General features: G+C 65.1%; 52 protein-coding genes, 2 tRNA genes, 2 rRNA genes and 1 riboswitch (2 of these 57 only partly in view). Of the genes, 34 read left to right on the top strand and 22 right to left on the bottom strand.

Annotation, left to right across the window (positions count from 1 at the left end):
* The 4 genes from QW868_RS18780 to QW868_RS18765 all read left to right on the top strand — a co-directional run.
* Positions 1 to 36 carry the end of an electron transfer flavoprotein subunit beta/FixA family protein gene (locus tag QW868_RS18780; protein ID WP_315777790.1) on the top strand. 714 nt of this gene lie to the left of the window's left edge, so only the last 36 of its 750 coding nucleotides appear in the window; its start codon lies off the left edge, out of view; its stop codon occupies positions 34 to 36.
* A complete protein-coding gene (locus QW868_RS18775; protein ID WP_315736204.1) occupies positions 36 to 980 on the top strand; it encodes an electron transfer flavoprotein subunit alpha/FixB family protein in 945 nt (314 codons plus the stop codon). The genes QW868_RS18780 and QW868_RS18775 overlap by 1 nt, the downstream gene beginning before the upstream one ends.
* 99 nt (positions 981 to 1079) lie before the next feature.
* Complete coding sequence (locus QW868_RS18770; protein ID WP_315812426.1) at positions 1080 to 1958, top strand: 3-hydroxybutyryl-CoA dehydrogenase; 879 nt, start codon at positions 1080 to 1082, stop codon at positions 1956 to 1958.
* 78 nt (positions 1959 to 2036) lie between these two features.
* Positions 2037 to 2234, top strand: a complete 198-nt coding sequence (locus QW868_RS18765; RefSeq protein ID WP_315736206.1) for a putative motility protein — start codon at positions 2037 to 2039, stop codon at positions 2232 to 2234.
* A 9-nt stretch (positions 2235 to 2243) separates the two neighbouring features.
* Here the strand turns inward: QW868_RS18765 and tlpA are convergent, their stop codons facing one another.
* On the bottom strand, positions 2244 to 2933 hold the full coding sequence (tlpA, locus tag QW868_RS18760) for a thiol:disulfide interchange protein TlpA (RefSeq protein WP_316231172.1): 690 nt from the start codon (positions 2931 to 2933) through the stop codon (positions 2244 to 2246).
* A gap of 98 nt (positions 2934 to 3031) precedes the next feature.
* Between tlpA and argH the strand changes: the two genes are divergently transcribed.
* The 3 genes from argH (at position 3032) to lysA (ending at position 6406) form a co-directional block, all read left to right on the top strand.
* Positions 3032 to 4423, top strand: a complete 1392-nt coding sequence (argH, locus tag QW868_RS18755; RefSeq protein ID WP_316231171.1) for an argininosuccinate lyase — start codon at positions 3032 to 3034, stop codon at positions 4421 to 4423.
* An 83-nt stretch (positions 4424 to 4506) separates the two neighbouring features.
* Positions 4507 to 4800 (top strand): LPS translocon maturation chaperone LptM, encoded by a 294-nt coding sequence (gene lptM, locus QW868_RS18750; protein ID WP_315777787.1) that lies wholly within the window; start codon positions 4507 to 4509, stop codon positions 4798 to 4800.
* Between the two features lie 340 nt (positions 4801 to 5140).
* Positions 5141 to 6406 (top strand): diaminopimelate decarboxylase, encoded by a 1266-nt coding sequence (gene lysA, locus QW868_RS18745; RefSeq protein ID WP_316231170.1) that lies wholly within the window; start codon positions 5141 to 5143, stop codon positions 6404 to 6406.
* A 6-nt stretch (positions 6407 to 6412) separates the two neighbouring features.
* Here the strand turns inward: lysA and QW868_RS18740 are convergent, their stop codons facing one another.
* Together QW868_RS18740 and QW868_RS18735 are read right to left on the bottom strand one after the other, a co-directional pair.
* Complete coding sequence (locus tag QW868_RS18740) at positions 6413 to 6709, bottom strand: type II toxin-antitoxin system RelE/ParE family toxin (protein WP_315736211.1); 297 nt, start codon at positions 6707 to 6709, stop codon at positions 6413 to 6415.
* The gene (locus QW868_RS18735; RefSeq protein WP_315812430.1) at positions 6702 to 6908 is read right to left on the bottom strand and encodes a hypothetical protein; all 207 of its coding nucleotides are present in this window, start codon (positions 6906 to 6908) and stop codon (positions 6702 to 6704) included. Before QW868_RS18735 ends, QW868_RS18740 begins: the two co-directional genes overlap by 8 nt.
* Before the next feature lie 131 nt (positions 6909 to 7039).
* Between QW868_RS18735 and QW868_RS18730 the strand changes: the two genes are divergently transcribed.
* Positions 7040 to 7366 carry an addiction module antidote protein gene (locus QW868_RS18730; RefSeq protein WP_315812431.1) on the top strand — a complete coding sequence of 109 codons (327 nt, stop codon included), beginning with the start codon at positions 7040 to 7042 and terminating at the stop codon, positions 7364 to 7366.
* Between the two features lie 152 nt (positions 7367 to 7518).
* Here QW868_RS18730 and QW868_RS18725 read toward each other — a convergent pair whose 3' ends face one another.
* Genes QW868_RS18725 through QW868_RS18715 form a run of 3 tightly spaced genes read right to left on the bottom strand, consistent with a single transcriptional unit; the run spans position 7519 to position 9198 of the window.
* Complete coding sequence (locus QW868_RS18725; RefSeq protein ID WP_315812432.1) at positions 7519 to 7812, bottom strand: hypothetical protein; 294 nt, start codon at positions 7810 to 7812, stop codon at positions 7519 to 7521.
* A 7-nt stretch (positions 7813 to 7819) separates the two neighbouring features.
* Positions 7820 to 8809, bottom strand: a complete 990-nt coding sequence (locus tag QW868_RS18720) for a caspase family protein (RefSeq protein ID WP_315812433.1) — start codon at positions 8807 to 8809, stop codon at positions 7820 to 7822.
* Positions 8810 to 8826: 17 nt separating this feature from the next.
* Positions 8827 to 9198 (bottom strand): TIR domain-containing protein, encoded by a 372-nt coding sequence (locus tag QW868_RS18715; protein WP_315812434.1) that lies wholly within the window; start codon positions 9196 to 9198, stop codon positions 8827 to 8829.
* Between the two features lie 791 nt (positions 9199 to 9989).
* On the opposite strand from QW868_RS18715, the gene QW868_RS33595 reads away from it, so the two are divergent.
* The 3 genes from QW868_RS33595 to QW868_RS18705 all read left to right on the top strand — a co-directional run bounded on the left by QW868_RS33595 (position 9990) and on the right by QW868_RS18705 (position 14035).
* Entirely contained in the window at positions 9990 to 10199 is a 210-nt protein-coding gene (locus QW868_RS33595; protein ID WP_410051308.1) for an MJ0042-type zinc finger domain-containing protein, read from the top strand.
* Positions 10200 to 10210: 11 nt separating this feature from the next.
* Complete coding sequence (locus QW868_RS18710; protein WP_315812435.1) at positions 10211 to 10396, top strand: hypothetical protein; 186 nt, start codon at positions 10211 to 10213, stop codon at positions 10394 to 10396.
* 1005 nt (positions 10397 to 11401) lie between these two features.
* Positions 11402 to 14035 carry a TIGR02302 family protein gene (locus QW868_RS18705; protein ID WP_316231169.1) on the top strand — a complete coding sequence of 878 codons (2634 nt, stop codon included), beginning with the start codon at positions 11402 to 11404 and terminating at the stop codon, positions 14033 to 14035.
* 65 nt (positions 14036 to 14100) lie between these two features.
* On the opposite strand, the gene QW868_RS18700 is transcribed toward QW868_RS18705, so the two are convergent.
* On the bottom strand, positions 14101 to 14943 hold the full coding sequence (locus QW868_RS18700; RefSeq protein ID WP_316231168.1) for a MurR/RpiR family transcriptional regulator: 843 nt from the start codon (positions 14941 to 14943) through the stop codon (positions 14101 to 14103).
* Between the two features lie 199 nt (positions 14944 to 15142).
* On the opposite strand from QW868_RS18700, the gene QW868_RS18695 reads away from it, so the two are divergent.
* Entirely contained in the window at positions 15143 to 17491 is a 2349-nt protein-coding gene (locus QW868_RS18695) for a phosphocholine-specific phospholipase C (protein WP_316231167.1), read from the top strand.
* A 58-nt stretch (positions 17492 to 17549) separates the two neighbouring features.
* On the opposite strand, the gene QW868_RS18690 is transcribed toward QW868_RS18695, so the two are convergent.
* Both QW868_RS18690 and greA read right to left on the bottom strand, forming a co-directional pair.
* Positions 17550 to 18014, bottom strand: coding sequence for a metallophosphoesterase family protein (locus QW868_RS18690; protein WP_315783063.1), 465 nt, complete (start codon positions 18012 to 18014; stop codon positions 17550 to 17552).
* A gap of 29 nt (positions 18015 to 18043) precedes the next feature.
* Positions 18044 to 18526 (bottom strand): transcription elongation factor GreA, encoded by a 483-nt coding sequence (gene greA / locus QW868_RS18685; RefSeq protein WP_315795608.1) that lies wholly within the window; start codon positions 18524 to 18526, stop codon positions 18044 to 18046.
* Between the two features lie 219 nt (positions 18527 to 18745).
* Between greA and QW868_RS18680 the strand changes: the two genes are divergently transcribed.
* The 7 genes from QW868_RS18680 to QW868_RS18650 all read left to right on the top strand — a co-directional run bounded on the left by QW868_RS18680 (position 18746) and on the right by QW868_RS18650 (position 25262).
* A complete protein-coding gene (locus QW868_RS18680) occupies positions 18746 to 19561 on the top strand; it encodes an IclR family transcriptional regulator (RefSeq protein WP_315736224.1) in 816 nt (271 codons plus the stop codon).
* Between the two features lie 28 nt (positions 19562 to 19589).
* Entirely contained in the window at positions 19590 to 20534 is a 945-nt protein-coding gene (locus tag QW868_RS18675; RefSeq protein WP_316231166.1) for a dihydrodipicolinate synthase family protein, read from the top strand.
* Between the two features lie 77 nt (positions 20535 to 20611).
* A complete protein-coding gene (locus tag QW868_RS18670; RefSeq protein WP_315778291.1) occupies positions 20612 to 21436 on the top strand; it encodes an ABC transporter ATP-binding protein in 825 nt (274 codons plus the stop codon).
* Positions 21429 to 22268, top strand: a complete 840-nt coding sequence (locus QW868_RS18665; RefSeq protein WP_316231165.1) for an ABC transporter permease — start codon at positions 21429 to 21431, stop codon at positions 22266 to 22268. Before QW868_RS18670 ends, QW868_RS18665 begins: the two co-directional genes overlap by 8 nt.
* 18 nt (positions 22269 to 22286) lie before the next feature.
* Positions 22287 to 23357 (top strand): ABC transporter substrate-binding protein, encoded by a 1071-nt coding sequence (locus QW868_RS18660; protein WP_316231164.1) that lies wholly within the window; start codon positions 22287 to 22289, stop codon positions 23355 to 23357.
* On the top strand, positions 23354 to 24058 hold the full coding sequence (locus tag QW868_RS18655) for an SDR family oxidoreductase (protein WP_316163748.1): 705 nt from the start codon (positions 23354 to 23356) through the stop codon (positions 24056 to 24058). Before QW868_RS18660 ends, QW868_RS18655 begins: the two co-directional genes overlap by 4 nt.
* 34 nt (positions 24059 to 24092) lie before the next feature.
* Complete coding sequence (locus QW868_RS18650) at positions 24093 to 25262, top strand: mandelate racemase/muconate lactonizing enzyme family protein (RefSeq protein ID WP_315778296.1); 1170 nt, start codon at positions 24093 to 24095, stop codon at positions 25260 to 25262.
* Between the two features lie 388 nt (positions 25263 to 25650).
* Here QW868_RS18650 and QW868_RS18645 read toward each other — a convergent pair whose 3' ends face one another.
* A complete protein-coding gene (locus QW868_RS18645) occupies positions 25651 to 26031 on the bottom strand; it encodes a response regulator (protein ID WP_315736231.1) in 381 nt (126 codons plus the stop codon).
* 54 nt (positions 26032 to 26085) lie between these two features.
* Positions 26086 to 26943 carry an MJ0042-type zinc finger domain-containing protein gene (locus QW868_RS18640; protein WP_316231199.1) on the bottom strand — a complete coding sequence of 286 codons (858 nt, stop codon included), beginning with the start codon at positions 26941 to 26943 and terminating at the stop codon, positions 26086 to 26088.
* Positions 26944 to 27157: 214 nt separating this feature from the next.
* Here QW868_RS18640 and ftsE point away from each other — a divergent pair, with 214 nt between their 5' ends.
* The 4 genes from ftsE (at position 27158) to QW868_RS18620 (ending at position 30527) form a co-directional block, all read left to right on the top strand.
* Entirely contained in the window at positions 27158 to 27817 is a 660-nt protein-coding gene (gene ftsE, locus QW868_RS18635) for a cell division ATP-binding protein FtsE (protein WP_006615648.1), read from the top strand.
* Positions 27810 to 28778, top strand: a complete 969-nt coding sequence (locus tag QW868_RS18630) for an ABC transporter permease (RefSeq protein ID WP_315736232.1) — start codon at positions 27810 to 27812, stop codon at positions 28776 to 28778. The genes ftsE and QW868_RS18630 overlap by 8 nt, the downstream gene beginning before the upstream one ends.
* A 255-nt stretch (positions 28779 to 29033) precedes the next feature.
* On the top strand, positions 29034 to 29747 hold the full coding sequence (locus QW868_RS18625) for a YdcF family protein (RefSeq protein WP_315736233.1): 714 nt from the start codon (positions 29034 to 29036) through the stop codon (positions 29745 to 29747).
* 12 nt (positions 29748 to 29759) lie between these two features.
* Positions 29760 to 30527, top strand: coding sequence for a lysophospholipid acyltransferase family protein (locus tag QW868_RS18620; RefSeq protein ID WP_315755963.1), 768 nt, complete (start codon positions 29760 to 29762; stop codon positions 30525 to 30527).
* 2 nt (positions 30528 to 30529) lie between these two features.
* Here QW868_RS18620 and QW868_RS18615 read toward each other — a convergent pair whose 3' ends face one another.
* Positions 30530 to 31132 (bottom strand): gamma-glutamylcyclotransferase, encoded by a 603-nt coding sequence (locus QW868_RS18615; RefSeq protein WP_410051307.1) that lies wholly within the window; start codon positions 31130 to 31132, stop codon positions 30530 to 30532.
* A 99-nt stretch (positions 31133 to 31231) separates the two neighbouring features.
* On the opposite strand from QW868_RS18615, the gene QW868_RS18610 reads away from it, so the two are divergent.
* On the top strand, positions 31232 to 32416 hold the full coding sequence (locus tag QW868_RS18610; RefSeq protein ID WP_316231163.1) for a DUF2125 domain-containing protein: 1185 nt from the start codon (positions 31232 to 31234) through the stop codon (positions 32414 to 32416).
* 5 nt (positions 32417 to 32421) lie between these two features.
* Here QW868_RS18610 and QW868_RS18605 read toward each other — a convergent pair whose 3' ends face one another.
* Genes QW868_RS18605 through QW868_RS18595 form a run of 3 tightly spaced genes read right to left on the bottom strand, consistent with a single transcriptional unit; the run spans position 32422 to position 35322 of the window.
* The gene (locus tag QW868_RS18605; RefSeq protein WP_316231162.1) at positions 32422 to 33357 is read right to left on the bottom strand and encodes a prephenate/arogenate dehydrogenase family protein; all 936 of its coding nucleotides are present in this window, start codon (positions 33355 to 33357) and stop codon (positions 32422 to 32424) included.
* Positions 33354 to 34451 (bottom strand): histidinol-phosphate transaminase, encoded by a 1098-nt coding sequence (hisC, locus tag QW868_RS18600; RefSeq protein ID WP_316231161.1) that lies wholly within the window; start codon positions 34449 to 34451, stop codon positions 33354 to 33356. Before hisC ends, QW868_RS18605 begins: the two co-directional genes overlap by 4 nt.
* Before the next feature lie 37 nt (positions 34452 to 34488).
* Positions 34489 to 35322 carry a chorismate mutase gene (locus QW868_RS18595; RefSeq protein WP_315736239.1) on the bottom strand — a complete coding sequence of 278 codons (834 nt, stop codon included), beginning with the start codon at positions 35320 to 35322 and terminating at the stop codon, positions 34489 to 34491.
* Positions 35323 to 35520: 198 nt separating this feature from the next.
* A riboswitch (SAM riboswitch) is annotated at positions 35521 to 35600 on the top strand.
* Between the two features lie 91 nt (positions 35601 to 35691).
* Between QW868_RS18595 and QW868_RS18590 the strand changes: the two genes are divergently transcribed.
* The 3 genes from QW868_RS18590 to QW868_RS18580 all read left to right on the top strand — a co-directional run bounded on the left by QW868_RS18590 (position 35692) and on the right by QW868_RS18580 (position 37976).
* A complete protein-coding gene (locus QW868_RS18590; RefSeq protein ID WP_316163755.1) occupies positions 35692 to 36906 on the top strand; it encodes a homoserine O-acetyltransferase in 1215 nt (404 codons plus the stop codon).
* A gap of 3 nt (positions 36907 to 36909) precedes the next feature.
* Complete coding sequence (gene metW, locus QW868_RS18585) at positions 36910 to 37575, top strand: methionine biosynthesis protein MetW (RefSeq protein WP_315736241.1); 666 nt, start codon at positions 36910 to 36912, stop codon at positions 37573 to 37575.
* A 65-nt stretch (positions 37576 to 37640) separates the two neighbouring features.
* A complete protein-coding gene (locus tag QW868_RS18580) occupies positions 37641 to 37976 on the top strand; it encodes a GIY-YIG nuclease family protein (RefSeq protein ID WP_316163756.1) in 336 nt (111 codons plus the stop codon).
* Between the two features lie 669 nt (positions 37977 to 38645).
* Here QW868_RS18580 and QW868_RS18575 read toward each other — a convergent pair.
* From QW868_RS18575 to QW868_RS18560, 4 genes are all read right to left on the bottom strand, one after another.
* Positions 38646 to 40688, bottom strand: coding sequence for a S8 family serine peptidase (locus QW868_RS18575; protein ID WP_316231160.1), 2043 nt, complete (start codon positions 40686 to 40688; stop codon positions 38646 to 38648).
* Between the two features lie 52 nt (positions 40689 to 40740).
* Positions 40741 to 40971: a hypothetical protein gene (locus QW868_RS18570; RefSeq protein ID WP_315736244.1), complete on the bottom strand. Its 231-nt coding sequence runs from the start codon at positions 40969 to 40971 to the stop codon at positions 40741 to 40743.
* A 113-nt stretch (positions 40972 to 41084) separates the two neighbouring features.
* Positions 41085 to 42356 carry a hypothetical protein gene (locus QW868_RS18565; protein ID WP_316231159.1) on the bottom strand — a complete coding sequence of 424 codons (1272 nt, stop codon included), beginning with the start codon at positions 42354 to 42356 and terminating at the stop codon, positions 41085 to 41087.
* Between the two features lie 191 nt (positions 42357 to 42547).
* Positions 42548 to 43279 carry a BTAD domain-containing putative transcriptional regulator gene (locus tag QW868_RS18560; RefSeq protein ID WP_315736246.1) on the bottom strand — a complete coding sequence of 244 codons (732 nt, stop codon included), beginning with the start codon at positions 43277 to 43279 and terminating at the stop codon, positions 42548 to 42550.
* 375 nt (positions 43280 to 43654) lie between these two features.
* Here QW868_RS18560 and QW868_RS18555 point away from each other — a divergent pair, with 375 nt between their 5' ends.
* Positions 43655 to 44074, top strand: a complete 420-nt coding sequence (locus QW868_RS18555) for a secondary thiamine-phosphate synthase enzyme YjbQ (protein WP_315795638.1) — start codon at positions 43655 to 43657, stop codon at positions 44072 to 44074.
* A gap of 295 nt (positions 44075 to 44369) precedes the next feature.
* On the opposite strand, the gene QW868_RS18550 is transcribed toward QW868_RS18555, so the two are convergent.
* A complete protein-coding gene (locus tag QW868_RS18550) occupies positions 44370 to 45233 on the bottom strand; it encodes an alpha/beta hydrolase (RefSeq protein WP_315812454.1) in 864 nt (287 codons plus the stop codon).
* 256 nt (positions 45234 to 45489) lie between these two features.
* Between QW868_RS18550 and QW868_RS18545 the strand changes: the two genes are divergently transcribed.
* A complete protein-coding gene (locus QW868_RS18545; RefSeq protein WP_410051306.1) occupies positions 45490 to 46134 on the top strand; it encodes a TIGR02594 family protein in 645 nt (214 codons plus the stop codon).
* Between the two features lie 206 nt (positions 46135 to 46340).
* Here QW868_RS18545 and QW868_RS18540 read toward each other — a convergent pair whose 3' ends face one another.
* Positions 46341 to 47126, bottom strand: coding sequence for an MOSC domain-containing protein (locus QW868_RS18540; protein ID WP_316231157.1), 786 nt, complete (start codon positions 47124 to 47126; stop codon positions 46341 to 46343).
* Between the two features lie 223 nt (positions 47127 to 47349).
* Here QW868_RS18540 and clpB point away from each other — a divergent pair, with 223 nt between their 5' ends.
* On the top strand, positions 47350 to 49989 hold the full coding sequence (gene clpB / locus QW868_RS18535; protein WP_316231156.1) for an ATP-dependent chaperone ClpB: 2640 nt from the start codon (positions 47350 to 47352) through the stop codon (positions 49987 to 49989).
* A 118-nt stretch (positions 49990 to 50107) separates the two neighbouring features.
* On the opposite strand, the gene QW868_RS18530 is transcribed toward clpB, so the two are convergent.
* Positions 50108 to 52171, bottom strand: coding sequence for a M23 family metallopeptidase (locus tag QW868_RS18530; protein WP_316231155.1), 2064 nt, complete (start codon positions 52169 to 52171; stop codon positions 50108 to 50110).
* Positions 52172 to 52978: 807 nt separating this feature from the next.
* Between QW868_RS18530 and QW868_RS18525 the strand changes: the two genes are divergently transcribed.
* The 4 genes from QW868_RS18525 to QW868_RS18510 form a co-directional block, all read left to right on the top strand.
* A 16S ribosomal RNA gene (locus QW868_RS18525) occupies positions 52979 to 54467 on the top strand.
* Positions 54468 to 54706: 239 nt separating this feature from the next.
* Positions 54707 to 54783, top strand: a tRNA-Ile gene (locus QW868_RS18520).
* A 106-nt stretch (positions 54784 to 54889) separates the two neighbouring features.
* A tRNA-Ala gene (locus QW868_RS18515) sits at positions 54890 to 54965 on the top strand.
* A gap of 424 nt (positions 54966 to 55389) precedes the next feature.
* Positions 55390 to 55934: ribosomal RNA gene (locus QW868_RS18510) — 23S ribosomal RNA — on the top strand; it runs 2300 nt beyond the window's last position.
* The 16S and 23S rRNA genes sit together here with 2 tRNA genes alongside, the layout of an rRNA operon.

The following is a 55934-nucleotide window of genomic DNA, read 5'->3' as shown; positions in this document are numbered from 1 at the left end:
GTCAACAAACTCAAGACCGAGGCGGGGGTGCTCTGATGGCCACGCTGCTGATTGCCGAACACGACAATGCCGGGATCAAGGACGCGACCAACAAGGCGCTGACGGCGGCCACTGCCCTCGGCGCCGATGTCGACGTGCTGGTCGCGGGCCAGGGCGCCAAGGGCGCGGCGGATGCCGCCGCCAAGCTCGCCGGCGTCAAGAAGGTGCTGCTGGCCGACGACGCGGCCTACGCGCACGATCTCGCCGAGCCGCTCGCCGACCTCGTCGTCAAGCTCGCCGCGAACTACGACGCGATCGTTGCCCCCGCGACCTCGCGCTTCAAGAACGTGATGCCGCGCATCGCGGCGCTGCTCGACGTGATGCAGGTATCGGAGATCATCAAGGTCGTCGCGCCCGATACGTTCGAGCGGCCGATCTATGCCGGCAACGCGATCCAGACCGTGAAGTCGAAGGACGCCAAGAAGGTCATCACCGTGCGCACCTCGACCTTCGCCGCGGCAGGCGAGGGTGGCAGCGCGTCGGTCGAGACCGTCGCGGCGGCCGGCGACCCGGCGTTGTCGACCTTCGTCGGCGAGGAGGTCGCCAAGAGCGACCGTCCCGAGCTGACCTCGGCCAAGATCATCGTCTCCGGCGGTCGCGCGATGCAGAGCCGCGAGAACTTCGCCAAATACATCGAGCCGCTGGCTGACAAGCTCGGCGCCGGCGTCGGCGCCTCGCGTGCCGCGGTTGACGCAGGCTACGCGCCGAACGACTGGCAGGTCGGCCAGACCGGCAAGGTCGTGGCGCCGGAGCTCTATGTCGCAGTCGGCATTTCAGGCGCCATTCAGCATCTGGCCGGCATGAAGGACTCCAAGGTGATCGTCGCGATCAACAAGGACGAGGACGCGCCGATCTTCCAGGTCGCCGATTACGGCCTGGTGGCCGACCTGTACCAGGCGGTTCCCGAGCTGACCGAGGCGCTCGGCAAGCTCGGCAAATAACGCTGCTGGCACCGGCCGCATGGGACCGCGGCGGCCGGTGTTCTCACTTCCAAGGGCATGGACGGGCGCAGCAGGCGTGCCGTCCGGGTGGATGACAACATGGCTCAGATCAACAAGCTCGGTGTGATCGGCGCAGGACAGATGGGCAACGGCATCGCGCATGTCGCCGCGCTGGCCGGGCTCGACGTGGTGCTCAACGACGTCACTGCCGACCGGTTGAAGTCGGGCATGGCCACCATCAACGGCAACCTGACCCGTCAGGTGGCCAAGAAGGTCATCTCCGAGGAGGCCCGCAATCAGGCGCTCGGCCATATCTCGATCAGCGAAACCCTCGACGGGCTGGCCGACTGCGATCTCGTCATCGAGACGGCGATCGAGAAGGAGGACGTCAAGCGCAAGATCTTCCACGATCTGTGCGCGGTGCTGAAGCCGGAGGCGATCATCGCCTCCAATACCTCGTCGATCTCGATCACCCGGCTCGCCGCCTGCACCGACCGCCCCGAGCGCTTCATCGGCATCCATTTCATGAACCCGGTTCCGCTGATGGAGCTGGTGGAGCTGATCCGCGGCATCGCCACCGACGACGCCACCTTCGAGGCGGCCAAGGAGTTCGTCGGGCGGCTCGGCAAGCAGGTCGCCGTCTCCGAGGATTTTCCGGCCTTCATCGTCAACCGCGTGCTGCTGCCGATGATCAACGAGGCGATCTACACGCTGTATGAGGGCGTCGGCAACGTCGAGGCGATCGATGCGGCGATGAAGCTCGGCGCGCATCACCCGATGGGCCCGCTGGAGCTTGCCGATTTCATCGGCCTCGATACCTGTCTGTCCATCATGCAGGTGCTGCACGAGGGGCTGGCGGACTCCAAATACCGGCCGTGTCCGCTGCTGGTGAAATATGTCGAGGCCGGCTGGCTCGGCCGCAAGACGCAGCGTGGCTTCTACGACTATCGCGGCCCCAAGCCGGTGCCGACCCGCTAATTTCCCGCCACCGCGGCTCCCTCGCTACGCTTCGTTAAGCCTCCTCGGCTAGCGTGTGCCCCAGAGAGGTAAGCGCGTATGGATATGAGCTTGGTGGCTGCGGTCATGGCGCAGCAGACGGGTGCGATTCAGCAGCAGGTCGCGACGTCCGTGATGAAGCAGAACCTGAACGCCCAGAAGGATGCGGTCATGACGCTGCTCGGCGGCGCGCAGCAGACATTGTCGCTCGCCAATGCCGGCCCCGGCGTCGGCGGCAACCTCAACATCGCCGCCTGATATCTCTGGTTACAGTCCCGCGGCCGCCTTCGTCGTCGCCGCCTGGATCAGCTTGATCGCGTCGGCGCTGTCCCATTCGGCGGGACCCGCGATGGTCGCGATCTCGCAGCCATTCGAATCCACCAGCACCGAGGTCGGCATGCCCAGCGCGCGGCCGACCGCCTTCAGGTCCTGGAACACCTTGGCCTTCTGGTCGCTGAAATAGGCGAGCTGCGTCAGCTTGGCGTCGCTGAGGAACGCCTTCGGCTTCTCCGGATCGCGGGTGTCGATGTTGACCGCGACCACCTGGAAATCGTCGCCGCCGAGCCTGGCCTGCAGCGAGTCCAGCGCCGGCATCTCCTTGCGGCACGGCACGCACCATGTCGCCCACAGGTTCAATAACACCGTCTTGCCGCGGAAATCCGACAGCTTCTTCGACGCGCCTGCGGCGTCCTCGAAGGCGAGATCCGGCAGCCGCAGCGGCACTGTTGCCGCCGTCAGCGCCGCCACCTCGCCCTTGATCAGCGGCGCGATCCGCTTGGCGGTGGCGACCGCCGCCTGGCACGCCTGGTCGCCCGACGGCCGTCCCTTCAGCAATCCGCCAAAGGCCACCGCGGCGATGCCGGCCGCGGCGACGACCGCGACGGCACTGGCCGCGAGCAGCGTCTGGCGCGAGCGGGCGGGGCGGGCAGGGGACGGCTCAGGCTTATCGTTTGTCATCTCGGGTCGGTTGCGGCTATCAGAGGCGCGAATTTCGGGATACCGGACGGTGTGTCCCATCCAGCGGCGGTCAGCAAGGTTTCAGAAGCGGTTCAGGCATGAGCAACAAGATGTGGGGCGGACGGTTCTCGGAGCGTCCCGACGCGATCATGGAGGACATCAACGTCTCGATCGACGTCGATCGCCATCTCTACGCACAGGACATTGCCGCTTCCAAGGCGCATGCCGCCATGCTCGCCGCCCAGGGCATCATCACCGCGACTGATGCGAAAAATATCGGCAAGGGTCTAGACACGATTCTGTCAGAGATCACCAAGGGTTCGTTCGAGTTCAAGCGGGCGCTGGAAGACATTCACATGAATGTCGAGAGCCGGCTCAGCGAGCTGATCGGCCCGGCCGCGGGCCGCCTGCACACCGCGCGCTCGCGCAACGACCAGGTTGCAACCGACTTCCGCCTGTTCGTGCGCGACACCATCGACGACATCGACGCCGCGCTGGCCGCCTACCAGCACGCGCTCGCGACCCGCGCGCTCGATTACGCCGGCACGGTCATGCCCGGCTTCACCCATCTGCAGACCGCGCAGCCGGTCACCTTCGGCCACCATCTGCTGGCCTATGTCGAGATGGCCGGGCGCGACCGCGGCCGCTTCCTCGACGCCCGCAAGCGCCTCAACGAGTCGCCGCTGGGCGCTGCCGCGCTGGCCGGCACCTCGTTCCCGATCGACCGTCACGCCACGGCGGAGGCGCTCGGCTTCGACCGCCCGATGGCCAATTCGCTGGACGCGGTGTCCGACCGAGATTTCGTGCTGGAGACCTTGTCGGCGGCCTCGATCTGCGCCGTGCATCTGTCGCGCTTCGCCGAAGAGATCGTGATCTGGACCTCGCCGCTGGTCGGCCTGATCAAGCTGTCGGACAAGTTCACCACCGGCTCCTCGATCATGCCGCAGAAGCGCAATCCGGATGCCGCCGAGCTGGTCCGCGCCAAGACCGGCCGCGTCATCGGCGCGCTGAACGGGCTGCTCATCGTCATGAAGGGCCTGCCGCTCGCCTATCAGAAGGACATGCAGGAGGATAAGCAGGGCGCGATGGAGGCCTTCGCGGCGCTGTCGCTCGCCATCCGCGCCATGACCGGCATGGCGCTCGACCTCGTTCCGGACGAGGCCCGCATGAAGGCCGCGGCCGGCGAGGGCTATGCGACGGCGACCGACCTCGCCGACTGGCTGGTGCGCACGCTCAAGATGCCGTTCCGCGAGGCCCACCACGTCACCGGGCGGATCGTGGCCTTGGCCGCCAAGCAGGGCGTCGCCCTGCACGAGCTGCCGCTGACGGCGATGCAGGAGGTCGAGCCGAAGATTTCAGCCGACGTTCTCGGCGTGCTCTCCGTGGAGGCGTCCGTGAAGAGCCGCACCAGCTTCGGCGGCACCGCCCCGAAGAACGTGGCGTCCCAGGCCAAGAGCTGGCTGAAGCGGCTGGAAAAACAGCGAAAGTAGGGCTGCTGTCTGAAATTTGACCGGCGTGGCGTGGCTCTCCGGCACTCGCCACATCCGGTCAATCTCTGTATGGTGCCGCCCGCATGGGGATCTCACACGTGAATCGCAGTCGCCGTCCGCTGTCCGTAGCCCGCGCCCTCCTGGTCATGGGCGCCGCAGCCCTTCTGCTCGCCGCCTGCGGGCGCAAGGGCCCGTTGGACCTGCCGGCCAACTCCCCGCCGGCGCCGCAGATGTCGGCCGCTCCCGCCGACACCGCGACGGAAGCTGCGAACAAGCCCGGCCTGTTCAACTCCGGCTACGGCGCCGACGCCGCCCCCGCCGCCACCCGCGGCCAGAAGAAACCCTTCATCCTCGACCCGCTGCTCGACAGCAAATAGCGGCTGACGCGCCCGCGACGGGCACCACCCCTTCTCCGGGGGAGATCGCATCCGACCGACGCCTGCGCAGGCACCTAGGCCGCCACCGTCCTTCGAGACGCCCGCCTCCGGCGGGCTCCTCAGGACGAGGACTGAACTTGTGGCGCGACCTGGCCCCCGGCGAGATCTCCACCCTCATGGTGAGGAGCGCCGCGCGCGGCGCGTCTCGAACCATGAGGCCCGGACGGCGCGGCATCTGTGCCTCGGCGAGGACGGCAGCGTCAATTGACATTCCGGCTCATTTCCCGGCAATTCGCCGCCACAATCAACCTTCTCGCGGCCCCGTGCGCGGATCAGACCCATGAATCATTTCGACTACCGCGACGGCGTGCTGCACGCCGAGGCCGTCAATCTCACCTCACTCGCCGCCACCGTCGGCACGCCGTTTTACTGCTACTCCACCGCGACCCTGGAGCGGCACTACCGCGTGTTCGCTGAGGCCTTCACCGGCCAGGACGTGCTGATCTGCTACGCGATGAAGGCCAACTCCAACCAGTCGGTGCTGCGCACCCTGGCCAATCTCGGCGCCGGCGCCGACGTCGTCTCCGGCGGTGAATTGAAGCGCGCGCTGGCGGCCGGCATCCCCTCGCGCAAGATCGTGTTCTCCGGCGTCGGCAAGACCGAGGCCGAGCTGCGCGCCGCGCTCGCAGCCGACATCCACTGCCTCAACATCGAATCCGAGCCCGAGCTCGATCTGCTGGCGCGCCTCGCGGTCGAGACCGGCCACACCGCCCGCATCTCCGTGCGCGTCAACCCGGATGTCGACGCCGGCACCCACGCCAAAATCTCGACCGGCAAGTCGGAGAACAAGTTCGGCATTCCCCTGGATCACGCGCGCCGCGTCTACGCCCGCGCGGCGAAGATGGCGGGCATCAAGGTCACCGGCGTCGACGTCCATATCGGCAGCCAGATCACCGATCTCGGCCCCATGGAGACGGCGTTCCGCATCCTGACCGAGTTCGTGCAGACGCTGCGCGCCGACGGCCACGACATCTCCCATGTCGATTTCGGCGGCGGCCTCGGCATCCCCTATCACATGGACCGCGCGGTGCCGCCTGAGCCCGCCGCCTATGCCGCGATGGTCAAGCGCATCTCGCACAATCTCGGCTGCACCCTGATGTTCGAGCCGGGCCGCATGATCGTCGGCAATGCCGGCATCCTCGTCGCCCGGGTGATCTATGTGAAGCATGGCGAGGCCAAGAACTTCGTCATCATCGACGCCGCGATGAACGACCTGATCCGCCCGACGCTCTACGAGGCCCATCACGACATCCTGCCGGTGATGAAGCCGGCGCCGGGTGCGCCGTCGTTCGTGGCCGACGTCGTCGGCCCGGTCTGCGAGAGCGGCGACTACCTCGCGCTCGACCGCACGCTGCCCGAGCCCAAGCCGGGCGACCTCCTCGCCATCATGACATCAGGCGCCTACGGCGCCGTCCAGGCCTGCACCTACAACACCCGCGCTTTGGTGCCGGAGGTGCTGGTCAAGGGCGACCAGGCCGCGGTGATCCGCCCGCGCATCGAGGTCGAGCAGCTGATCGCGATGGACACGCCGGCGCCCTGGCTGTGAGGACGATCAATCGAACAGATCGGGCCTGATCTCGCGCGAGTGATGCATGATGGCGCGGATCACGACGCCGTCGCGATCTTCGGTGTAGAACACGATATGCGCCTGGAACCGAAACCGCCGGTGCCCGGGCGCAATATCGTCCACACTCGCACCGATCCGCGGAAAATTCGCCAGCAGATCGAACGTCCGCTCAAGCCCGGCATGGTAGGCGTCGGCTTGGTACGTACCAAAAGTGCTGTTCGTATAATCGTAGATTTCAAGCAGATCAGCCTCGGCGCGGGCTGAGAGCTTGAACTCAGCCACGGCGAGCCGCGGCGCGCCGTTGGGCCTCAGCGCGAATATCGCTCATGGTCGAGCAGCTGATGCGCTCGCAGTCGGGATGCTGCAGAACCTCGCGGTAGCGCGCGAGCTGCTCTTCGCGGCTCAAAGCCCGCCATTCGGCAAGCTCGGCTTCGCTCGGCGGCAGAGCGGAAGGCATTGCACGGGTGGTTGCATCGGTCATATCCGCAAAATAACACGGGTCGTCGGGACATGCGAGGGGGTGTTCCAGTCTGCCGCGGGGGCGACAAAGTAGACCCAGGACAAGGATATCCGGAAGGCCCAGGACCTCGCGGCGACATTGGAGGATTGAGGATGAAGGTCAGCAAGCTGAAGAAGTTCGACGCCGCTGAGCACCTTCGCACACCGGCCGCCCGTGCCGAGTATCTCAACATCGTGCTCGCCGATGGCGATCCCGCCGAGGTCCGCGACGCTCTCAATCTCGTCGCCCGGGCGCAGGGCATGAGCCAGGTCGCAAAGGCCGCCGGCGTGACCAGGGAGGGGCTCTACAAGACCCTCGGCGAAAACGGCAACCCGGAGTTCGCGACCGTCCTTCGCATCATCACCGCGATGGGAATCCGGCTGACGGCCGAGCCGGCCCGCGCCAAGCCGAAGACGAAAGCCGCAGCGTTGCGACCGTAGGCGCCAGGTTTCATGCAGCGTCACCGTAATTCCGAGTTGCTGGTCAAGGGCGGATCAGGCCGGGGTGATCCGTTCGCGGATCGACGTCGAGCAAATGATCGCAACGGATACGTCGGCACGCTGGCTTGGTCGCGAACATTCCCGAGACCGATTCAGTTGGAGTCTTCATGGTCAGTCCGCGCAAGCGCCCGCACGATTAACGGCAAGTATTTCCTCACCTGTTCACGGTCGCTTTCCTTTTCCCTCTCGCTCAGCTCTGCATAAGGCGTTATGATCTGATTTTCCCATCGAATAACAAGATCGGCTGGTATCACCAGCGAACCATCCGATTGGCTAATACCATGCTGGTGCACATACCGCTGCCAGTGTGACCAGCGCTCATGTTCGACGGCAGCAAGCGTCTCGATCAAGTCGTCGAGTGTCTTTGTGATTTGATCTGCTTTCATGCGGCGATCATATCAGGCCGTTGGCAACAAGCCTACGATAGTGCTCTCCCAACGCAGTAAGCGAGCATGACTTTCTCTCCATCGCCGCGTGCCACATGTGCGGAGCATTGTTAGGTACGAGCAGGTTCACTCGGTTATACCTTTGTAGAATCTTGAAGATGGCGGTGTTTCTAGGGTCGGGCGGCGGAATCGTTTGATCGTTCGCCTGTTCTTTCGTTCGCTCTGGTTCGAAAGACGGGTCTAGCTTTAACTCGTAGCCCGGCGCCGGAAAAAACTCGGCAATCCGTTGGAGGTCGGCTAGCTCTAGAGGCGGTGTTACCTTACGAAGTGAGACGAAAGTCCTCACATTCGTTTTGAAAACCGGACGTTGGGCCCACGGTCCGAGTGACTGGTCAATATGGGCGTACACTCCTCCAGGAGTTACTTCACCCACGAGGTTTGCGGCGGCTCCGCCTAAGGCGTCAATGAACAGATTCGTAAAGACCCCCGCGCCCCCGCCCGGAACCTCCTTGGCATACTGGTCCGCCGTTGATGCGGTCAGAATTGTCATGCCCTCTTTGATCTCGGCTAACCCTTTTCCATCCTCGCGTTGAGCGACTATCCCGCTGTGACAGCTATCGAGAACGATAACCTTGTTCTTCGCACGCGAGCTATTCGCGAACACCATCAAGTCATTGAGTGGCAGGCCGTCCTCGCCACTTTCGCAATCAGCTGCACACAAGTAACCCCCAGTTTCCTCGATGTAGCCATGACCAGCGAAGTAGAAAAGAGCGATATCACTATCACCTGCAAATAACTCCTGCACTGCGTTCCGGAGGATTCTCTTTGTCAATAAACTGTCTTCCCCGCTGCACGTGAGTGAAAGGGTACCGAAGTTGACCGAGCCATCCGCGTGTCGATCCAGCATGGCCTTGACCGCATGCGCATCATTCACGCAACCGCTTAGTCCAGTGATATGCTTGTAGTAGTCAATGCCGACGACGAGAGCCTTGCGCATTTGGCGAGCCAGTAAGGTCAGAGACTGTTGATAAAGCTGGTAATATTATCCCAGGTCCAAACCGCGGTGTTCACGCCCTCGAGTTTTGTTCGGTCGTCTGTATAGGCCCAAATCCCGCGGACCTTCTTTTTCTCCTCTCTTGCGCAATCAATCTCCCATTTTTGGCCCGACGACTTCAGCGAATTCTTGCTTACAAGCACGATAACGCCGTCCGACCGTTTAATGCGCGTGCGGACCTTTTCCTTCCAGTCCGTTTCGTACGCCTCTTTCACTGACATATCGATGTACTCAAATGGCGAGGCTGTATTCAGCGCTTGCCCTTTTAGAAAATCCCGTTGCCGCTCGTCCTCAATCGCAAATGCTACAAAGACAACCTTCTTTCCGGCCATGATCTAATCTCCGATATGTGCGCTGGTAGTTACACGGATAAAATGTCGTCAGGGACGCTTGGAGAGGCGTCATTCAGAGTAGGCTTAGGTCCGAAAACCTGCGGGTGTAGGGTTCGGCTGCAATTTTTCCCTTGCCGAGGTTACGGCATCGATGATCTGCTCGTGAAGCTGTCGCGCTATTTGTTCGAGTTCGGCTAGCGTTCGGCATTTTTGACCGAGAACGAAGGTCCCATGGCTCTGCGTAGTAGCCCTTAGTGGATCTAGCCCCAGCCAGTATGTGTTTCCGTCCTGGCCGTGGGAGTCAGACCATTGCTGGCAGAAAATGATAGTGCGTGCTGGCAACATCGTTTCGATCTCCTCTTTGCCCAAAACTCCGTCAGGCCGGCAACGCGGTGGAAGGGGAAGCTCTATGGTTCGGCCGTTCGAAAGCATGTAGGTTTGTGTTTGTTTTCTTGCAATCTTTGCGTGCTTCGTCTTATCTGTTTTAATTCGATACTGTGGACAAATAGCCCGCCTGGGCTGGAGAACAGCCCCGCCGTCTCGTGTCGCTTCTTTGGTGCAGCGCGAAAGGGATGGCGACGACGTAGGTGTCCAGTAATATTTGGCCTCGGGTTTTGCCCATGGTGCGGAGGAGTGTTACTTGGCCGCTTTCAATAAGCGAATGAGCCAACTCTGAATCCGGGGACTGCGTATCAGCTGGAAATTGTGCTGAGGGCGCCGAGGGAGGCCTCTCCGATACGCCAAGGGCGGCGGTGGGTTGGATCTGTGAGATTCGCTAGCCCGGCGGAAGCATGGCCGAAGTTGCTAAAGAGGGAAAGCGAGCTATGGCCGAAGAAACATGCCCGAACTGCGGTGCTGTATATGAAGTCAAGTACGTGAGGATGCCGATCCCCGACACGGATACAGTCGAATGCGATGTCTGCGGGGAGCGGCTGGCGGCTTGGAGCAACGCCACGCAATGGCCTGAATATACGCTTGTCAAGCGTCCCGACGGTCGATGACGGAGGCGATAATGGCAGCGGTGTTAGGAGTTCGTCAGGACAAGAGCGGAAACTGGCATGTCCGCTATACGGTGGACAGTGGTGGCGAAAGAAGCCGCATCATTTTCAACCCGGACCTTCGCAATTCGGCGGAGGCGACTGAATATGCGCAGCAGCGGCTCGATGATGCAGCAAGCGGCTGGCAGAGCAATAGCTAAGTCGGATCAGTGCTATCCGGACGATTTAGGGCGCCGTGCCGGGGGCACAGGTGTCGCTGCGGGACTGCACCTAACTGGTCGGCTTGATGCTGCTCGTGCTGCGCAAAACATTTGCCTCGTGACGCGAACGACCAGTTCGCGGATATTTTCAACGCGAGTCACTCTGTGCAGCCGCTCTACAAATTCCCTCTTGCGTTTTATCCGAAATCATGCTCTACTCCCCGCATCCCGTCCCGCTGAGGGGGCGCTTCGCGGTCGTCACGGACGTCGGGTGCGGGATGCGGTGGGCGCATTGGGGCGCAGCGTGGGCTTGCTCGCGCGGACGAACGATCCCGGTGCGACGGTGAAGTCGCGTGGTTCTGGCATCCCGGTGCTGATGCCAAGTTGGCGGTGACGAATCGCCGGCGACGGGGGCAAGACAGCCGATCCCCGGGAAGATCGCGTATAAATCGTAACACCATCGCGCAGGGAAGGCCGGGTGATCTCGGCTGAGCCTGTGGTTCTGCCGCGTGCTTTTTGTTGCACGCGGACCATGGGCGCCGGCCGGCGCCCGGCCTTCCCTGCGCCCTCGCTTTCCGAGGGTGACGCCTTCTTGAAAAGCTCGGGCGACAACGCGCCGCGAGAACGGATCTCCATGCGACGTGCAAGCTGCAGATGCGGTCGCTACGTCAGTCTCATCGGTCCACGCAGGCTACAGTTGCGGGCCTCGCCCTTCGAGACGCCCGCCTGCGGCGGGCTCCTCAGGGTGAGGAGCGAAGGTGGTGCCCGGAACATGAATCTTGGGCAGGTGAATCTACGATCTCTGAGCTTACCCCTCATGGTGAGGAGCGCCGCAAGCGGCGCGTCTCGAACCACGAGGCCCCCGTGCGCCCCGTAGCTTTCCGGGAACCCGGCCGGTCACACTCCCGTGTGAACCGCGGCCGGCGCCGGGAAAGTCCCCGCAGAGCGGGTGCCTCACGGCTGCCTTTGTGCTAGGTTGAACATCCGGGCAACCTGGAGGGATTGTTGAGCGGTGTCACCCCCGAGCCGGCTGGGCCGGCAAGCAGCACGCCCGATGGCCTGACGCATGATGGCCTGGCGCGGCTGAAGCTGGCGCAGGCGCTGAAGCGGGCGCGTCTCGCCATCGCCTGGGAGCGCGGCTGGCCGCATCTCGCTCGGCTGCTCACGGTGGTCGGTCTGTTCCTGATCGTCTCCTGGGCCGGCCTCTGGCTCGGCCTGCCGTTCACGGTCCGCATGATCGGCGTCGGGCTGTTTCTGCTGCTGCTGCTCGGCGCCGCCGGGCCGATGCTGCGCTATCGCTGGCCGACCCGCGACGAGGGCCTGGCGCGGCTCGATCGCGGCTCGGGCATCGCCCATCGCCCCGCCACCGCTCTCACCGATACGCTCACCACCAAGGATCCGATCGCGCACGCGCTGTGGCAGGCGCAGCGCGAGCGCACCTTGGCCTCGATCAAGCGCATCCGCGCCGGCACGCCGCGGCCGCGGCTGTCGCTGCACGACCCCTGGGCGGTGCGCGCGCTGGTCATCGTGCTCTTGGTCGCGACCTCTATCGCGGCCGGTGACGAGCGGGCGCTGCGGGTGGCCTCGGCGTTCGACTGGAACGGCGTGCTGACGCCGGTCACGGTCCGGGTCGACGCCTGGGTCAAGCCGCCGCTCTACACCGCGAAGCCGCCGATCATCCTGTCCGCCGCCAACAAGGAAGGCGCCGTGCCGGCGAGCGGCCCGATCGTGGTGCCCCAGGGCTCGACGCTGATCGTGCGCTCCAGCGGCGGCAATCTCGATGTCATCACCGGTGGCGGCGTCGCCGAGGCGGCGCCCGGCGAGGGCGCGGCCGGCGAAGCCGCGCCGAAGGGCACCACCGAGAAGCACTACACGATCAAGACCGACGGCACCGTTCACGTCCGCGCGCCCGCAGGGCAACCGCAATGGGTGTTCGCGGCGACGCCGGACAAGCCGCCGGTCATCAGCATGGCCAAGGACCCCGAGCGGCAGGCGCGCGGCTCGCTGAAGCTGTCCTACAAGCTCGAGGATGATTACGGCGTCACCGAAGCCCGCGCCCGGGTCACCGCGCGGCCTGTCGAAGGCAAGGCTGCCGAGAGCAAGACGGCCGACGCGCCCGCCGCGCGGCCGCTGTTCCAGCCGCCGGAGTTTCCGCTGGTGCTGCCGAACGCGCGCACCCGCAACGGCGTCGGCCAGACCGTCAAGGATCTCAGCGAGGACCCCTACGCCGGCGCCGACGTCACGCTCACGCTGACAGCCAAGGACGAGGCCGGCAACGAGGGCACCAGCGAGCCGTTCGAGACCAGGCTGCCGGAGCGGCTGTTCACCAAGCCACTGGCGCGGGCGCTGATCGAGCAGCGGCGGATCCTCGCGCTCGACGGCAACCGCAACGGCGACGTGTTCACCGCGCTCGACGCGCTGGCGATCGCGCCGGAGCTGTTCACGCCCGAGCCCGGCCAGTATCTCGGCCTGCGCTCGGTGACGCGGCAGCTCGAAGCGGCGCGCACCGACGATGCGCTGCGCGAGGTGGTGGCGAGCCTGTGGGCGCTGGCCGTCACCATCGAGGACGGCAACATCTCCGACGTCGACAAGGCGCTGCGCGCGGCCCAGGACGCGCTGAAGCAGGCGCTGGAGCGCGGCGCCAGCGACGAGGAGATCAAGAAGCTCGCCGAGGATCTGCGCAAGGCGATGGACAACTACATGCGCCAGCTCGCCGAGCAATTGCGCAACAACCCGCAGATGGCGCAGCGGCCGCTCGACCAGAACACCAAGATCCTGCGCCAGCAGGACCTGCAGAACATGATCGACCGCATGGAGCGGCTGTCGCGCCAGGGCGACAAGGAGGGCGCGCGCGAGCTGCTCGAGCAGCTGCAGCAGATGCTGGAGAACCTGCAGATGGCGCAGCCCAACCAGGGCGGCGACAACGACATGGAGCAGGCGCTCAACGAGCTCGGCGACATGATCCGCAAGCAGCAGCAGCTCCGCGACAAGACCTTCAAGCAGGGCCAGGATTCGCGCCGCAACCGCAACAAGCAGCAGGGCGACCAGGACCAGAGCATGGGCGACCTGCAGCAGGACCAGCAGGCGCTGCGCGACCGTCTCAAGCAGCTTCAGGACCAGCTCGCCAAGCGCGGCATGGGCCAGAAGGGCGAAAAGGGACAGAAGGGTCAGAAAGGCCAGAAGGGGCAACAGGGTCAGCAGGGCGATCCCGGTGATCAAGGCGACCAGGGCGATTCCGGCGACGGGCTCGACGACGCCGACAGCGCGATGGGCGATGCCGGCAGTCAGCTCGGCGACAACAATGCCGACGGCGCGGTGGAATCGCAGGGCAAGGCGCTGGACGCGCTGCGCAAGGGCGCACAGAGCCTCGCCGAGGCGATGCAGCAGGGCGACGGCGACCAGCCCGGCGACGGCCCCGGCCAGCGCGCCGGCCGCCAGCAGGGCGCGCAGCAGACCGATCCGCTCGGACGTCCGATGCATCCCGGCCGCGACATCGACGATTTCTCGCAGAAGATTCCCGGCGAGATCGACGTGCAGCGCGTCCGCCGCATCCTCGAGGAGCTGCGCCGCCGGCTCGGCGATCAGTCGCGGCCGCAGCTCGAGCTCGACTACATCGAGCGGCTGCTGAAGGATTATTGAGGATGGATCGGCCACGGGAGATCATCCCCGTGGCTCATCGTTGTTTTGACCGGAGGCCGCGCAGTTCAGTAGCGCTTCTCGGACAGGATGCGCGCCGCATGCTGCAGCCGGTCGACCGAGCGCTCGGTGTCGGTCAGCGCGCAGCAGCTGACCAGCGTGTCGATGATCGCGAGCTGCGCGACGCGGCTGCTCATCGCCTCCGGGCGGTAGCGCGTCTCGTTGGCGACCGTATAGAGCAGCACCTCGCAATGCGCCGCCAGCGGCGACTTGCCGAGCCGGGTGATGCCGATGGTCCGCGCGCCCGCCGCCTGCGCCAGCCCCGTCGCCAGCACCGTCTCGACCGTGCTGCCCGAATGCGACACGGTGACGGTCGCGACATCGGGCCCGGTCATCCCAGCGCTGACCGCCTGGACATGCGAATCGACGATCGCATTGGCCGCCAGCCCAAGCTGCAGCAGGCGATACGACAGATCCTGCGCGATCGGCGCCGAACTGCCGATCCCGTAGATCTCGACCCGCCGCGCCTGCCGCAACAGCGTGGCCGCCTGCGCCAGCGCGTCCATCGACAGCAGCCGCCGCGTCTCCTGCAGCGAGGCGGCATGCGCCGCGAAGATGTGGTCGGTGACCGTCGCCGGATCGTCGCCGCGGTGCAGGTCCTCCTGGATCAGCCGGACCGGCTCGATCAGGTCCCGCGCCAGCATGATCTTGAGCTCCTGAAAGCCCCGCACCCCGACCCGCCGGCAGAACGACACGATCGTGCCCTCGCTGACGCCGCAGGCCTCGGCGACCTCCGTGATCGACATGTGGATGAACGGCTCCGGCCGGGCGATGACCAGCTCCGCGATCTGCCGCGCCTTCGGCGGAAGCTCGTTCTGCAGCTCGCGGATACGAAACAAGATGCCGTTCACGCCCGGCCCAGAACGAAAGGTCGATCCCGTCACGCTGCGCCCCGATGCTGAGAAAATCTCATTCAGATTCATTTCGTAAATAAAAATTTCACAGCGCTGTCAAGTCGCGCTGATACGCCAGCGACGTTCGCAGGAGCAGGTCGGGCTCGCCCCGCCAACCCTGAATACGTTCTTCAAGATTTCAAAAGGTCGTATCAGCATGACAACACGTCGCGATTTCTTGGCAGGCGCCACGGCGGCGGCTGCCTTCGCCAGCATCCGCCAGGCGCTGGCCATTCCGGCACGGCGCCGGACCGGCACCATTCAGGACGTCAAGCACATCGTCATCCTGATGCAGGAGAACCGCTCCTTCGATCACTACTTCGGCACGCTGCGCGGCGTCCGCGGCTTCGGCGACCGCTTCCCGATCCCGCTGGAGAGCGGCAAGCCGGTCTGGTTCCAGTCCGACGGCAGCCGCGAGATTCCGCCCTATCACCGCGACTCCACGACCTCCAACGCGCTGGTCGGCTACGGCACGCCGCATTCGTTCGGCGACAGCCAGGCGGCCTGGAATCAGGGCAAGATGGGCTATTGGGCCAAGTACAAGACGCCCTATGCGATGGGCTATTTCGGCCGCGACGACATCCCGTTCCAGTTCGCGCTCGCCGAGGCCTTCACGCTGTGCGACGCCTACCATGCCTCGATCACCACCGGCACCGATCCCAACCGCATCGTGTTCTGGTCGGGCTCCAACTTCAATCCGGCGCTGCGCGCGCAGGGCATCAACTCTACGACCAACGACTCCGAGCCCAACAATCTGCGCTGCTGGCCGAACCCGCACAATTGGGTCGCCGGCCAGCCGCAGCCACAGGCGACCTACAAATATGTCGGCAGCGACTTCAATTGGGATACGCTGCCCGATCTCCTGAACAAGGCCGGCGTGAGCTGGCACATCTATCAGGACATGAACGACAACTGGACCGGCGCGATGCACGGCTGCCTCGCGTTCTCCAGCTTCCGTCACGCGCAGCCGGGTGATCCGAACTACGTCCATGGCCTGACCGGCGGTCCGGACTATCTCGACCGGCTGAAGGCGGACGTGATGGCAGGCACGCTGCCGGAGGTGTCGTGGATCCTGCCGACGCAGGCCAACTCCGAGCATCCCGGCGGCGGCAGTCCGACCCGCGCCGGCAATTTCACCGACCAGGTGCTGGAAGCCCTGACCGCCAATCCCGAGGTCTGGAGCCAGACCGTCTTCCTGCTGACCTTCGACGAGAATGACGGCTTCTTCGATCATCTGCCGGCACCGGCGGTGCCGTCCTATGACATCAACGGCAAGCTGATGGGCAAGGCGACGCTGCCGCTCGATGGCGAGTATTTCTCCAACTCCGTCGGCAACGTGCTGACCGCGACCGACACGATTAGCGGCAACATCCGTCCCTGGGGCCTCTCCGCGCGCGTGCCGATGTACGTCGTTTCGCCGTGGAGCAAGGGCGGCTGGGTCAACTCGCAGGTGTTCGACCACACCTCGATCGGTCGCTTTCTCGAGAAGCGCTTCGGCATCAAGGTCGACGCCATCAGCCCCTGGCACCGCGCCATCTCGGGCGATCTCACCTCGGCGTTCGACTTCGCCAGCCCGAACGATCCGCGCTTCCCGGAGCTGCCCGACCAGAGCAACTGGCAGGCCTCGGACGCGCACCAGAAGACCCTGCCGGCGCCGGTCGCGCCCGCGACACCGCAGCCGCTGTTTCAGGAGAGCGGTGCGCGCTATTCACGTCCGCTGCCCTACATCCTGCACGCCACCGCGAAGGTCGACGCCGCCGCGGGCAAGGTGAAGCTGTTGTTCGCCAACACCGGCTTTGCCGGCGCCGTGTTCCACGTCTACGACAAGCAGCATCTCGATCTCATTCCGCGCCGCTACACCGTCGAGGCCGGTAAGATGATCGACGATGAATGGAACGTCGGCAGCGATGGCCTGTACGATCTCTGGGTGCTCGGCCCGAACGGCTTCCACCGTCATTTCAAGGGCGACCTCGACAAGGTTAGGCCGTCGAATGCAGCCAACCCCGAGATCTTCGTCGGCTACAACGTGTTCGAGGGCGGCCTGCACATGCAGCTGCGCAACGACGGCCATGCCCGCGCGAGCTTCACGGTGAAGTCCAACGAGATCTATGGGCCGCTGCAGGCCGTCACCGCCTCGGTCTCCGCCGCGCTGGAGCCGCAATGTCCGGGCTTCGGTCCGCTGCCCGGCTTCCACCCGGTGGGTTTTGGCGCGGTGCCAGGCTTCCGGTCGGCTCCCGACTTCGAGGCGCCCGGCTTCGGCTTCGGCGCGCCGACCTTCTTCCCCGGACCGGGCCATGGCGGTCCGTCCACGTCGTGGACGGTCAAGGTGTCCGCGCCCGGACGCCACGGCGAGCTGTACTGGCAACTGCGCAAGTCGGGCCATTGGTACGACTTCGTTGTCACCAGCGACACCGACGACAGCTTCTATCGCCGCGTCGCCGGCCACGTCGAGACTGGCCGTCCCTCGTTCAGCGACCCCGGGATGGCGCTGGCCGATCGCTTCTGATCGATGCATCTCATACGAGGTTCGGGGAGGGCGCCCATGGGCGCCCTTTCGCTTTGCTTCAGGCGCTGCCGAGATCGTGGATCGCGGGTGACAGTTGGCCTGCGGAGATGTTCAGCGTCGCCAGCGTGATCGGCAGCTTGAAGCGGCGCGGCCCTGCGCTGCCTGGATTCAGGTAGAGCACGCCGTCGCGCCTCTCGATGCCTGCGCGATGCGAGTGACCAGACACGACGATGTCGATGCCCGACGTTGCAGGATCGATCGCGAGGTCGTGGACGTCGTGCACGACATGGACGGCACGCGTGCCGAGCCTGATGGTTTCGGTGGCGGGATATGCATTCGCCCAGTCTGCCGTGTCGATGTTGCCGCGGATCGCAGTCACCGATGCGATCAGGCGAAGCCGGTCAACGATCTCGTGCCGGCCGATATCGCCGGCGTGGATGATGTGATGGACGCCCGACAGACATCGCACTGCCTCCGGCCGCAGCAGCCCATGCGTGTCGGAGATGATTCCAACTTTGAGCATCGTTTCCTGCCGGCGTGATGGGTACCGCCTCAGGCGATCGTGAGAATCTCCAGCTCTTGTCCGGTAACCTCGACGACGTCGCCGGCCGACTTGCCCATCAGCAGGCGAGCCACCGGCGAGACGTGCGAGATCATGCCGCGCTTCGGATCAGCCTCATCCTCGCCGACGATCGTGTAGGTCTGCACGCGGCCGTCGCCGCGCTTGAACGTCACCGTGCTGCCGAACGCGATCTGCTCCGTCGATGTCGGCGCCGGCATCACCTGCGCGGTCCGGACACGCGCTGCAAAGTAGCGCGCGTCGCGCAGCGGCAGCGCCGACTCCCGTCGCCGCTCGTTGACGTCCTCGATTTCCTGCGCCGCTTCATAGGCCGCCTGCGCCTCGCGCAACTGCCTCTCGAGCGCCTTGAGTCCCGCCTCGGTGACGAGATTCGGATGCGGCGAGACCGGCCGGTCGGGCAGCTGCGTTTCGGCGGCCGTTTCGGCGCTCTCTTCCTTGGTGAATGCGACGCTCACGCCGGACTCCTGAAAAAGGCCGCGAGATGTCGCGGCCCTCAGGGAGAGATCATGCCGGCTGCGCAGATTTCAAGCCGTGCGCGCATGCGGCGTGCGAGCGCGCTTGACAGAAGCGGCTACGCGCATTCAAATATACGAACTATAGTTCGCAATCCGAACCATACAAAAAAATGCCGGTCGTCAAGGCCGGCGTCAGCCAGGAAACGTCGGAGCCTCCAAGTGGACGAGGACAGCAAGGCTGGCAAAAGCGTCGTGCAGTCGCTGGCCAAGGGCTTTCAGGTGCTCAATGCCTTCACCAGCGAGGAGCCCGAGCTGGTGCTCGCCGACGTCGCGCGCCGCGCCGCCCTCGACAAGGGCACCACGTTCCGCCTGCTCAACACGCTCGTGATGCTCGGCTATGTCGAGAAGGTCGGCGACTCCAGGCGCTTCCGCCTCACGCTCAAATGTCTCGACCTCGGCTTCAACGCGATCGCACGCTCGGAGCTGCGCACCCAGGCACGCCCGATCCTGCGCAGCCTGGTCGGCGAGATGAACGAGGCTGCGTCGCTGGCCGTGCTCGACGGCAGCGACATCGTCTATGTCGAGCGCATCCAGGCCGGCCTGGTCCGGCTCGGCGTCGACGTGCGGATCGGCAGCCGGGCGCCGGTCTATTCGACCGCGGTCGGCCAGGCCATTCTCGCGCTGCTGCCGGTCGAGACGCAGATCCAGGTGCTGGAGGCGCAGCCGCGCATCAAGCGCACCGAGACCACGATCACCGAGCTCGACGCGCTGCTGCAGCGTCTGCGTCAGGTGAAGGCGGCCGGCTACGCGCTGTCAAATCAGGAAAATGCGCCCGGGCTGTGCGTGCTCGCGGCACCGGTCATCGATCGCGACGGCATTCCGCTCGCGGCGATCAGCATCGCTGCGCCCACCATGCGCATCACGGCGGACGACTTCGAGCGGCTCGGCGTGGCGCCGCTGCTCAGAGCGGCCGCCCAGCTGTCGCGGGCTCTGGAGGCGATGGGCGGGGCGACCGCGACGGTCTCGAAACGATGAACATCGATGTGACGAAACAGGAGCAAGCATGAGCGTCATGACCAACTTCAAGGGGATCATCCCGGCTATCGCCGTCCCCTTCAACGCCGACCATTCGATCGATGAGGCCGAGCTGTCGCGCTACGCGGCCTGGCTCGGCAAGCGCCGCGGCATCGTCGGCATCATGACCAACGGCCACACCGGCGAGGTGTTCAGCCTCACCGCGAAGGAGCGCGCCGAGGTGACGCGCATCGTCGCCAAGGCACTCACCGGCATCTGTCCGACCATTTCTTCTGTCGTGTGCGAAGGCATCAAGGACGGCATCGAGCATGCGCTGATGGCCAAGGAAGCCGGCGCCACCGCGCTCGACATCATGCCGCCGCATCACTGGCTGCGCTTTGGCTTCAAGCGCGAGCACTGCCTGGATTATTTCAGCGCGATCGGCGAGGCGACCAGGCTGCCGCTGATCGTGCACGTCTATCCCGCCTGGACGCGCGCCTCGTTCTCGTCCGAGCTGCTCGCCGAGCTCGCCCGTCTCGATCATGTCCAGGCCTTCAAGATCGGCACCCGCGAGATGAACAAATATGCCCGCGACCTCAAGGCGATCCGTGCGGCGGCGCCGCACAAGGCGCTCCTGACCTGCCACGACGAATATCTGCTGGCGTCGATGGTGCAGGGCGTCGATGGCGCGCTGGTCGGCTTCGCCTCGCTGATTCCAGATATGATCTACGATCTGTTCGCGGCCGTCACCGCCGGCGACCTCAAGCTTGCGATGAAGCTGCAGGGCATGATCGATCCGCTGAAGGACGCCGTCTATGGCGGCGGCGAGCCGACCGGCGAGGCGCATGGCCGCATGAAGGCGGCGATGCAGGTCGCCGGCGTCATCCGCGACGCCACGGTGCGCCCGCCGACCCATGCGCCCAGCGCCGAGGAGATGGCCGCGATCCGCGCCGCGGTCGCGGCTGCCGGTCTGACGGTGCAGGCTGCGGCCTGATTGATCGACAAGCGACGGTCGGGTGTGGCCCGGCCGTCACTCCAGACGACAACGAATAACATTCCGGGTGGACGCTCATGCTGATGATGGATGTCGACAATGCGCCACGGCGTGCCGCCGCGCCGGACGATGTGCTGATTGCGATCGAGCAGCTGTCGAAGACCTACGTCTCGGCCTCGGGCGCGGCCGTCCATGCGCTGAGCCGGATCTCGCTCGACATCAAGCCGGGCGAGTTCGTCTGCGTCGTCGGCCCCTCCGGCTGCGGCAAGAGCACCTTGCTGCGTCTGCTCGCGGGGCTTGATAGTTACAGCGACGGCCGGCTGCTGCTCGATGGCGAGCACGTCGCCGGTCCCTCGCGCAAGGTCGGCGTCGTGTTCCAGGCGGCCAATCTGCTGCCGTGGATGACGGTGCGCGACAATGTCGGGCTGCCGCTGCGCGTCGGCGGCCAGCATGCGCCGGCCGGCGACCGCATCGATCGTCTGCTCGCCGTGACCGGCCTTGCCGATTTCGGCGACAAATATCCCTATGAGCTGTCCGGCGGCATGCAGCAGCGCGCCGGCATCTGCCGCGCGCTGGCGCGCGATCCCGAGATCCTGTTGATGGACGAGCCCTTCGGCGCGCTCGATGCGCTGACGCGCGAGCGCCTGAACCTCGAGCTGCAACGGATCTGGCAGGAGAACCGCAAGACCATCCTGCTGATCACGCACTCGATCTCCGAGGCGATCTTTCTCGCCGACCGGGTCATCGTGATGTCGGCCCGCCCCGGCCGCATCCTCGCTGATCTCCACGTGCCCATTCCGCGGCCGCGCACGTTCGACGACATCGTGTTGCATCCGGACTATGCGCGGCTTGCCAGGGAAGTCCGCGGACTGCTCAATGCGCAGGAGCACGGCCATGACTGACCTCGCCAACGTCGCCGTTTCAGCCGTGTCCCAGAAGCCCGCAAGTCCGCGCCGCCGCATCCGCCTGGGATCGCCGATCGCCTGGATCGGCCTCGCGGTGCTGATCCTGAGCTGGATTGCCGCGGTCAACCTGCTGAACATTCCGTCCTACATCCTGCCGAAGCCCGAAGCCGTCGTCCGCGCGCTGTGGTCCGGGCTCGCGGTCAGCCCGGCCAGCCCGCTCGGCTATTACCTGCCGCTGTGGAGCACGCTCAGCAATGCCGCGGTCGGCTGCGCCATCGGTGTCGGGCTCGGCCTGGTCATCGGTTCGCTGATGGCGGAAGTGGAAGCGATCGAGCGCCTCGTGATGCCCTATGCGTTCGCGCTGCAGAGCCTGCCCAAGGTGGCGATCGCGCCGCTGATCGTGATCTGGTTCGGCTTCGGCGACGGCTCCAAGATCGCGATCTCGGCGCTGCTGTCGTTCTTCCCGGTGCTGATCAACAGCTTCACCGGCCTGCGCGCCGTCGAGCCGGAGCGCATCGACCTGATGCGCTCGCTGTCGGCGTCGCGTCTCGAGACCTATCGCATCGTCAAGCTGCCGAACGCCGCGCCCTTCATCTTCGCCGGCCTCGACATGGCCGTGGTCTATGCGCTGCTCGGCGCCATCGTTGCCGAATTCCTCGGCGCTCAGCGCGGCATGGGGGTCGTCATCACCCAGGCCCAGGCCGTCTCCGATGTCGCCGGCGTATTCGCCGCGCTGATCATTCTCGGCGTGCTCGGCATCTTGCTGCATGGGATCGTGCGCTGGTGCGAGGCCAAGGTCGTGCACTGGGGCGCCAACCGCAAAAAATAAAACAGGGAGGAACGAAGAATGGTTTCGCGCAGGTCATTCCTGAAGGGCAGCGCCGGAGCGGCGTTGCTGATGAGCGGCGCTCCGGCCGGGCTGATGGCCGCCGACGTCAGAAAGATCCGCTTCGGTGTCGGACTCAAGGCGCTCAACGCCACCATCATCAATTGCGTGATCGGCGAGGCGCTCGGCTACAATGCGCAGGAGGGTTTTTCGCTCGACGTCCAGGCGCTCGGCACCAACGCCAACGTCCAGGTCGCGACCGATCGCGGCTCGGTGGCGATCGGCGTCGGCGTGCCCTCGACGGCGCTGCCGCTGCTCGCCAAGAATGAATGGGGCGGCGCGAAAATGTTCTATCAGTACACCTACCCCTACAAATGGGACATCGCTGTCCCGCCCGGCTCTGCGCTCAAGAGCTACACCGATCTCAAGGGCAAGAAGATCGGCGTCTCGGACTTTGGCGCCACCGAATATCCGGTGACCAAGAATGTGCTGAAGGCGCTTGGCCTCGATCCGGACAAGGACGTGAGCTGGGTCGCGGTCGGCAACGGCACGCCAGCCGGCGTCGCCCTGCAGCGCGGCGTGGTCGATGCGCTGGCCTATTTCGACACCGGTTTTGGCCAGATCGAAGCGGCCGGCATCGAGCTGAGCTACCTGCCGCGTCCGACCTTGATCCCGATGGTCGGCGGCCAGTTCCTGATGGCGATGCCCCAGACGTTCGAGAAGGACAAGGATCTGCTGATCGGCTTCGGCCGCTCGGTCTGCAAGGCCTCGCAGTTCCTGCTCGCCAATCCCGCCGCCGGCGCCCGGGCGTTCCTGAAGCTCTATCCGGAGACGGCGCCGCGCGGCGCCAGCGAGGACGAAGCCGTGAAGGCCGTGCTGCAGTCGATCAGCCGCCGCATCAAGCTCTACGCGCCGCCCTATGCTGATACGAAGATGGGCGCGATCAACGAGCAGGAGTTCCGCACCGAAGCCGCGATGAACGGGCTCGACATCAAGGACTACAATGCGCTCTACACCAATGAGCTGATCGACAAGATCAACAATTTCGATGCAGTGAAGGTCAAGGCCGAGGCGGCTGCGTACAAGGGATGACAGTGGATCACGACAGCAGTTCCGGTTTTCGCCACGCGGTGGTGACCGGAGCCAGCTCCGGCATCGGCCGCGCCATCGCCGAGCGCCTGCTGGCGGCCGGCTGGCGCGTGACGGGCATCGACCGCGCGCCGTCGGCGTTCTCACATGAGGGCTTTCGAAGTCTGCAAGCTGATCTCGCCGAGCCGCACGCGCTGGTCGCGCGACTCGCAGGCATCGGCGTCGTCACTGCGCTCGTTCATGCTGCCGGCTACATGCGCGTCGGAAGGCTCGGCGAACTCACGCGTGAGAACGGCGAAGGCATGTGGCGCGTCCATGTCGGCGCGGCGGAGGTGCTCGCCAATGCGCTCGCGCCGCACATGACGGAGGGCGGGCGCATCGTCCTGATCGGCAGCCGCACCGCCAATGGCGCGGCGGGGCGCAGCCAGTACGCAGCGACCAAGGCCGCACTCACCGGCCTCGCGCGCTCCTGGGCAATCGAGCTGGCGCCGCGCCTGATCACCGTCAACGTCGTCGCTCCGGCCGCGACCGACACGCCGTTCCTGCGCGATCCCAGCCGCGCGGGCACCGCGCCGGTGCTGCCGCCGATGGGGCGCTACGTCGATCCAGCGGAGGTGGCCGCGCTCACCGCCTTCCTGCTGTCGCCGGACGCGGGCGCCATCACCGGACAGACCATCACCATCTGTGCAGGCGCCTCGCTGTAGAGCGGCGCGTGCGGCCCCGACCAGGAGAATGACCATGACCGTCCGTATCGTCGACGTCCGCGAGGTGACGAAGCCGATCTCATCGCCGATCCGCAATGCCTATATCGACTTCACCAAGATGACCTCCAGTCTCGTCGCCGTCATTACCAATGTCGAGCGCAACGGACGGCCCGTCGTCGGCTACGGCTTCAACTCCAACGGCCGCTACGGCCAGGGTGGCTTGATCCGCGAGCGCTTTCGCGCGCGCCTCCTGGAAGCTGACCCGACATCGTTGCTCGATGCCAGCAAGGACAACATCGATCCGGACAAGGCCTGGGCGGCGATGATGATCAACGAGAAGCCCGGCGGCCACGGCGAGCGCTCGGTCGCGGTCGGCACGTTGGACATGGCGATCTGGGATGCGGTCGCCAAGATCGCCGACAAGCCGCTGTTCCGTCTGCTCGCGGAGCGGCACGGCCGCAAGGCCGAACCGCGCGTCTTCGTCTACGCTGCCGGCGGCTACTACTATCCCGGCAAGGATCTCTCGGCGCTCCGCCGCGAGATGCGCGGCTATCTCGAGCGTGGCTACAATGTCGTGAAGATGAAGATCGGCGGCGCCCCGATCGATGAGGACCGTGAGCGCATCGAGGCCGTGCTCGATGAGATCGGCTCCGGCCATCAGCTCGCCGTCGACGCCAATGGCCGCTTCGACCTGGAGACTGCGATCGCCTACGCCAAGATGCTGCGCGACTATCCGCTGTTCTGGTACGAGGAGGCGGGCGATCCGCTCGACTATCACCTGCAGGCGACGCTGGCTGACTTCTATCCCGGCCCGATGGCCACCGGCGAGAACCTGTTCAGCCACCAGGACGCGCGCAACCTCATTCGCTATGGCGGCATGCGTCCCGATCGCGACTGGCTGCAATTCGACTGCGCGCTGTCCTACGGCCTGTGCGAATATCTGCGCACGCTCGACGTGCTCAGGACCTACGGCTGGTCGCCGTCACGCTGCATCCCGCATGGTGGACACCAGATGTCGCTCAACATCGCCGCCGGCCTCGGCCTCGGCGGCAATGAGAGCTATCCCGACCTGTTCCAGCCCTATGGTGGCTTCCCCGACGGCGTGAAGGTGATCGATGGCCACATCACGATGCTGGACCTCCCCGGCATCGGCTTCGAGGGCAAGTCGGATCTCTACGCGGAGATGCGCGCGCTCAGCGCGTGAAGCTGAGCGGGGCGTCCGACGGCCGCCCCAGCGTCATTGCGAGCGCAGCGAAGCAATCCAGACGGTCTCCGCAGAGGGATTCTGGATTGTTTCGCTGCGCTCGCAATGACGGAGGAGAGAGGAACAGTTCCTTCAGCGACCTTTACGCAGGCGCAAGCCCATCAGGCATGTCCGCGCTCCATCGCACCCATCGCTGTCGTCCCGGGCAAGCCGCGATGGCGCGAAGCGACGGCGTGGCGCCGACCCGGGACCCATGCCCCCAGGGAGATGTGATGGCGCGAGATGTGGGACCAGTCTTGTCCCTCAACGGCGGCGGTGGCTACGGATCCCTGCGTTCGCAGGGATGACAGCGCGGACTGCAGCAACGTCGAGGATTATCGTTGGCGCCCTACGCCTTGCCCGCCTTCGACGCCAGCGCGTCGGCGACCGCGGTTCTGATATCGGCGACCGAGAACGGCTTGGTGATGACGTCGTGAGCGATCGCGCTGAGATTCGACGCGCGCTCGCGCTGATGGGCAAAGCCCGTCATCAGCAGGATGGTCAAATCGGGAAAATCGCGTGCTGCCGACAGCGCCAGCGCGATGCCGTCCATGATGGGCATCTGGATGTCGGTCAGCAGCAGGTCGAAGGCACCGGCCTCGCGCGTCAGGATGTCGAGCGCCTCGGCACCGTCCTGCGCCGTCACGATCTCATGTCCATCCATGGCAATGGCGCGCGCGACCAAGGTCCGCATCGAATCTTCGTCGTCGGCGATCAGCACGCGCGACATGTCGTTTCGTCTCCGTCTCGTTGGCCCCGCGAGAGAGCCGCGAGACCGGAACCATCATGCACTGCCGGCGGCGAGGTCGCGCCGGTTGAAGAACCGTATATCGATATTGCGGCCTTCGGGAGGGGGCGAGGCGAGCCGCGACTTGAACGTCGTGCGCTCGCCGGGCTTGAGCGCGGTCTGCTCGAGCAGCGTGTTCCAGGCGTAGATCTCGGTGCCCTGCGCGTCACGGACGCTGAACCGAAGCCGCGGCAGGTCGACCGATTTCCTCGTCAAGCTGACGATCGTCCCCTCGATCACCAGCACCGGCTTGCCGTCGACGGTTTCGGTCGCCACCTTCAAGTCCTTGAAGCTCAGGCCGCGCAGGTTCACCTCGAGCCCAACCAGCTTGTAGAACGACGCCGTCTGCGGCAGCAGCCTGACGACGTCGGCGCGCCACACCACGAGCGCAATCGTGAGCGCCGCCATGGCGGCCGTCAGCACCGGCAGGTTCAACAGCTTATTGCCTGGGAAATCCGGCAACGTCGGGCGCCTGATGAGCTTGCGGAGACCGGCGAGGCGCGAAGCCCCGCTCTGCGCCGGCTGCTCGGCATCGGCCGTGTCGTCGTCGGGCTCGGCGAGGGCATCGTCAGGCCAGCCGGCGGCCAGCGGCGGACTTTCCACCTCGGGCGACCGTCCGCCGTCATCTTCTTCCTGGCGGGCGAGGGCTTCCCACTCGTCGGCGGCGTCACGGGGCGCGGCCGACGCGCCGGCCTCCGCCATGGCAGGCATGGGGGCGGGCGCCTCGACCGCATCCTCCGGTCGTGCCAGCCAGACCTCCTTGCAACGGGAACAGCGTACGCTGCGGCCAGCCATACCCAGGGTTGCCAGGTCGATGGCATAAGATGTCGTACAATGAGGGCAAACGATGAACATCGCGCCTGTTCTCCAACGGCCATTGCCGCTTTGTTTCCGACAGTTCGTGCTACAAGGACCGCCATGTCGACGAACTTCGGAACTCAATCGCGCCAATGGTACACGGCGACCGTTAACGAACCGGAAACCATAACGGGCGCTCAATCGGGCCATCGTACCGCTGAGCTTGGAGCGTGCGGGTCTGCCGCGCACGCGGTCGAACGGAGCTGACGCTTTGGTTCGGTTCGAAAATGTTGGGCTGCGCTATGGATTGGGGCCGGAGATTCTCCGCGACCTCAGTTTCCAGATTCCTGCCCATTCCTTCCAGTTTCTCACCGGCCCGTCGGGCGCCGGCAAGACCTCGCTGCTGAAGCTGCTGTTCCTGTCGCTGCGGCCGACCCGCGGTCTGGTCAATCTGTTCGGCTACGACATCTCGCTGCTCAGCAAGGAAGAGATCGCCGATCTGCGCAAGCGCATCGGCATCGTGCTGCAGGACTTCCGGCTGCTCGACCACATGACGACCTATGAGAACGTGGCGTTGCCGTTTCGCGTCATGGGTCGCGACGAGTCAAGCTATCGCAAGGAGGTCATCGACCTCCTGAAATGGGTCGGCCTCGGCGAGCGCATGGATGCGCTGCCGCCGATCCTGTCGGGTGGTGAGAAGCAGCGCGCGGCGATCGCGCGCGCCGTGATCTCGCGGCCGCAGCTGCTGCTCGCGGACGAGCCGACCGGCAACGTCGATCCGACGCTCGGCCGCCGCCTGCTGCGGCTGTTCATCGAACTGAACCGCTCGGGCACGGCGGTGATCATCGCAACCCATGACATCACGCTGATGGACCAATACGAGGCCCGCCGGCTGGTGCTGCATCAGGGACGATTGCACATCTATGAGTAGCGTAGACGATCGCGGCCTCCTGGTCGATCTCGGCGACGACCGCCCGCAACTGCCGGCGCAGGCCCGCATCGTGTCGCCGATCGTGCCGCGCGCCTCGATCGCGGGCCGTGCGCTGGTCGCCGTGGTGGCGATCATGACCTTCCTGGCCTCGATCACGACCGGCGGCGTGCTGCTGGTCAGCGAGTCCGCGGCCGAATGGCAGTCGGAGGTGGCGAGCGAGATCACCGTTCAGGTTCGCCCCAAGACCGGCCGGGATCTCGAGCGCGACATTGCCCTGGTGACGGAGGCGATGCGGGCGCAGTCCGGAATCGTGGAGGTCCGGCCATTCACGAAGGAGGAATCGAGCAAGCTGCTGGAGCCGTGGCTCGGCAGCGGCTTGTCGTTCGATGAGCTTCCGGTGCCCCGCGTCATCATCGCACGCGTCCAGCCCGGCACCAGCTTCGATCTCAACGCCCTGCGCGCCCGCGTGACCCAGGTTGCGCCGACCGCCAGCGTGGATGACCACCGCGCCTGGATCGAGCGCATGCGCTCGATGACCGGTGCTACCCTGTTTGCAGGCTTCGGCATTCTCGTGCTGGTGATCGCGGCCACCATCATCTCGGTGTCGTTCGCGACCCGCGGTGCGATGGCCGCGAACCGGCCGATCGTCGAGGTGCTGCATTTCGTCGGCGCCGGTGACCGCTACATCGCCAATCACTTCCTGCGGCACTTTTTGCAGCTCGGACTGGAGGGGGGCGTGATCGGCGGCGGCCTTGCGATGCTCGGATTCGGGTTCTCGGAGTCGATCGCCAACTGGTTCTCCGGCACCCCCGTCGGCGATCAGTTTGCGGCATTGCTCGGGACGTTCTCGCTGCGCCCGCTCGGCTATGTCGCGATCGCGCTGCAGGCCATCGTGATCGCCGCGGTGACCGGCTGGGCCGCACGCCGGACCCTGTTCACGACGCTGGCGAGCATCGACTGATGGCGGCTTCTATCCCCAGCCATCTCGTTGCGGATTTCACTTGGCCCGAAAACCGCCTAAAATCGTCTGCGCCGGGGTGAGGCAGGACGGGGTGAGCTGGGTCACGAACACCGCGGAGGTCGCGCGCCAGGATCGGCGGCGAGCGAACGTGATCGGGAGGCCGGCGAAACCTGCCTGCGTTCCCGGACTTGAACGACGGGATCGCGCGACGGCATGGCGCCGCGCGCAGGCAGGCAAGGACAAGCCAGGCGTTGCATGGAGCCGGAGACCGACCATAGCAGGCGAAAGCTGCCGCTCACCGTGGCGGTGTGGCGGACGCTCGCGGGCGCCGTGGCGACGCTCGGGCTCGGCTTCTTCGTCGCGGCGGTCGGTTTCGTCGGCTTCCTCTCGCAATTGCGCGGTGCCGAGATCCAGCCCGAGCGCAAGGCGGACGGAATCGTGGTCCTGACCGGCGGCTCGTCGCGCGTGTCGGACGCGGTGGAACTCCTGGCGGGAGGCTATGGCCGGCGGCTGCTGATCTCCGGCGTGCACCCGACCAACGAGGCCAGCAACATCACCAGGTCGCTGCCCGAGGCGCGATCATTCATCAACTGCTGCGTCGATCTGGATTATTCGGCGATCAACACCCGCAGCAACGCCGCGCAGACGCGGCGGTGGGCCAGCGAGCGCGGCTTCAAGTCGCTGATCGTGGTGACGTCGAACTATCACATGCCGCGGGCCATCGTCGAACTGTCGCATGCGATGCCGAGCATGGATCTCATTCCGTATGCCGTCGTCGGCGAGAAATGGCGTGACGAGCCGTGGTGGACCAGCGCGCCGACGCTGCGACTTCTGTTGTCCGAATATGCCAAATTTGTCGCCGCCGAGATGCGGCTGCGGCTGGCCGATCTCGGCCTCGATCTCGCGCCCGAGGTCGATCCGCCAACCGGCTCGGTGGCGCGCCGACCGACGACGGCGCAAGCCAATTGAACTGGGTTTCTGATGGTCTCGATCTTCCTGCGTTCGCTGCTGTTCAACATCCTGTTCTACCCGAACTTCGTGCTCTGGGCGCTGATTGCGTTGCCGACCCTGGCGATGCCCCGCAAGGCGCTGCTGCGCGTCGCCAATTGGTGGGCGCAGAGCAACATCGTGTTGATGCGCGTCGTCTGCAACATCCGCGTCGAATATCGCGGCGTCGAAAAGATCCCGAAGGGGCCGCTTATCGTCGCCGCCAAGCATCAGTCGATGTGGGAGACGATCTCGCTGCTGCATTTCTTCGATGCGCCGTTCTTCGTTCTCAAACGCGAGCTGCTGCGGATTCCCTTGTTCGGACAATATCTGGTCAAGGCGGACATGATCGCGATCGACCGCAGCTCCGGCGCCCGCGCGTTGAAGCAGGTGATGCGGCGGGCGGCGGAGGAGGTGAAGCACGGCCGTCAGTTTGTGATTTTTCCGGAAGGCACGCGGCGCCCGGCGGGCGCACCGCCGGACTACAAGGGCGGGGTCGGCTTGATCTATACGGATTGCGGCGTGCCGTGCCTGCCGGTGGCGCTGAACTCAGGGCTGTTCTGGCCGCGTCGCACATTCCTGCGCTATCCGGGCACGCTTGTGGTGGAGTTTCTTGATCCGCTGCCGCCGGGCCTGCCACGCGATGAATTCATGCAGCGGATCCAAAGCGTGATCGAGGAGGCCACCAATCGGCTGGTCGCCGCAGGGCAGGCCGAGCAGGCCCGGCTGTTCGGCCGCATAGCGGCGGCGGTGAAAGCTTGACGCTATGGTGGCGCACCTTCCGGCGCAGGATGCAGCGAGTGGCCGTCATCGTGCAGCATCGTTGCGAGCCGATGCAACTGCGTGTCGCGAAGGCCCTGCGCCTCGATCGCCTTCACGGTCGAGATCACGTAGTCGCGATTGGCGCCGGACTGGCCGTGACCCTGGCGTACATGGCGCAACTGCTCCTGCGGCGACAACCGGCCGGCATATTGCACATGGCCGCGATCGACCACGTAGACCAGCGCGCTCACCCGCTCGCGGGCGTCGTTCTCCAGCCATACCGAGCGCGTCACTTCGCGATACACCGAGGTCACCTGCTCACGCGCCCGCAAATAGGCGATGGTATCGTCGCGCTTGTCTGCTGCCACCCGAAACGCAATGCCGCGACACGCGCCGCCGCGATCGAGACCGAGTACGAGGCCGGGCTTCTCCGGCGTTCCGCGGTGGACGAACGAATACACACAGAGCGCGCGATGCTCGCCGATCAACCGCGCCGGCACCTGCTCGAGAAAGGCGAATCCGGGTCGCCACATCAGCGAGCCGTAGCCGAAGACCCAGAGGTCGCCGTGGGGAAGGTCGCGTTCGGAGAGGGTCATTGCGGACATCAATGCGGAGGCCTAAGTGTGGTGCTCGCGAATTGTTAATCTAGATACACAATCCGTGATCGCCGAATTGCCAAAATTGCTGCCCAAAGGGTGTCCTGCATGTCTCGTTTGCCGCAACCGCCGCGCAGGCGCTCTCGCTGGGGGCTTTTCATAGCTCCCGTCCTGCTCCTGATTGCCGCCGTCGCGTGGAGCGCATTCTGGTTCTTCGCCGCTTCGCAAGTGGATGTCCAGGCCGACGCCTGGCGTGCGCGGGAAGCGAAGTCCGGCCGCGTCTTCGATTGCGCGAACCGCTCGGTCGCCGGCTTTCCGTTCCGGCTCGAGGTCCGCTGTACGGATCCGAACGTAGCCCTGTTTTCGCAGGCCGCCGGCACGCCCTTGATGAACGCCAAGCTCGACGAGATTCTCGTCGTCGCACAGGTGTGGGACCCGAAGCGGGTCATCGCGGAATTCAAGGGACCCGCTATGATCGCCGACGGTCGCGGACCGGCCTCGTTCTCCGTGAACTGGCGCGTCGGTGAGGCCAGTGTCCGCGGTCTGCCAGGGCCGCCGCAGCGCGCCGACCTCGTGTTCGAACAACCGACCATCGACCGCATCGAGGGCAACAACGCCGTGCCCGCCGCGCGCGCCGATCATGCCGAATTGCACGGCCGTGTTGCCGAGGGCTCGCCGTCCGACCATCCGGTGCTGGAGACCGCGTTGCAGATCGCGAACGGCAGCATCCAAGGCAGCCATCCTCTGCTTGCCGAACCGTTCAATACCGACGTCCAGGCCCGCGTCACCGGTCTCAAGGACTTCAGGCCCAAACCCTGGCCGGAGCGGTTTCGCGAGATCCAGGCGGCGGGCGGTCATGTCGAGATCGTCCAGTCGCGCATCCAGCAGGGCGAATTGCTCGCGGTCGCCGCGGGCACGCTGAGCTTGACCGCCAATGGCGGGATCGATGGCGAAGTGCAGATGACGGTCGCGGGGATCGAAAAGGTCATCCCGGCGCTCGGTCTCGACAAGATGCTCGAAAACGGCGTGCCGCAGGGGACGCTCGATCGCGTAGCGCCGGGTGTGAAGTCGCAAGACGTCAACAACCTGCTCGGTGCGCTCGACCGCGCGATTCCCGGCCTCGGCAAGGTCGTCAAGCAGAACGCCAATGTTGGCGTCGCGCTCGGCATCAATGCGCTCGGCAAGGAGGCCACCCTCGAAGGGCGCAAGGCGCGGACCTTCCCGTTGCGCTTCGCCGACGGGGTCGTGGTGCTCGGTCCGTTCAAGGTCGCCCGCGTCCCACCGCTGTTCTGAAGCCTTCAGGGCTTCTTCAACTGCGGCAGCGGCCGGCCGAAGTCCGGCGCCGCCGAATCCTGGCCGATGTCGACGATGCCGCGGCGGATCGCGCGGGTGCGGGTGAAGTGATCGAACAGCGCATCGCCGTCGCCGCGGCGGATCGCCCGCGTCAGCTTGGAGAGGTCCTCGGTGAAGGTGCCGAGCATGTCGAGCACGGCATCCTTGTTGCTCAGGAAGATGTCGCGCCACATCGTCGGGTCGGAGGCGGCGATGCGGGTGAAATCGCGAAAGCCGCCGGCGGAGAACTTGATCACCTCGGACTCCGTGACCTGCGCCAGCTCGTCGGCGGTGCCGACGATGGTGTATGCGATCAGATGCGGCAGGTGGCTGGTGATCGCGAGCACGCGGTCATGATGATCCGGCGTCATGATCTCGACCTTGGCGCCAAGCGCGGCCCAGAACGCACGGAGACGATCGATCGCGTCGGCATCTACACCGTCGGGTGGCGTCAGGATGCACCAGCGGTTGATGAACAGCTCGGCGAAGCCGGAGTCCGGTCCCGAATTCTCGGTGCCGGCGACCGGATGCGCCGGTACGAAATGAACATGCGCCGGCAGGTGCGGGGCCATGTCGCGGACGATGGCGCCCTTCACGGAGCCGACGTCGGAGACGATGGCGCCGGGCTTCAGATGCGGCGCGATCTCTTCGGCCACGGGACCGCACGCGCCGACGGGAATGCAGAAAATGACGAGGTCGGCATCCTTGACCGCCTCGGCATTGCTCGCAACGACGCGGTCGACGATGCCGAGCTCGGTCACGCGGGCGCGGGTCTTGTCCGAACGCGCCGTGGTGACGATTTCGCCGGCCATGCCTTGCAGCCGCGCCGCGCGCGCGATCGAGCCGCCGATCAGGCCGAAGCCGATCAGCGCGATGCGTTCGAACCGTCCCGCGACGCTCACTTCGTCCTCATGAATTCGCTGAGAGCCTCGACGACCAGACGATTGGCCTCCTCGGTGCCGATCGTCATGCGCAGCGCATTCGGCAACTTGTAGTTGGCGAGCGCGCGCAGCACGAGGCCGCGCCGTGTCAGGAATTCGTCGGCCTCGACCGCGGTGCGGCCCTTCTCGGTCGGGAAGTGGATCAGGATGAAGTTGGTGACGCTCGGCGTCACTTTCAGCCCGAGCCTGCCGATCTCCTCAGTGAGCCAGTTGCGCCAGGTCTCGGTGTGTGCCTTCGACATCTGCTGATGCGCGGTGTCCTCGATCGCGGCGACCGCAGCGAGCATCGCGGGCGAGGAGACGTTGAACGGCCCGCGGATGCGGTTGATGGCATCGACGATGTGCGCCGGGCCGAACATCCAGCCGACGCGGAGCGCCGCGAGGCCGTGGATCTTGGAAAAGGTGTGGGTGACGACGGTGTTCTCGGTCGTCGCGACCAGCTCGATCCCGAACTCATAATCGTTGCGCGAGACGTAGTCGGCATAGGCGGCGTCGAGCACCAGCACGACATGCGAGGGAAGGCCGGCGCGCAGCCGCTTGACCTCGTCGAACGGGATGTAGGTGCCGGTCGGGTTGTTCGGATTGGCGAGCCACACGAGCTTGGTGCGCGGCGTCACCGCGGCCAGGATCGCGTCGACGTCGGTGCGATACTCGGTCTCGGCGGCAACCACGTTCCTGGCGCCGCAGCCCATGGTCGCGATCGGATAGACCAGGAAGCCGTGCGCGGTGGAGATCGCCTCGTCGCCTTGCCCGAGAAAGGTGTGTGCCAGCAGATTCAGGATCTCGTCGGAGCCGGCGCCGCAGACGATGCGGCCGGGATCGAGGCCATAGGTGCGGCCGATCGCCTCGCGCAGCACCCGCGAGGTGCCTTCCGGATAATCCTCCAGATGCGTGGCCGCGCTCTTGAAGGCGTCGATTGCCTTGGGTGAAGGACCGAACGGAGTCTCGTTCGCCGACAGCTTGAACACCTTGCGGCCCGGCTCGGGCTTCGGGCTCTTGCCCGGCGTGTAGGGCGCAATGTCGAGGATGCCGGGATTCGGCACGGGGCGGTTCATCGTCAACTCCGGAAAATCATCACTGGCGCGGGGCGTCTCAGCTGGGAACCGTATAGCGTTTCGCATGGCCGCCGACGAGGGCCGTCGAGCGCACCGAGGCGCCCGCCGCGATCAGGGCAGCCTTGATCTTGTCGAGGTTCGACGGCGACTCGATCGACACCAACAGCGCCGCGCCGTCGAAGGCGGTATCGGGCACCGCGATCACGTCGGCGAGCGGCGACAGCGCGCGGGACACCTGCGCATTCCAGCCGGAGACGCGGATGCTCCAGGTCTCGACCTCCAGCACCAGCGCGTCGTCCGCGACGCGCGAGATCGCGAACACCGGCAGCGCCGCCGGATGGTCGGCCCGCTCGATGAACGGCATCCGCGCGATGATCTTCGGCGCGCCCGCGGGCTCCAGCGTGATCCACCACGGTGTATGCCCCGAGGTCGTCGACACCAGCGCGAGATCGCCCTTCGAGCGCGCCACGGCTTCGACGGCGGCCTGGGCGCTGAAATGGGCGACATAAGGCACCACGAAGCCGAAATGGAACCTGGCGGAATCGCGCATCGCGGATTCGCCGACCGACACGTCGGCGTGCACCGAGAACGGCGCCTGCACGTAAGTGAACGTCGAGACGATCACGCGCCAGATGCCCTCGACGGTGTCGAGCGGCAGGATGCCGCGATGGCGCTGCACCAGGCGCCGCATCATGTCGGCCTCGCGCGCCGGGCGGAACGCCGAGCCGACCTCCTGGGTCTTCTTGACCTTGATCAGCCGGTCGATGATGTCGGCCCTGTTCATCAGGAGCTGATGGACCTGCTCGTCGATCGCGTCGATCTCCTTGCGCAAATCGGCGAGCGAGGGAGGGGCTGGCGGCGGGGTCGACATGGGCAGGGTCACTCTTCGCAGGCCGCGGGTCAACGCGCGGCGGACTGGAACGGATGCCGTTCTCTCCGATGCGGGGGACGTGCGCAACAGCAAGTTTACCTCGTGCTGCCTAGGCTTGGCTGACCTGCAGCCATGGGGCGCCCGATCGGCGGTCAACCCGAGCTTGCCTTGACGAGGAGCGCCCGCGGGACTAGTTTCTGCCTGTTCCGTGGTCATTTGAGCCGGCCGGCTTGCAGCCACGTTAAAAAACTCGCTAAACAGGCCGGGGACGTTATCGATCCCGGCCGAACCCCAGTTCAGGCCGGGTTTTTCATGGCCTGATGTGTCACGTGGTTCGGGAGCCCTTGCCGGATGGCCGGGGTGAGAGACATGACAGGCCTGACGCCGAAACCCACCTCCGCGCTGCGCACGATTGCGCCCGAAGAGCGCTCGCACGAGGTCGATCATCCGAGTTCGCTGGTCGCGCAGTTCGGTGCCGACAAGCCGCTCAGGCTCGATTGCGGCGTCGACCTGTCGCCGTTCCAGATCGCCTACCAGACCTATGGCGAGCTCAACGCCGACAGATCGAACGCGGTCCTGGTCTGCCACGCGCTGACCGGCGACCAGCACGTCGCCAACCGTCATCCGGTCACCGGCAAGCCGGGCTGGTGGGAGACGCTGGTCGGCCCCGGCCGCCCGCTCGACCCGAGCCGCTATTTCATCATCTGCTCCAACGTGATTGGCGGCTGCATGGGCTCGACCGGACCGGCCTCGCTGAACCCTGCGACCGGCAAGGTCTGGGGGCTCGATTTCCCGATCATCACCATCCCCGACATGGTGCGCGCCCAGGCGATGCTGATCGACCATCTCGGCATCGACACGCTGTTCGCCGTGGTCGGCGGCTCGATGGGCGGCATGCAGGCGCTGCAATGGACGGTGGCCTATCCGCAGCGCGTGTTCGCCACGCTCGCGATCGCCTGCGCGACGCGGCATTCGGCGCAGAACATCGCCTTCCACGAGCTCGGCCGCCAGGCCGTCATGGCCGATCCCGACTGGGACCACGGCCGCTACGGCGACAAGGGCGTTCATCCGCATCGCGGCCTCGCGGTGGCACGGATGGCCGCGCATATCACCTATCTGTCGGACGCGGCGCTGCATCGCAAGTTCGGCCGCCGCATGCAGGACCGCGAGTTGCCGACGTTCTCGTTCGACGCCGATTTCCAGGTCGAGAGCTATCTGCGCTATCAGGGCTCGTCCTTCGTCGAGCGCTTCGATGCCAACTCCTATCTCTATTTGACGCGCGCGATGGACTATTTCGACATCGCCGGCGACCACGATGGCGTGCTGGCGGCGGCGTTCCGCGGCATCAAGACCCGCTTCTGCGTGGTGTCCTTCACCAGCGACTGGCTGTTTCCGACTTCGGAATCGCGGGCGCTGGTGCATGCGCTCAACGCGTCCAGCGCGCGGGTGTCGTTCGCCGAGATCGAGACCGACAGGGGGCACGACGCGTTCCTGCTCGACGTCCCCGAGTTTTTCGAGATCGCCAGCGCTTTTCTCGATTCCGCCGGCAAGGCGCGCGGCCTCAAGGCTGTGACGGGAGGCTGAGACATGAGCATGCAGGGTGTGCTGCCGCTGAACGGATTCTCCGGCGGCGAGGTGCTGGCCTATCGGCCCGATCATCTCCTGATCGCCGGCATGGTCGAGAGCGGCTCCAAGGTGCTCGACATCGGCTGCGGCGACGGTGACCTGCTGCAGCTGCTCGAGAGCCGCGGCATCGACGGCCGCGGCATCGAGCTGTCGCGCGAGGGCGTCAACCATTGTGTCGCCAAGGGCCTCGCGGTGGTGCAGGGCGATGCCGACACCGATCTCGTCGATTATCCCGACGATGCGTTCGACTACGTGGTCCTGTCGCAGACCCTGCAGGCGACGCGGCGGCCCAAGACGGTGCTGGAAAATCTCCTGCGCATCGGCCGCCGTGCCATCGTCACCTTCCCGAATTTCGGCTTCTGGCGGCTGCGGCTGCAGCTGCTGGTCGGCGGCCACATGCCGCGCACCGACAATCTGCCTTTCACCTGGTACGACACGCCGAACATCCATTTCTGCACCATCAAGGACTTCGTGCAGCTCTGCGACGAGATCGGCGTCAAGATGGAGCGCGCCGTCGCACTTGATAGTTACGGCCGTCCCTTGCGCGTCGCCATGCCCTGGTGGTTCTGGAACATGTTCGGCGAGCAGGGGGTGTTTCTTCTGAGCAGGGCGGAGAAGGGGCGGTAGGGAGACGGGGGGCGACCGCAGCCCCGGGGCCTTGTTGAAGTTTGTGGCCCGCTCTCTCGGCCGTCATGGCCGGGCTTGTCCCGGCCATCCACGTCTTGCAGTATGGCGAGATGGCGGGCGGCTACGTGTACTTCATGACTAATCGTCCCAACGGTGCGCTCTATGTCGGCGTGACCAGCGATCTCATGCGCCGTGTCTTTCAGCATCGATCCGGCTTGGTTGATGGCTTCACCAGGCGGTATGGCTTGAAGCGATTGGTGTACTTTGAAGTCTTCGACGACATTCAGAGCGCGATCCAACGGGAGCACAACATCAAGCATTGGTCGCGCGCCTGGAAGGTTGGACTGATCCTTGCGAGCAATCCCAGCTGGGATGATCTCTACGATAGGATCACAGCTTGAGGCGCGCACGAGGACGGACGTGGATGGCCGGGACAAGCCCGGCCATGACGAGCTTGGGGTGGCGGGATTTCACTTTTCAAAGAGCCGATGGCGGTTGAGACAAGGCTGCGCATCCCCGCGGCGCATCTGCGCCCGAGCTATGCGTCATGCATCGCCTCCGATAGCGAAGAGGCGCAGGGAAGGCCGGATGCTGGCCGCACCCATGGCCCGCCTGCGGAAAAAATGCAGGCGGCAGGAACCACAGGTACGAGCCGGAACACCCGGCCTTCCCTGCGCGATGGTTGAACGGCTGCTTCGCATTCTCCTCGGTGCGCCGGGCTTTTTGGCCACCGTGTCGCGCAATGCGCTTGCGCGCATCGCGCTGGATACCAGCATCGGGGTATCAGGACCGCGCGACTTGACCGTGCGTGCCGGAATTGCTCGTCCGCGCGAGGAAGCCCCACGCGCAATCCGACACGCCCACCGCATCCCACCTCAGCGTTCGTGACGACCGCGATACGCCCCTCTTGCAGTGAGGCGGGACGGGCGGAAATCTGCGCTTGATTTGGCCGACGACGCAAGCCGCGATCGTGCGACAAACTAACACGACGGGCAGTCCGTGCATGAGGCTCATGCGCAAACTGCCCGTCGTGCAACGTCTGATGCCGTTCCTACGGCTTGCCCCGTGATCTACAGCAAGCCGACCTTGTGCATGATGTCGCGGATCTGCGCCGGACTGGGATCACCGACCGCCGGGCTGGACCACTCGCTGGTCGTCGTTGCCGGGCCCCTGGCAACCGAACCGGCTCCGTCGAGCTTGCCATTGGGCGCCTGCGGCACCAGCGTCGGAGACGTCGCGCCGCTCTGCGCCTCGCCGCGCGCCAGTCCGAGCAGGCGACGGAGAACGTCGAGCGAGGGATCGGCCGTGGGCGCGGAGGCCACGCCCGCTTCCAGGCCGAGTGCGCGCATCGCGTTCGGCAGTCCGGCACCCGAACGGTTGGGATCGCCGAACTGCAGCGGCGTCGATGTCTCCTTCAGGATCTGGAACAGCCGCTCCACACGCCGCGCGTCGCGTGTCGCGAACTGGCCCTTGAAGTCGGGATGATGCGCCAGCACGAGCGCGGCGAGGCCGGTGACGTGCGGCGTGGCCATCGAGGTGCCGTCCCAGGCCCCGAAGCCATCCGTCGGCAGCGAGGACACGATGCCGACGCCCGGCGCGCAGACGTCGATCTCCGGCCCGAAGCAACTGAACTTCGCCGGAAAATATCCGTCGGCGCTCCGGAAGCCGTCCAACCCCTGCTGGGCGTGGAAGCTGTCCTCGGGAAACTCGCCCCATTTGCCCATCGCGGCGACCGCCAGGCAATGCGGCGTCGAGCCCGGAAACTGGACCGGCCCCGACGAGTTTCCCGCGGCGACGATACAGGCGAGGCCCATCTGCTTGGCCCGCAAGATCCGCTCCTCGATGATCTGCGACGGCTCGCCGCCGCCCAGACTCATGTTGGCGACGTCGATGCCATTCTCCATGCAGTAGTCGAGCGCCGAGACGAGATCGCTGAACCGGCCGCCCGGGAAGATCCGGCAGACATGGATTTCGGCCGCCGGAGCGAAGCCGCGAATGCCGCCGCCGGAGCCGATCGGTCCGCCGGCGATGATCCCGGCGCAATGCGAGCCGTGACCGATGGTATCGACGGTCCAACTCGCGGGATCATTGCCGACGATGCTCTTGCCGATCGTGACGCCGTGCAGATTGCGATGCGTCGGCGCGGCGCCGGAATCGATCACCGCAATCTTCACTCCCGCGCCGTTATAGGCGAGGGGCAGGCGATCGAGGCCCATCGCGCGCTGGCCCCAACCCAGCAATTGCTGGCCGGGAAATCCGCGCAGATAGGCGCCGAGCGTCTTCGCGGCGATGCGGTTCACGCTGTCGGGGGTCAGTTGCGGACGATCGAGCCAGAAGGTCCAGTAATCGACCCGCGGCTTGATCAGGATCGAGCGGATGGTGTCGGGCGTCTCGCCCTGAATCTTGAGCGTGACGCGGCCGCTGGCGTCGGTGACGCCCTGAACCGGCCACACGCTGCCGAACACGTACACTTCCACCTCCTGCAGCGGGCCGCTCTCGCCGACCACTTCGATCGTCGTCGAGAACCCGTCGGCCAAGGGAATGAGAACGCCGGGATTGGGAAGCTGATGCGGCGCCGGCACCTGGGGGACGGTCGGATCGAGCATGTAGGTGAGCGGCGCATCGCGCTCGACCGCGAGCCGTGCTCCGGCCTGGGCTTTCAGCAATTCGGCCTTGTCGGGCGCCATGCGGGCCAGCACCATCGGGCCGAGCGGTGCTTGTCCTGGGTCGGCGCTCTGAAATCCGAGCAGGCGCGGCGGCTGAATTGTCTTCACCACGTCGATGTCGGGGCTGTTTGTCAGTTGCTGGACGATGAAGTCGGCGCTGAAGGTCCCAAGCCCCATCTGCTGGCGCGGTGCCAGGATGTACTGCGCCCGCCGTTGCGAGATCGTTGCGCCGGGTTGACCCGTTGCTGGCGCCGCCGTGCCGCCGTCGCTGCGGCTGGTCCCTTGTGCGGCTGGGGCTGATGCGGCGGTCACCCGTGCTGCGGCCTGCGGTGCGGCAGCGGCCTCGGCTGACGGCTGCGCCGCTCCGGGTTGTGCTCCGGTGCCGTTGACGGCCGTGCCGGCCGCATCCTTCTGATCCGAGATTTCAGGCTTGCTTCGTGCGGCCATTTGCGGGCTCCTTCATCCTCGCTCGTGACATCGTCGGGAGGCGCCGCTGAAGTCAGCCGGCGCCAAAGGGTTTCAGCGGAGCGTTCGGCTCCACCACGATCGTGCTGAAAGTCGATCGGAGGCGATCGGCCTGGCTCTTCGTCATCGACAGGATGACGACGTCAGGTGCGACCTGACCGACGCGTTTCACGCTGGGCTCGCGGCTCAAGTGATCAGCGAGCTGGCCGGACTTGACCGGCTCGCCTTGCACGATGAATTCCTGTTCTGAGTTCGGATCCGCCATGCGTCGTTCCCTCCATGTCAGGTCGGCGGTGGGCGGACTTTTCGTGCGCCCACCGCTTCACTCTCTTGGACCCGCGTTGCGATGTCGCGGGTCGTTGCTTCCAATCGGTCGTCCTAGTGCATCGTGCCGGCGGGCTGGCCGGTGCTGAAGATGCCGAGCGTGTGCCCGATGTTGAGGCCGGTCTGCGCGCCCTGTCCGATCTTCTTCAGCACGCTCCAGAAGCCCTGCAGCTCCATGTCGGTGGGCTGCGCCGCGGCCTGCTGGCCCGGCTGGCCGGCGCTGAAGATGCCGAGATTGTGCCCGACGTCGAGGCCGGTCTGGACGCCCTGTCCGATCTTCTTGAGCACGCTCCAGAAGCTCTGCAGCTCCATGTCGGTCGGCTGCGCGGCCGCCGCCTGCTGGCCCGGCTGGCCGGCGCTGAAGATGCCGAGATTGTGGCCGACGTCGAGGCCGGTCTGGACGCCCTGGCCGATCTTCTTGAGCACGCTCCAGAAGCTCTGCAGCTCCATGTCGGTCGGCTGCGCCGCCGCAGCGGCTTGCGGACCGGTGCTGAAGATGCCGAGGTTGTGGCCGACATTGATGCCGGTCTGGACGCCCTGACCGATCTTCTTGAGCACGCTCCAGAAGCCCTGCAGTTCCATGTCGGTCGGCTGCGCCGCGGCGGTGGCGGCTTGCGGACCGGTGCTGAAGATGCCGAGGTTGTGGCCGACATTGATGCCGGTCTGGACGCCCTGACCGATCTTCTTGAGCACGCTCCAGAAGCCCTGCAGTTCCATGTCGGTCGGCTGCGCCGCGGCGGTGGCGGCTTGCGGACCGGTGCTGAAGATGCCGAGGTTGTGGCCGACATTGATGCCGGTCTGGACGCCCTGACCGATCTTCTTGAGCACGCTCCAGAAGCCCTGCAGCTCCATGTCGGTCGGCTGTGCCGCGGCGGTGGCGGCTTGCGGACCGACGCTGAAGATGCCGAGGTTGTGGCCGACGTTGAGGCCGGTCTGGGCGCCCTGTCCGATCTTCTTGAGCACGCTCCAGAAGCCCTGCAGCTCCATGTCGGTCGGCTGCGCCGCGGCGGCGGCCTGCGGATCGGTGCTGAAGATGCCGAGGTTGTGGCCGACATTGAGGCCGGTCTGGACGCCCTGTCCGATCTTCTTGAGCACGCTCCAGAAGCCCTGCAACTCCATCTCCGACGGCTGCTCGGTGCCGGGGCCGACGGAGAACGGCGCGAACCCGCCCGCGATTCCGCCGATGGCGCCGCCGAAGTCCCGGCCGGTCTTGCCGCCGATCAGGCGTCCGATCGCTTGTCCGGCGAACCTGCCGAGAACGGAGCCGAAGATCCCTTCGGGATTCAGTTGACCAAAGTCCTCAGTCGATTGCTGCATGCCACTCATGTTGAGCCTCCTCGCTCGTTATCTGACCTCTGAGCGACGCGCCGCTTGACCTCATCAGGAGTAGTTGCTGCGCGACGTCGATCGAGGGCGATGTTGCGCGTGTGGCCGTGATGCAAGTGTCAAGCGGGGCGTGAAAGTGCCGTCAAAATCGATCATGTGAGGCACGCATGGAGCAAGGGTCGCGCGGATCGTCAGACGCGAAGCATGCGCCTGATTTCGCGTTGCAGGGTTTCGGTTTCGCTCTCCGGTGTGGCACCGACCTGCTTGCGCAGGACGGTGCGGCAGAAGTCATATTGACGCAGGGCGTCGGCGCGGCGACCCTGCTGTGCGTAGCAGCGCATCAGGGTGCGGTGGACGTCCTCCTGCAGCGGATCGGCGGCCAGCACGCGCAACGAGAATGTCTTGGCGATCTCCACATGTTCGGGGCCGCCGACGTCCAGCAGGCCCGCGATGGCCCGTATCGCTCGCGTCTTCAGTCGTTGACGCTCGGCGGAGAGCCATGCCTCGAACGCGCAGGACGTCGAGCTGATGCCGTCGAGCAACTCGCCTCGGAACAGCGCGGCGGCGCGCGCCATGGTTTCCAGATCGCCGAGCTGCAGCAGCAGCTCGAACTCCTGCACGTCGGTGCTGACGGCGTTCGGATGGATGCGGATGTCGTCCCGTTCCGCCGAAATGATGTCGGCGCATTGCGGCAGCACCCGGCGCAGCGTCAACAGGGCCTGGCGAAGGTTTGCGCGCGCGTTGTCGCCGAAGCGGCCTTCCCACAGGAGTGCGGCAAGCTTGCTGCGTGAAATGCCGTGCGGAGAGGTAAGGGCGAGATAGCCCAGGAGTGTTGCAGCCTTGCGGCTTGGGATGACGACCTGCTCGCCGGAGACGCGTTTGATTTCAAGACCGCCAAAGAGATTGATACGCAGCAGACTCATTGTCTCTCTCCTCTGAATGGCGACTCGCTGCGATCGGCGTCAGCCTGCAGAAGTCGAGCTTCTCGTGCGATGAGAATGAGCGGCTGCAGCCGGATCAGGTCTGCACAGTCGTCGCCGAAGGGCGAGCCGCCACGCTGTCGTTGTCATCGTCGAAATGAGATCGGCAATGCAGTTAAGTCTGTCCGAGCAACGTTCGGTTCAATCTTGGATTGTATGACGAAGCGACACCGGGCCGGCTGGGCTTGCAGTATGCACTCCATCGGGTCCAGTCTGCGCGCAGCCGGAACCGCACGCTGTGAGCTACGGCACACTCGAGGACGGACACGCGCGTTGCGGTATCCTCTGGTCATGGTGATGAAGCACGGGATTGTTCCGATGAGATCGTTCCGCAAGGAACTTTGGTTCCAGACACCGGGCCGTCGCGCTTTCATCAACATCACGGATGATGTCGAGGCGGCGCTGAAGGAGAGCGGGGTGCGCGAGGGACTCGTGCTGGTCAACGCCATGCACATCACCGCGTCGGTCTTCATCAATGACGACGAGAGCGGGCTGCATTTCGACTACGAGCAATGGCTGGAGAAGCTGGCGCCGCACGAGCCAGTGGCGGGCTATCGCCACAACCGGACCGGCGAGGACAATGCCGACGCCCACATGAAGCGCCAGATCATGGGCCGCGAGGTCGTGGTCGCGATCACCGGCGGCAAGCTCGATTTCGGTCCGTGGGAACAGATCTTCTACGGCGAGTTCGATGGCGGGCGGCGCAAGCGCGTGCTGATCAAGATCATCGGCGAGTAGGCGAGTCCGTCGCGACTTTGGCGGGGCTTGCTCGAACAGGCCGTCATTGCGAGCGCAAGCGACGAAGCAATCCAGGGCCACGACGGTAGCTTGTCTGCGTAGCCCTGGATCGCTTCGCTGGCGCTCGCGATGACGGAGGAGGTAGCAATAGCCTCAGCTGTCATGCCGGCGCAGGCTGGCAGAGTCCGATGCATGTTGGACGTGATCGTCGCTGGAATGGGCAAAGCCGGCTCGAAGCAGCCTGGTCCGCTGCGCCTTGCGTGTCGAGCAAAGCGGCAACGCTTCGGCTGCGCAACTATCCCGCCATCGACCGCGGATCCCGCGGCCCCCATCGCCCGGCCTCGACCAGCGCGATGAAGCGCTCGACCGACGCGTTGAACAGCGCCGGCTCCTCCAGATTCAACACATGGCCGGACTTCGGGAAGAACGTCAGCCCCGATGCCGGCAGGTGCTGCTTGAGGAACAGGCTCGGCGCGATGCAGGCGTCGTCCTCGTCGCCGCAGATGATGAGGGTCGGCGTCGGCACGCCGCGGATGGCGTCGGTCATTGTAAAGATCGAGGGCCGGCCACCCTGGAAACCGCGCATCGTGTTGGCTGAGCCGCGCGCGTCATGGCGGGCGAGGGCGGCGTAGAAGTCGGCGTGGCCGCGCGGGTCCTTGACCAGGAAGGGAATGCGGCCGGGCGCCTCGCGCGTCACCCTGGCGGTCTCGGCTGAGTCCAGGGTCTCGAACTGCTCGGCGGTCGCGCGGCACTGGGCGCGGAAGGCGTCGAGTTGCTCAAGGCTGGAGCCTGAGCCGACCCCGGCCAGCACCATCGAGCGGATGCGCCCCGGCGCGTTCAGCGCCACCTGCAGCGAGGAATAGGAGCCCATCGACAGGCCGACGAAGTGGGCGCTGGCGATGCCGAGATGGTCCAGCACCGCCAGCGCGTCGGTGTAGAAGTGCACGTAGCTGTAGACGTCGGGCGCGGCCGGCACGTCCGAGGGCGTGTAGCCGCGCGCGGCGTAGGCGATGCAGCGGTGGCGCCGCGCGAAGTAGCGCAGCTGCGGCTCCCAATTGGTGTGGTCGGCGGCGAACTCGTGCAGGAAGATGAGCGGCGTGCCCGCGCCGACCTCTTCGAAATAGAGGCGAACGCCGTCTTTCGCCGTTGCGTGGGGCATCGTCAGCTCCTCCCGTGTCACGTGTTGCATGATGACGAGTCGCGCGACACGCGACAATGGTCGGGCCAGCGCCTTGTTTTCGCCGCGACATAGACTCGGAATCACCCTCTCGTCGCCAGCCTTTCGCCGTCGATGGTCATGGTTTCGTCACACCGCAACATTTTACGGACCGCCGCTGGCGGCTTGCAGAGGGGCCGCGCTGAGGGACCAGGGGGTGCCAAGTCAGGTACTGGGGGAAGTAACAGAAGGATTGAGTATGGTTGTGTCTACCCTTCGCCGGTCGCTTCACATCGTTGCGTTAACCATGTGCTCGGCAGTCGTCGCCGTCACCGCAACACCGGCTTCGGCCCGTCCGCATCACGGCTCCGGGCATCATGCCCACCGCAGCCACGGCGGCCATCACTACGCAAGATATCATCACCACGGCCGGTCCGTCGCCCGGTTGTCGCGCTGGGAGCGCGGCGTGGCGCGGGTGCAGGTGAGCGGCGTTGCCGACGCGCAGGCCAGCGTCATGATGCCGGGCACGGCGTCCGACGGCATGGCGTCGTCCGGCGGCAGCAGCGTCGTCTCCGCGGCGCGCAGCTTCATCGGCAGCGGCAATCCGACCGGCCGGCGCAGCCTGTGGTGCGCCCGTTTCATGAACATGGTGCTGGAGCGGACCGGCCATCGCGGCACCGGCTCCGACATGGCGCGCTCGTTCGCGAGCTATGGCCAGCGCGTCTCCGGCCCGCAGGTCGGCGCGATCGCGGTCATGAGCCGCCGTGGCGGCGGACATGTCGGCGTGGTCTCGGGCGTCGATGCCCAGGGCAACCCGATCGTCATCTCCGGCAACAACGGCAACCGCGTGCGCGAGACCGCGGTGTCGCGCGGCCGGGTGTATGCGTATGTGATGCCGAACTGACCAATCTCGAACTGATGAATCGAGCCGTCGAGGCTCGCTCGGTGTGCGCCTCCCCCGCTTGCGGGGGAGGTCGCATCGCATCGAAGATGCGATGCGGGTGGGGGAAGTCTCTCCACACGAAGATTTTCGGGTGGGGCGGCCCCCACCCCCGGCCCTCCCCCGCACGCGGGAGAGGGGGCGCGCCGCCGATGCGGCCAGCGCTCGAACTACACCAGCCGCGGCTGCTCCACGGCGAGTTCGTCGCCAACGGCGATATCACCGGCTTCGATCACCTCGGCATAGATGCCGCATTCATTGTTGCCGCGCCGGGTCATCAGCGCGGGCAGGATGTCGAGGTTTCGGGCGGCGGTGTCCGGGTCGACGTTGACGGCGGCGCAGCGGGTGGTGGTCTTCACGACCTTGAGCCGCGCCGAGCCGATGCGCAGCGTCTCGCCCATGAGCGAGGTCTCGTGCCAGGCCTGCCAGCCGGTGACGTAGACGTTGGCGCGGAAGCGCAGCGGGTGCACGGGAGCGCCGACCAAAGTCTCGATCTCCGCGATGGAGGCGAGGTTGATGATCGAGACCACCTTGCGCGCCAGGTCCGTGAAACTGTAGCCGCCGCCCGACAGCAGCTTTGGTGGCCCGCGCAGCTCGTCGGCGAACTCGCCTGCGAAGAAGCGCTCGATCGCCGCGCGGCCTTCGGGGCTCTCGAGATCGCCTTGCACGACGACGGCGTCGTCCCTGCGGATGGTGAGGATATTCGTCGCGTCGTCGAACACGGTCTTGAAGCCGGCGAGACGCTCGTTGCGCATCAGCATGAGATACGCCGTCTTCGGCCGCCAGACCGGAGCGTCCGGATCGAACCCGCTGGGGCCGTTCTCCAATGCGTAGCGGCGGTCGGCCGGTAAGGTCTGGCCGACCCGCAGAGGTGCCGTCTGCAATGGTTCCGGGGTAAGGCCCTTGACCGGATAGCGGTACAGGCCGGCGATGCGCGCGGGACGGGTCTGGCTCATGCCGCCTCATAGGAGATTCCCATGGCCGCGGCCAGGGCACACGAATTTGTGAAACGGCCTCTTCCGTTTTTGGCCCGCCTTCCCACATTTCAGCTCAAGCCGGGCGCAAGCCGGCGACGTCTCTGGCTGCGGCGTTGATGGACGTCAACGTGCGCGGTCCGAAACCCAATGAAGATGCTGAAACCGTGCCTTCGGGGCGTCACAGCAGGCTGAGGGAAATATCATGAATATCGAAAAATATACCGAGCGCGCCCGGGGCTTCATCCAATCGGCGCAATCGCTGGCCGTGCGCGACGGCCATCAGCAGTTCTCGCCGCTGCATCTGCTGAAAGTCCTGCTCGACGACGGCGAGGGACTCGCGGGCGGTCTCATCGACCGCGCCGGCGGCAATTCGCGCGCGATCCTGAAAGCGACCGAGGATGCGCTGGGCAAGCTGCCGAAGGTGTCGGGCAGCGGCGCCGGACAGGTCTATCTGTCGCCCGAGCTGGCGCGCGCCTTCGACGCGGCGGAGAAGGCGGCCGAGAAGGCCGGCGATAGTTTTGTCACGGTCGAGCGGCTGCTGCTCGGGCTGACGCTGGAGAAGAACAGCGAAGCAGGCGGCATCCTCGCCAAGGGCGGCGTCACCGCGCAGAACCTCAACGCGGCGATCGAATCCCTGCGCAAGGGCCGCACCGCCGACTCGGCGACCGCCGAGAATGCGTATGATGCGCTGAAGAAATATGCCCGCGACCTGACCCAGGCGGCGCGCGACGGCAAGCTCGATCCGGTGATCGGCCGCGACGAGGAGATCCGCCGTACGATTCAAGTTCTGTCCCGGCGCACCAAGAACAATCCCGTACTGATCGGCGAGCCCGGCGTCGGCAAGACCGCGATCGTCGAGGGCCTCGCGCTGCGCATCGTCAATGGCGACGTGCCGGAGAGCCTGAAGGACAAGCGGCTGTTGTCGCTCGATCTCGGCTCCCTGATCGCGGGCGCGAAATATCGCGGCGAGTTCGAGGAGCGGCTGAAGGCCGTGCTGCAGGAGGTCACGTCAGCCGAAGGCACGTTCGTGCTGTTCATCGACGAGATGCATACCCTGATCGGCGCCGGCAAGGCCGACGGCGCGATGGATGCGTCGAACCTGTTGAAGCCCGCGCTGGCGCGCGGCGAGCTGCACTGCATCGGCGCGACCACGCTCGACGAGTATCAGAAGCATGTCGAGAAGGACGCGGCATTGGCCCGTCGGTTCCAGCCGGTCTACGTCACCGAGCCGACGGTCGAGGACACCATTTCGATCCTGCGCGGATTGAAGGACAAATACGAGCAGCATCACGGCGTGCGCATCACCGATTCTGCGCTGGTGGCGTCGGCGACGCTGTCGAACCGCTACATCACCGATCGCTTCCTGCCCGACAAGGCCATCGATTTGATGGACGAAGCGGGCGCGCGGCTGAAGATGCAGGTCGATTCCAAGCCGGAAGAGCTGGATTCGATGGATCGCGAGATCATCCGGCTCAAGATCGAGCAGGAAGCGTTGAAGAAGGAGACCGATCCGGGGTCCAAGAGCCGGCTGCTGACCTTGGAAAAGGAGCTCGCCGATCTCTCGGAGAAGTCGGCTGGCCTGACTGCGCGCTGGAGCGCGGAGAAGGACAAGCTGTCGAATGCGCAGAAGCTCAAGAGCGAGCTCGACGGCCTGCGCATCGAGCTCGCCAACGCGCAGCGCCGCGGCGAGTATCAGAAGGCGGGCGAGCTCGCCTATGGCCGCATCCCGGAGCTGGAGAAGCAGTTGGCCGACATCGAGGCCAAGGAGAATGCCGGCGAGATGATGGAGGAGGCGGTCACCGCCAACCACATCGCGCAGGTGGTCTCGCGCTGGACCGGCGTGCCGGTGGACAAGATGCTCGAGGGCGAGAAGGACAAGCTCCTGCGCATGGAGGATTCTCTCGGCAAGCGCGTCGTCGGCCAGTTCGAGGCCGTGCATGCGGTCGCGACCGCCGTGCGGCGCTCGCGCGCCGGCCTGCAGGACCCGAACCGACCGATGGGCTCGTTCATGTTCTTGGGCCCCACCGGTGTCGGCAAGACCGAGCTGACCAAGGCGCTCGCCGAGTATCTGTTCAACGACGAGACCGCGATGGTCCGGCTCGACATGTCCGAGTACATGGAGAAGCACTCGGTGTCGCGGCTGATCGGCGCGCCTCCCGGCTATGTCGGCTATGACGAGGGCGGAGCGCTGACAGAGGCCGTCCGGCGCCGGCCGTACCAGGTCGTCTTGTTCGACGAGATCGAGAAGGCGCATCCGGATGTCTTCAACGTGCTGCTGCAGGTGCTCGACGACGGCCGCCTGACCGACGGTCAGGGCCGCACCGTCGACTTCCGCAACACGCTGATCATCATGACCAGCAATCTCGGCTCCGAGTTCCTGGTCAATCAGCCGGAGGGCGAGGATACGTCGGAGGTGCGCGAGCTGGTGATGGGCACGGTGCGCGGGCATTTCCGGCCCGAGTTCCTCAACCGCGTCGACGAGATCATCCTGTTCCACCGCCTGCAGAAGAGCGAGATGGGGCGGATCGTCGAGATCCAGTTCACACGGCTCCAGAAGCTGCTGGGGGAGCGCAAGATCATCTTGTCGCTGGATGGCGACGCGCGCGACTGGCTCGCCGCCAAGGGCTGGGATCCGGCCTACGGCGCACGGCCGTTGAAGCGGGTGATCCAGCGCAGCGTGCAGGATCCGCTCGCCGAGATGATCCTCGCCGGCGATGTCAAGGACGGCGACAAGGTCGCCATCTCCTCGGAAGGCAATGTGCTGACCTTCAACGGCAAGGCGCATCGCACCGCCGAGATCGCGACGTTCGAGGCGCCGATCCCGAAGCGCAAGCTGAACTGAAGCGGCGCTGCGCCGAATGCAAGCAAAGGCGGCCCGCGCTGAGCGATCAGCGCGGGCCGCTTGCGTCGGCAAAAAGACTTCCTTGGGTTGAACGGGCCAGCCCGGCGAGGCCGGGCTTTTAGCGGCTGACCTGGATCGGGCCGGCGTCGGAGATGCGCGAGGCACCGGCGCCGCGGCTGGTCATCATCTGGTCGACGCGATCGCGCTCCTTCTCGAAGCTGGCCATGATCTGGCCTTCGAGCGACCGGCCGCGCGGCAGCTTCACGCGCATCGGGTCGACGAAGCGGCCGTTGACCAGGATCTCATAGTGGACGTGCGGGCCGGTCGACATGCCGGTCGAGCCGACGAAACCGACGACCTGGCCCTGGCGCACGCGCTTGCCGGGCTCCATGCCCTTGGCAAACGCCGACAAGTGGCCATAGGCCGTCTCGTAGCCGTTGTTGTGCTTGATGCGGATGTACTTGCCGTAACCGCCTTCGGTGCCGACCTTCTCGAGAACGCCGTTGCCGGAGGCGAAGATCGGGGTGCCGTAGGCGGTGGCCCAGTCGACGCCGGTGTGCATCTTCACATAGCCGAGGATCGGATGGCGGCGGCCGCCGAAGCCGGAGCGCATGATCGCGTTGTTGACCGGCTTGCGCACCAGGAACTTCTTCGCGCTCTTCCCGGTCTCGTCGTAATAGTCGACGACGCTGTCGTCGGGGGTCTGGAACCGGTAGTATTTCTTGGTCTCGCCGCCGACCGTCAGCGCAGCGAACAGCACCTCGGTCTTGTCGTTGTTGCCGGGCTTGTCGTCATCGTCGCCGGCATAGAACACGTCGAACGAATCGCCCGGCTGCACCTTGCGCTGGAAGTCGACGTCGTAGGAATAGATCCGGACCATGTCCTCGATGACCGGCGTGGGCACCTTGTTGCGCATCGCCGTCTCGTAGATGCTCTGATAGAGGCGGACACCGGTGCCGTCATCCTCCTCGTCATTGGTGTTGTCGGCGGTCTCGGTGACCGTGTTCATGCTCTGCGCGTCCACGGCGACGTATCGTCCGAGGTCCGACAGCGCGGCCACCGCCTCGATCATGGTGTCGTTGGCGATGATGACCCGGAACGGCTGCAGCCGGGCGCCGGGGGCAGGGCCGGACGGCGCCATCAGGATACGGAGCTTCTCGCCTTCTTTCAGCCCGCCGTCACGGCCGCGTGGGCCGAGCTGGGCGGCAATCGCCCTGGCCTCGTCGGGCGTCGCGCCCTGGTCGCGCAGGATCGAGGTGACGGTATCGCCCTTCTTGACCAAGTGGACACGCTCGCCGAGCGGATTGCCGCCGGTGATCTGGTCCTTGGTCTTGGGGAGCAAGGTGACATTTTCCGGCACCACCCGGGTCTCGAAGCCGGCGTAAGGATCTGGCGAGGTGCCGTCATTGGCGTAGGACAGTTTCAGGTCGCCGCCTTGGACGGCCTGTGCACTGGCCGCGTCAGCGGCGGCATTGGCGAGCGAAGCGTAGCGGACGCCGCCATTGTTGCCGCGCCAGTTCGCCGCATCGCGAACCCGCATGACGATTTCGTCGAGCGCCACCGAGGTCGCGATCTTCGCCTTGGGGAGCACCGCGGCGAGATCCTTGGTCACGAACGAGACTTCGGCGTCGGGCTCGACGGCCTCCGGATTGTTCGGATCCTCGCCGGACCCGGTCTTGTCGTTGTCGGTGTCGCTCAGCAGGCGCTGGGCGTTGAACGGCGGGATCTTGGCGGAAAGATCGCTCGTCGTCATCGACAGGTTGCCCGAGATCCGGACATAGGGACGGACCCGGATCAGCTCGCGCGATCCGGCGCGGGTCACGGTCGAGATGCGCACCACATTGCGCGCGGCCGCCGCTTCGCTCGGCGGCGGCAGGCGATCGCTCTTGCGCAGGGTGGCAACGCGGTCATTGGCGCCGAAGGCGCCGCGCAGCGCGCTCTCCATCCGCTCCGGCATGCGAGCGAAGGTCATTTCGCCGTCGAGCGACGCAAAAACGGCGCCGCCGATCAGGGCTGCGCCGCATAGACCAGTCAGAATCGTACCGGAGAACCATTGCACGGAGACGCGGCGGCGATCGATCACCGCGGCCTCGGAGCCATCGACCGATAGCGGCGGCTCATGACCGAGATCGATCATGCCGACCTCGCGTCCATACCCCCCGCGTGACGTCCGATGGTTCAACCTTCGTCCCCCAAGTTCAAAGTCAGCGCCGAAATCACTCAGCTGCCGGTCGGCTTAACGTCCAAGACAAACGGCTCGGAATGATGGCGCGCTTCTGACGGTTCGAGACTCTCTGGCCCGAAAGCCGGAATCCGCGAACCGCTATTGTTCTTCAGGATCTCTCGATGTCGTCTCGGCCGTATGAGTCAGGCGAAGGGCTCGCCACTTCCTTGATCTGGATCATCCTTGAATCGATGGCGGTCCCCGCTGGACCCAAATCAACCCAGGTCGATGCTTAACAAATCGTCGCAGGATTGTGGCCCAAGTGGGGCACGAAGTCCGCAAGAAGTCTGGGTTCTCTGGCCGTCCCGGAAAAAATGATTCGATGCGACGATTTGTTGACATTGGGCGTTGACACCCCGATCGGACCCCCCTATAAGCACGGTCACTGAGCGCGGCGCCGCTTCGGGACACACCGAGGCGAGCATTCGCGCCAATATTGCTCCTCACTTCTGCTGAGCGATGCACAACCGGTAGAACCCGGTTGCTCATCGACGTCGGAAAAGGTTGGGCGACCCCTCCATCCGAGGGTGGGACTGAGGTCCCGGGCTGTTTGACAAGTGAAGATGAAGAAAGAGAAACGTGGACGGCGGAGTCCTTGCGGGTCTCGGGATTGAGAGCTTCGGCTTTTGGTTCTGGGATCGGACGAGAAGACTTCGGCGGACAATGTTTCAAAGGTAACACCATGGTTTTCGCGCTGTGAAGCGTGGAGATCGATTGGTGGGACCTCGTCAAACGTTGTGATCAGCCGGTTCAAAGCTTCAAGTTCAACTTGAGAGTTTGATCCTGGCTCAGAGCGAACGCTGGCGGCAGGCTTAACACATGCAAGTCGAGCGGGCGTAGCAATACGTCAGCGGCAGACGGGTGAGTAACGCGTGGGAACGTACCTTTTGGTTCGGAACAACACAGGGAAACTTGTGCTAATACCGGATAAGCCCTTACGGGGAAAGATTTATCGCCGAAAGATCGGCCCGCGTCTGATTAGCTAGTTGGTGGGGTAATGGCCCACCAAGGCGACGATCAGTAGCTGGTCTGAGAGGATGATCAGCCACATTGGGACTGAGACACGGCCCAAACTCCTACGGGAGGCAGCAGTGGGGAATATTGGACAATGGGGGCAACCCTGATCCAGCCATGCCGCGTGAGTGATGAAGGCCCTAGGGTTGTAAAGCTCTTTTGTGCGGGAAGATAATGACGGTACCGCAAGAATAAGCCCCGGCTAACTTCGTGCCAGCAGCCGCGGTAATACGAAGGGGGCTAGCGTTGCTCGGAATCACTGGGCGTAAAGGGTGCGTAGGCGGGTCTTTAAGTCAGGGGTGAAATCCTGGAGCTCAACTCCAGAACTGCCTTTGATACTGAAGATCTTGAGTTCGGGAGAGGTGAGTGGAACTGCGAGTGTAGAGGTGAAATTCGTAGATATTCGCAAGAACACCAGTGGCGAAGGCGGCTCACTGGCCCGATACTGACGCTGAGGCACGAAAGCGTGGGGAGCAAACAGGATTAGATACCCTGGTAGTCCACGCCGTAAACGATGAATGCCAGCCGTTGGTGGGTTTACTCACCAGTGGCGCAGCTAACGCTTTAAGCATTCCGCCTGGGGAGTACGGTCGCAAGATTAAAACTCAAAGGAATTGACGGGGGCCCGCACAAGCGGTGGAGCATGTGGTTTAATTCGACGCAACGCGCAGAACCTTACCAGCCCTTGACATGTTTGGGACCGGTCGCAGAGATGTGACCTTCTCTTCGGAGCCCGAAACACAGGTGCTGCATGGCTGTCGTCAGCTCGTGTCGTGAGATGTTGGGTTAAGTCCCGCAACGAGCGCAACCCCCGTCCTTAGTTGCTACCATTTAGTTGAGCACTCTAAGGAGACTGCCGGTGATAAGCCGCGAGGAAGGTGGGGATGACGTCAAGTCCTCATGGCCCTTACGGGCTGGGCTACACACGTGCTACAATGGCGGTGACAGTGGGAAGCTAAGGGGCAACCCTTCGCAAATCTCAAAAAGCCGTCTCAGTTCGGATTGGGCTCTGCAACTCGAGCCCATGAAGTTGGAATCGCTAGTAATCGTGGATCAGCACGCCACGGTGAATACGTTCCCGGGCCTTGTACACACCGCCCGTCACACCATGGGAGTTGGCTTTACCTGAAGGCGGTGCGCTAACCAGCAATGGAGGCAGCCGACCACGGTAGGGTCAGCGACTGGGGTGAAGTCGTAACAAGGTAGCCGTAGGGGAACCTGCGGCTGGATCACCTCCTTTCTAAGGATGGCTCTTCAGCAAGGTCAGATCTTCGGGTCTGTCGCTTCTATCGAGCTGTTTTAGAAACATCAGGGGCCACCGAGACCGCCAGGTCTTGCGTGAGCTCCATTGGCGGGATTTCGCCGTCTTCGTTTCTCTTTCTTCGCGGACGAACACGCTGCCTGGGGCTGCGCGGTCGCTGCTTTTGCTTCGTAGGCTTTGGCCTTCGCGGGCCGGGTGGTGACGAGCTTCGAGCGTTAGGGCTTGTAGCTCAGTTGGTTAGAGCGCGCGCTTGATAAGCGTGAGGTCGGAAGTTCAAGTCTTCCCAGGCCCACCACGCTTCGCCTGCGGCTTCGCGTGGCACGCCGCGCTCTCCAATGAGCGAAGCGTGTCCGGCGTAGCCACTTGGCGAAGACGGGCGCTATGCTTCGTCTTCTGGTTACGGGGCCATAGCTCAGCTGGGAGAGCGCGTGCTTTGCAAGCATGAGGTCGTCGGTTCGATCCCGTCTGGCTCCACCAGATGGTTTGATTGCCGAGCGATCGCTTGACAGCGTTGGTTCAACATCGTCCGCGAGACAACACTTCGCATCTTCTGGTCCTCACCGGGACTACAGAAGACTGCGTGTTATCTGACATCGTGAAGAGGAGATCGATCCGAGTAGGGTCGTGCAATGAAATGCCACCGCGCAAGCGGTCCGCGTTTCGACTTTGCACCGACGCCTTCACTATCTCCGGGTCATTTCGGCGCAAGTATCGAGCTGTGAAGCTTGTCACTTGTTGTAAATGACTCTGTTAGCTGCGCTTGACCGCACGGCTATCGGTTCGATCTTAAGAAGCAAGCTGGTCTTTCTAATCATTGTCCGCGCTGCTCTACGCCTTGTCCCTCGGGACGGGTGAGGGCGGTGAACATTCTGCCGAGTGTGTGGACATTGATAATGAGAGCAATCAAGTGCCTTAAGGGTGTTCGGTGGATGCCTTGGCGCTGAGAGGCGATGAAGGACGTGCTACGCTGCGATAAGCCGTGGGGAGCTGCGAAGAAGCTTTGATCCGCGGATTTCCGAATGGGGAAACCCACCTTCGATAGCCGGAACTCCAAGACCTTCGGGTTTTGGTGTTCGATCAGGAGACTGTGACGATCCCGAGCCGTGAGGTTTTGGATTTCCGGTTATCAAGAGAAGGTATGAGACTTCTGAATCCATAGGAGGTTTCAAGCGAACCCAGGGAACTGAAACATCTAAGTACCTGGAGGAAAGGACATCAACCGAGACTCCGCTAGTAGTGGCGAGCGAACGCGGACCAGGCCAGTCATGAATGCAAGCCAACCAGAACCTGTCAGGAAAGCAGGGCCTCAGAGGGTGATAGCCCCGTATGGGTAATGCAAGCATTCATGCTCGAGTAAGGCGGGACACGTGAAATCCTGTCTGAACATGGGGGGACCACCCTCCAAGCCTAAGTACTCCTCAGCGACCGATAGTGAACCAGTACCGT

It is taken from the genome of Bradyrhizobium sp. SZCCHNR1051 (assembly GCF_032489615.1).
In the GTDB taxonomy this organism is placed as follows: domain Bacteria; phylum Pseudomonadota; class Alphaproteobacteria; order Rhizobiales; family Xanthobacteraceae; genus Bradyrhizobium.
The sequence above is the reverse complement of the archived record's forward strand: the minus strand, read 5'-3'. Positions and strand labels throughout refer to the sequence as shown.

What these genes read in the sequence shown, in the direction of transcription:
- QW868_RS18615 (WP_410051307.1), bottom strand. Translation starts at nt 31,132, where the DNA reads ATGTCCGCAATGACCCTCTCCGAACGCGACCTTCCCCACGGCGACCTC.
- QW868_RS18560 (WP_315736246.1), bottom strand. Translation starts at nt 43,279, where the DNA reads ATGAGTCTGCTGCGTATCAATCTCTTTGGCGGTCTTGAAATCAAACGC.
- QW868_RS18575 (WP_316231160.1), bottom strand. Translation starts at nt 40,688, where the DNA reads ATGGCCGCACGAAGCAAGCCTGAAATCTCGGATCAGAAGGATGCGGCC.
- QW868_RS18565 (WP_316231159.1), bottom strand. Translation starts at nt 42,356, where the DNA reads ATGAGTGGCATGCAGCAATCGACTGAGGACTTTGGTCAACTGAATCCC.
- QW868_RS18675 (WP_316231166.1), top strand. Translation starts at nt 19,590, where the DNA reads ATGAGCGTCATGACCAACTTCAAGGGGATCATCCCGGCTATCGCCGTC.
- QW868_RS18545 (WP_410051306.1), top strand. Translation starts at nt 45,490, where the DNA reads ATGGTTGTGTCTACCCTTCGCCGGTCGCTTCACATCGTTGCGTTAACC.
- lysA (WP_316231170.1), top strand. Translation starts at nt 5,141, where the DNA reads ATGAATCATTTCGACTACCGCGACGGCGTGCTGCACGCCGAGGCCGTC.
- QW868_RS18595 (WP_315736239.1), bottom strand. Translation starts at nt 35,322, where the DNA reads ATGTCGACCCCGCCGCCAGCCCCTCCCTCGCTCGCCGATTTGCGCAAG.
- QW868_RS18640 (WP_316231199.1), bottom strand. Translation starts at nt 26,943, where the DNA reads ATGTTCATCGTTTGCCCTCATTGTACGACATCTTATGCCATCGACCTG.
- QW868_RS18670 (WP_315778291.1), top strand. Translation starts at nt 20,612, where the DNA reads ATGCTGATGATGGATGTCGACAATGCGCCACGGCGTGCCGCCGCGCCG.
- QW868_RS18730 (WP_315812431.1), top strand. Translation starts at nt 7,040, where the DNA reads ATGAAGGTCAGCAAGCTGAAGAAGTTCGACGCCGCTGAGCACCTTCGC.
- lptM (WP_315777787.1), top strand. Translation starts at nt 4,507, where the DNA reads ATGGGGATCTCACACGTGAATCGCAGTCGCCGTCCGCTGTCCGTAGCC.
- metW (WP_315736241.1), top strand. Translation starts at nt 36,910, where the DNA reads ATGAGCATGCAGGGTGTGCTGCCGCTGAACGGATTCTCCGGCGGCGAG.
- hisC (WP_316231161.1), bottom strand. Translation starts at nt 34,451, where the DNA reads ATGAACCGCCCCGTGCCGAATCCCGGCATCCTCGACATTGCGCCCTAC.
- QW868_RS18765 (WP_315736206.1), top strand. Translation starts at nt 2,037, where the DNA reads ATGGATATGAGCTTGGTGGCTGCGGTCATGGCGCAGCAGACGGGTGCG.
- QW868_RS18550 (WP_315812454.1), bottom strand. Translation starts at nt 45,233, where the DNA reads ATGCCCCACGCAACGGCGAAAGACGGCGTTCGCCTCTATTTCGAAGAG.
- clpB (WP_316231156.1), top strand. Translation starts at nt 47,350, where the DNA reads ATGAATATCGAAAAATATACCGAGCGCGCCCGGGGCTTCATCCAATCG.
- QW868_RS33595 (WP_410051308.1), top strand. Translation starts at nt 9,990, where the DNA reads ATGGCCGAAGTTGCTAAAGAGGGAAAGCGAGCTATGGCCGAAGAAACA.
- QW868_RS18650 (WP_315778296.1), top strand. Translation starts at nt 24,093, where the DNA reads ATGACCGTCCGTATCGTCGACGTCCGCGAGGTGACGAAGCCGATCTCA.
- QW868_RS18540 (WP_316231157.1), bottom strand. Translation starts at nt 47,126, where the DNA reads ATGAGCCAGACCCGTCCCGCGCGCATCGCCGGCCTGTACCGCTATCCG.
- QW868_RS18555 (WP_315795638.1), top strand. Translation starts at nt 43,655, where the DNA reads ATGAGATCGTTCCGCAAGGAACTTTGGTTCCAGACACCGGGCCGTCGC.
- QW868_RS18695 (WP_316231167.1), top strand. Translation starts at nt 15,143, where the DNA reads ATGACAACACGTCGCGATTTCTTGGCAGGCGCCACGGCGGCGGCTGCC.
- QW868_RS18630 (WP_315736232.1), top strand. Translation starts at nt 27,810, where the DNA reads ATGAGTAGCGTAGACGATCGCGGCCTCCTGGTCGATCTCGGCGACGAC.
- QW868_RS18690 (WP_315783063.1), bottom strand. Translation starts at nt 18,014, where the DNA reads ATGCTCAAAGTTGGAATCATCTCCGACACGCATGGGCTGCTGCGGCCG.
- QW868_RS18720 (WP_315812433.1), bottom strand. Translation starts at nt 8,809, where the DNA reads ATGCGCAAGGCTCTCGTCGTCGGCATTGACTACTACAAGCATATCACT.
- QW868_RS18610 (WP_316231163.1), top strand. Translation starts at nt 31,232, where the DNA reads ATGTCTCGTTTGCCGCAACCGCCGCGCAGGCGCTCTCGCTGGGGGCTT.
- QW868_RS18775 (WP_315736204.1), top strand. Translation starts at nt 36, where the DNA reads ATGGCCACGCTGCTGATTGCCGAACACGACAATGCCGGGATCAAGGAC.
- QW868_RS18725 (WP_315812432.1), bottom strand. Translation starts at nt 7,812, where the DNA reads ATGAAAGCAGATCAAATCACAAAGACACTCGACGACTTGATCGAGACG.
- QW868_RS18590 (WP_316163755.1), top strand. Translation starts at nt 35,692, where the DNA reads ATGACAGGCCTGACGCCGAAACCCACCTCCGCGCTGCGCACGATTGCG.
- QW868_RS18660 (WP_316231164.1), top strand. Translation starts at nt 22,287, where the DNA reads ATGGTTTCGCGCAGGTCATTCCTGAAGGGCAGCGCCGGAGCGGCGTTG.
- QW868_RS18655 (WP_316163748.1), top strand. Translation starts at nt 23,354, where the DNA reads ATGACAGTGGATCACGACAGCAGTTCCGGTTTTCGCCACGCGGTGGTG.
- QW868_RS18620 (WP_315755963.1), top strand. Translation starts at nt 29,760, where the DNA reads ATGGTCTCGATCTTCCTGCGTTCGCTGCTGTTCAACATCCTGTTCTAC.
- QW868_RS18625 (WP_315736233.1), top strand. Translation starts at nt 29,034, where the DNA reads ATGGAGCCGGAGACCGACCATAGCAGGCGAAAGCTGCCGCTCACCGTG.
- QW868_RS18770 (WP_315812426.1), top strand. Translation starts at nt 1,080, where the DNA reads ATGGCTCAGATCAACAAGCTCGGTGTGATCGGCGCAGGACAGATGGGC.
- argH (WP_316231171.1), top strand. Translation starts at nt 3,032, where the DNA reads ATGAGCAACAAGATGTGGGGCGGACGGTTCTCGGAGCGTCCCGACGCG.
- QW868_RS18715 (WP_315812434.1), bottom strand. Translation starts at nt 9,198, where the DNA reads ATGGCCGGAAAGAAGGTTGTCTTTGTAGCATTTGCGATTGAGGACGAG.
- QW868_RS18580 (WP_316163756.1), top strand. Translation starts at nt 37,641, where the DNA reads ATGGCCGGGCTTGTCCCGGCCATCCACGTCTTGCAGTATGGCGAGATG.
- QW868_RS18710 (WP_315812435.1), top strand. Translation starts at nt 10,211, where the DNA reads ATGGCAGCGGTGTTAGGAGTTCGTCAGGACAAGAGCGGAAACTGGCAT.
- QW868_RS18665 (WP_316231165.1), top strand. Translation starts at nt 21,429, where the DNA reads ATGACTGACCTCGCCAACGTCGCCGTTTCAGCCGTGTCCCAGAAGCCC.
- QW868_RS18570 (WP_315736244.1), bottom strand. Translation starts at nt 40,971, where the DNA reads ATGGCGGATCCGAACTCAGAACAGGAATTCATCGTGCAAGGCGAGCCG.
- QW868_RS18645 (WP_315736231.1), bottom strand. Translation starts at nt 26,031, where the DNA reads ATGTCGCGCGTGCTGATCGCCGACGACGAAGATTCGATGCGGACCTTG.
- tlpA (WP_316231172.1), bottom strand. Translation starts at nt 2,933, where the DNA reads ATGACAAACGATAAGCCTGAGCCGTCCCCTGCCCGCCCCGCCCGCTCG.
- QW868_RS18735 (WP_315812430.1), bottom strand. Translation starts at nt 6,908, where the DNA reads ATGACCGATGCAACCACCCGTGCAATGCCTTCCGCTCTGCCGCCGAGC.